The organism is Novosphingobium aquae, assembly GCF_037572715.1.
Lineage (GTDB): Bacteria > Pseudomonadota > Alphaproteobacteria > Sphingomonadales > Sphingomonadaceae > Novosphingobium > Novosphingobium aquae.
Genome location: NZ_JBBHJY010000010.1, coordinates 56500 through 111445, shown reverse-complemented (window position 1 = coordinate 111445; position 54946 = coordinate 56500). Strand labels below are relative to the sequence as shown.

Sequence of the window (54946 nt, the reverse complement as noted above, 5' to 3'; positions counted from 1 at the left end):
CCTGCAACGTCCAGCCACACCGCACCGCGCCATACATCGCTTGAGCTCGGCCCGCTCACCCGCGCCGCTGTCGGTCTTGTCGGGGCGGGCCTCACCGCCGCATGCGCCTTGGCAATCATCCGCTATGCCGCCGGCCTCTCACCCGATCATCCCGGCGCGCATCTGGTAGCCGTGGCGATCCACGTGGCCGCCGTGTTGCCCGCCGTGCCGCTGGGTGCGTGGCTGATGCTGTCACGCAAGGGCACGCCGCGCCACAAGTTTCTGGGCAAGATCTGGGTGCTGCTGATGGTCGTTACCGCGCTGTCCGCCCTGTTCATCCGGCAGGCCAACGACGGCCAGTTCAGCCCGATCCACCTGTTCGTGCCCCTGACGCTTCACGGTGCATGGCAGGCCGTTGCCACGATCCGCCGGGGTGACATTGCCGGCCACCGCAAAGCGCTCATGGGCCTTTATCTGGGCGCGCTGGCCCTGCCCGGCCTGTTTTCCTTCCTGCCCGATCGCCTGATGGGAACGTGGCTGCTCGGCTGAGAACCATCCTTGCTCCGGCCCGGATCGCCGCAAAGGGGTGGCATCCTGCAACCGATCACGGCTCTGCGGGGGCGTTCCCAAGCCACGGGTGGCAAGCCCGGGCCCGTCGAGTCGCTCCTGCCCTGGGTGCAAACCGCGGGCGGGTTACCGTTTGACCGGTAGGATGCGACGGCGCGAGACTAATCGCTTTCCTCAACTATAGAAACCATGTTTGATCGCTGACATCGATCAATGACATGCGCCATCATTGCTCCATACCGAATCACATTTCGCAGGAGCAGGATCATGAACGCAAATACCGGCAAGATGAGCGGCGGCAGTTGCCCCTTCCACAACGATGGCGGCGTGCGCGCGCTGCTGGGCCGCACAAACCGCGACTGGTGGCCCGATGCCCTCGCCGTGGACCTCCTCGCCCCCTATGGTCCGGCGGACCCGATGGGCGCCGACTTCGACTATGCCGAGGCGTTCAACGCGCTCGATTATCATGCGCTCAAGGCAGACCTGACCGCACTGATGACCGACAGCCAGCCGTGGTGGCCGGCGGACTATGGCCACTACGGCCCGTTCTTCATCCGCATGGCCTGGCACGCGGCCGGCACGTACCGCACGGCAGACGGCCGCGGCGGGGCCAACAGCGGACAGCAGCGCTTCGCCCCGCTCAATTCGTGGCCCGACAACGGCAACCTCGACAAGGCGCGCCGGCTGCTGTGGCCGATCAAGCAGAAGTACGGCAAGCACATCTCGTGGGCTGACCTGTTCGTCCTGGCGGGCAATGTCGCGATTGAATCGATGGGCGGGCCGGTGTTCGGCTTCGGCGGCGGCCGCAAGGACGTTTTCGAGCCGGAGAAGGACATTTACTGGGGCCAGGAAGAAAAGTGGGTGGGCGAGGAAGGCAACCTCACCCGCATCCGTCCTGACGATCAGGCAGACCTCGAAAACCCGCTCGCGGCGATCCAGATGGGCCTGATCTACGTCAATCCGGAAGGTCCGGGCGGCGTTCCCGATCCGCTGCAATCGGCGCGCGACATCAAGATCACCTTCGAACGCATGGCGATGAACCATGAGGAAACCGTCGCGCTCACCGCCGGCGGGCACACCTTTGGCAAGGCGCATGGCGCAGGCGATGCCTCGCTGGTCGGCGTCTCGCCGGAAGGCGGCGACATCACCGCGATGGGCCTTGGCTGGCTCAGCACCTACGAAAGCGGCGTGGGCCGCCACACCATCACCAGCGGCATCGAAGGCAGCTGGGTGAACACACCCACGGAATGGTCGGCCAACTATTTCCGCCTGCTGCTCGATTACGACTACGAACTGGTCAAGAGCCCAGCCGGCGCGCACCAGTGGCAGCCGGTGAACCAGAAGCCCGAAGACATGGCCCCGGCGGCATGGGACGCCTCGGTCAAGGTGCCGACGATGATGACCACGGCCGACATGGCGCTGAAGATGGACCCCGAACTGCGCGTGATCTCGGAGAAGTTTCGCACCGATCACGAAGCCTTCAAGGATGCCTTCGCCCGCGCCTGGTTCAAGCTGACGCACCGCGACATGGGACCCAAGGCGCGCTACCTCGGCCCCGAAGTGCCGGCCGAAGACCTGATCTGGCAGGACCCGGTCCCCGCCGGCACCCTGCCGACAGAGGGCGAAGTCGCCGCGCTGAAGGAAAAGATAGCGCGTTCGGGTCTGTCGGTCAGCCAGCTGGTCAAGACCGCCTGGGCCTCGGCCAGCACCTATCGCCGCTCGGACCACCGCGGCGGGGCCAACGGCGCGCGCATTCGCCTTGCCCCGCAGAAGGACTGGGAAGTCAACGAGCCGGCTGAACTGGCCAAGGTCCTCGTCCAGCTCGATTACCTGCGCGCCGGCACATCGCTGTCGCTCGCCGATACCATCGTGCTGGGCGGCGTGGTCGGCGTGGAAACGGCGGCCAAGGCGGCGGGTCACGCGATCACCGTGCCCTTCGTCGGCGGACGCGGCGATGCCAGCGAAGCGCTGACCGATGCGGAAAGCTTCGCCGTGCTTGAACCGCAGGCCGATGCCTTCCGCAATTACCTGCCCAAGAAGCTGCGGATCCGGACCGAGGAACTGATGCTCGACAAGGCATCGCTGCTCGGGCTTTCGGCACCGGAAATGACCGTGCTGATCGGCGGCCTGCGCGTGCTGGGTGCCAACCACGGCGGGCGCGGCCACGGATCGTTCACGCACCGCCCCGGCGAGCTGACCAATGACTTCTTCGTCAACTTGCTGAGCATGACCAACGTCTGGAAAGCGGCCGAGGGCAGCGACGAGGAGGAGTTCATCGCCACCGACCGCACCAGCGGCGGCGAGACCTGGCGCGCCACCCGCGCCGACCTGGTCTTGGGTTCCAACTCACAACTGCGCGCGATTGCCGAAGTCTATGCCGAGAACGGCAACGAAGCGAAGTTCGTAACCGACTTCGTCAAGGCCTGGACCAAGGTGATGAACGCCGACCGCTTCGACCTGATCTGAGCGTCACGCAATAGCCCGGCGGCTGCCTCCTTGCCGCCCGGGTCGCCCCCGCCCCCGGTTCACAAGCCCGGGGGCGGGGTTTTATGTGGCGAGCGCATTCGCGCCCAAATCCTCTCCATTTTCACAAAGTGTAAATCGGCAGGTGGCACCGCGTAGCGGTGACGGAGGGGTTCTTTGCCAGCGCTCCGATGCCCCTCCCGTCTCGTCCTTTGGACGAGCCACCTCCCCAGATGTGCTGTGCAAATCTGGGGAGGATCAAGCAGCCTCAAGCCGCCTCGTCGCTCGCGTCCAGCTCATAGGCCGAATGCAGCACGCGGACGGCGAGTTCGGTCTCGTCCGCGTCGATCAGCACTGATACCTTGATCTCGCTGGTGGAGATCGCCTGAATGTTGATCCCGCGGTCCGCGAGGCTGCGGAACATGGTGGCGGCGACGCCGGCGTGGCTCTTCATGCCGACACCGACGACTGAGATCTTGGCGACCTTGCCGTCGCTGATCATGCGGTAATAGCCGATCGCTTCCTTCTGCGATTCCAGCAGCGCCTGCGTGCGGGCAAGGTCGGCGCCGGGGACGGTGAAGGTCACATCGGTCTCGCCCTTGTCCTTGGCGATGTTCTGGATGATCATGTCGACGTTGATATTGGCAGCCGCCAGCGGACCGAAGATCTGCGCCACCGCGCCCGGCCGGTCGGCAATGCGGGTCAGGGTGATCTTGGCTTCGTTCTTGTCGGCGGCGATGCCGGTGATGAGCTGGCGTTCCATATCGATGCCCTCTAGTTCTTCGTCAGAGACGATCATGGTTCCGGGGATGGTGTCGGCGGCGGGGGCATCGTCGTCAATGAATGACGAGAGCACCTGAACCCGCACCTTTTCCTTCATGGCAAGGCTGACCGAGCGGGTCTGGAGGACCTTCGAGCCGACCGAAGCCAGTTCGAGCATTTCCTCATAGGTCACGTACTTCAGCTTGCGCGCTTTGGCGACGATGCGCGGGTCGGTGGTATAGACCCCGTCAACGTCGGTGTAGATGTCGCAGCGGTCGGCGCCGATGGCTGCTGCCACGGCAACCGCAGACGTGTCAGATCCGCCGCGCCCCAGCGTGGTGATGCGGCCTCCGGCGGTGACGCCTTGAAAGCCCGGGATCACGGCAATCTCGCCCGCCGCCATCGATGCAAGCAGTGCGTCGGAATCGATCCCCTCGATCCGTGCCTTGGCATGGGCATCGTCAGTCCGCACCGGCAATTGCCAGCCGAGCCACGAGCGCGCCTTGGCGCCGATCGCCTGCAGGTGCATGGCCAGCAGGCCAGAAGTGACCTGTTCGCCTGCAGCCACGACGACGTCATATTCGGCAGGATCGTAAAGCGGGTCCGCCTCGCGGCAGAAGTTCACCAGCCGGTCGGTCTCGCCCGACATGGCCGAGACGACCACCGCCACTTCATGGCCAGCCGCCTGCTGGCGCTGGACGATCCGCGCGACGCGGCGAATGCGCTCGGTGCCGGCCATCGAGGTGCCGCCGAATTTCATCACGATGCGGGCCAATTTGAGGCTCCTTAGGGTTCGACAATCGTAAGATTCTTGCGCGCAAGCCCTTCCCCGCGCGGCGGGGGCGCTTTAGGAAGGGCGCATGGCGAATGCAACAACGATCAGGGAAAGCGAAGCTGCGCATTTCGGCAGTCTGGCGGCGGACTGGTGGGACCCGAAGGGCTCATCCGCCATGCTCCACAAGCTGAACCCGGTGCGGCTGGCCTTCCTGCGCGAGGCGGTGGACCACCACTGGCGCGGCGATTCCCGCGCGATCCGGCCCCTTTCGGGCAAGCGTGCGCTCGATGTCGGCTGCGGTGCGGGGTTGCTGTGCGAACCGCTCGCCCGGCTGGGCGCAGCGGTAACCGGGGTTGATGCGGCAGAAGAAAACATTGCCGCGGCGAAGTCCCACGCCGCGGGCGGCGGCCTTTCCATCGACTATCGCTGCGGCGAGATCGGCGCGCTGGGCCTGTCCGGATTCGATCTGGTCACCGCGCTGGAAGTGATCGAGCACGTGGCCGACAAGCCCGCTTTCATCGCGGCGCTGGCCGGCGCTCTGGCTCCCGGCGGTCTCATGGTCCTCTCCTGCCCCAACCGCACGCCGCAATCGAAGCTGTTGCTGGTCGAAGGGGCAGAGCGGCTCGGCATGGTGCCGCGCGGTACGCACAATTGGAGCGACTTTGCCACGCCCGATGAACTGCGCGATCTGCTGGCCAATGCCGGAATGGTGATGCGCGAACCCAGGGGCATTTCGTGGTCGCCGACGCGCGGCCTGCACCTTTCGGCCGACCTCGCGCTGAACTACATCGTCACGGCCGTGGCGGCAGAGTAAACTTCATCGCAACCACGCTGCGCGCCAGCGAGGCGCGTGAGAAGATCGCGCCTTTCGGCAGTCGCTTTTCGAGCGCCACTGTCCTCATTTCGAGCATCGCCTTGCCGGGATTGTCCTCCGGCGCGAAAGTGCTTGAAACGATGACGCCGGCCTTGGTCACATCATAAGTGCGGATCAGCCCGGCACCCCACAGCCGCACCCGGTCAACCTCGCCCCAGGGAGACGGATGTTTGCCGAGCCAGGCGATCTGCCGGATCGCATCGTCATAAGCGATGCCGCAGGCGGTGTTGGCAATCGCCGCGCCGGACTTGGTGGTGCCATCGGTCAGCGAATAATGCGCGGCGGTCTTGCGCTGGCAATTGGCCACCACCCGGTCGCGCGGGGTCTCGACGCGGTGGAGCTTGCCGGAATTGAACTCGGCCGACCATTCCTCGACCGGTTCCGCGCCTTTCAACCGGATCACCGTCCAGGTATAGACCGCATAGGTCGTGCCGGTGGTTTTGGTACGGGTGATGACCGCCTTGGCGCGGGCGGTGTCACCCGGTGCATCGGACGGGGCAGCAATCGCCGGCCCGGACAGAACGAGCGCTGCCGCCAGCGCCCAACCACGCAAGGTCATTTCGGCGACATGGCGAAGATCGCCCAGGCCAGCAGGGTGGAGGCAATGAACAGCGTCCACGACCAGTAGAAGCCGACGCCCTGGATCATTTCATGCGACACGTTGAGGTATCCGGCCTTCGACCGCGCCGAGCCGAAAATCGCGCTGACGACCAAGGTCAGGATCGTGCCGGGGATGAGTGCCTTGAAGAAATCCATGGTGCTGCGCCGCCCTTTTGATTTGGCCGAATGCAAAACGCGTTTTGGCCGAAAGGTCAAGCCTTGGCGCGGAATTCTGCCAGTGCCTGCCGCACTCCCGCCTCGCGTTCTGCCCAGTCTCCGGCTATTTCCAGTGCGGTGATCCCGGCATCGACCAGCACGGCGCGGGCGATGGTATCGAACCGGGCGCGCTCGCCTGCCGTGCCGAAAAAGCGGGTACCATCATCGATCCACGGCACGTCGGCGGCGAAGTGGAGGTAATGGTCCGCCTTGGGATAGGCCATCAGCACCGGCGGCACATCGCCAAACAGCATCTGCGCCCAGGCGGCAGTCATCAACTGATCGGTGTCGAGGATCAACAGCGCGGGCCGCTTCGCCGCAGCCGATTCAACCGCGCGCGCCTGTCCTTCGGCGATGGCGAGCAGGTCCGCCATGGTCAGGTCGGTGCCATGCGCTTCGCAATATTCGCGGCCATATTCGGGCACCCACGCGCACCCAAGGTCAGCCGAGAGCTTTGCCGCCAGCAATGACTTGCCGGTGCTTTCAACCCCATGGAAGCAGACGGCAATCACGCGAAGCGCTCGGCCTCGGGGGTCTTGCGCGCCGCTTCGGTCCATTCCTTCAGGCCGAACAGGCTCATCACAAGGAAGCCGCCATAGAGCCCGGCGGTCGGTTCAAGGTCGCGCATGATGTAGAGCCAGATCGACACGATATCGATCACCACCCACAGCACCCAGTTCTCGATCCGGCGGAAGGCGAGCAGGATCTGCGCGCCGACGCTGAACACCGCGATCGGCGTATCGATCCACGGGGCCGAGGCGGTGGTGTACTTCTCCATCAGCCACGATAGGTTGACGCTGATAGCCGCCATCGCGACCAGCCAGACCCAGCGGCTGCGCCAATCGAGCCAGCGCACCTCGACCTTGTGGTCATCGCCGCCAACGCGCAGCCAAAGCCACCAGCCCCAGCCCTGTGCGGCGAAGAAGAACACCTGCAGCACAGCCTCGGCGAACAGTGCCTGTTCCCAGAAGACGAAGAAATAGAGCGCCACCATGACCAGCCCGAACAGGTAGTTCCAGTGGCTGCGGAAGATGAGCAGCGCGATGTTCATCACACCAAAGCCCGCGGCCGCCCATTCGAGCCAGAACAGCGTTTCGGGGCTGACGATCATGCGAAGGCCGCCGTCCATTCATCGGACTTGAAGCCGACCAGAAGGCCAGCGGGATGCTCGACGATGGGGCGCTTGATGCAGCTCGGGTTGGCGACCATCAGCGCCACGGCCTTGGCAGCGTCCAAGCCTTCACGGTCCGCCTCGGGCAGTTTGCGAAAGGTGGTGCCGGCGCGGTTGAGCACCTTTTCCCAGCCCGCCACGTCGCACCAGCGCGCGACTTGTGCAGCGTCGGCGCCCTGCTTCTTGTAGTCGCGGAAGGTGTAGGCGATGCCCTGCCCGTCCAGCCAGGTGCGGGCCTTCTTTACCGTGTCGCAGTTGGGAATTCCGAACATCGTAACCGTCACTGCAAAACCCTTTCCACTCTGCCCCGCACCGCTCCGGTGCCAGTCAGTGCGTAGCAATTATTCTGAGGCAGCATTGTCGCCGATTATGCTTGGCACGCGCACATAGCCGAAATCTTCCCCGCCTGACCACGCTCGCCCATCGGGATACCGCAGTTCCACCCCGACAAGATCGCCTGGTTCCGCCAGCAGCATGTTCGCTCCCAGTTGCACATTGCCATATTGCGAAATGGCGCTTTCCGTGAGGGTGAAATGCGTCGTTGAACCGCACTCCGGGCAAAAGTGGATGCTGGCCGAGGGATCGTCCTTGTCAGCCCGGCGGTATTGTCTCGTTCTCCCCTCAATCCGGACTTCAGAGGGATGAAAATAGGACCAGTGTGCGCCTGTCTTGGCGCACAATGTGCAATTGCACGCGTGAACATAGTCAGGGCGCTGGTTGATCGCAATTTTGACTTGTCCGCACAGGCAGGAGAGGTTGACGCGATCCGCTTCGCTCATCCCTCATGCCCTCCAAAGCTGCTGACGCGCGGGTCGTTCATCGAAATGCTGGCGTAGCTTTCGTAATAGTCACTGCGCCCGCGCGACTGGACCACCGCGTGTTCGGGATGGCGGCCCCAGGCCTTCGCGTGGGCCTCGCTGTCCCATTCGGATATCGTCACGACCTCGCCGTCATCGGCGTGGAAGGTCTTGATCGAACGGAAGCCGGCCATCGCGGAGGCAAGGTCGATCATGTGCGCGGCGTCAGCTTCATAGGCGGCGGCGTCGAACCCGGCGCGCTTGCGGTTGCGGAACACGGTGATGAACATGGCGGCGCTTGCGCTCCCTCTTCCCGCACCGGCTCTAACCGGCAAAGTGGACAAATCAATCATTCTCGGCAAAAGGCTGCCCCATGAGCGTCAACACTTTCGGCCGTCTGCTGCGTTTCACCACCTGGGGCGAGAGCCACGGGCCGGCGCTGGGCGCTGTCGTCGATGGCTGTCCTCCGGGGCTGGCGCTGGACGAAGCGGCGATTCAGCCGTTCCTAGATGCGCGGCGGCCCGGACAGTCAAAGTTCACCACGCAGCGACAGGAACCCGACGCGGTGAAGATCCTCTCGGGGGTGTTCGAAGGCAAGACCACCGGCACCCCGATCAGCCTGATGATCGAGAACGTCGACCAGCGATCGAAGGACTATTCCGAAGTCGCCAAGGCCTATCGCCCGGGCCATGCCGATTATGCCTATGACGCCAAGTACGGCTTCCGCGACTATCGCGGCGGCGGGCGGTCTTCCGCGCGCGAAACGGCGGCGCGGGTTGCGGCGGGCGCTGTGGCGCGGCTGGTCATTCCCGAAGTGACCGTGCGCGCCTGGGTCTCCGAAATCGGCGGCGATGCCATAGTCATGGACAATTTCGACTTCGCCGAGATCGGCAACAACCCGTTCTTCTGCCCCGATGCCGAAGCTGCCAAGCGCTGGGAAGTGCTGGTTGACGAAGCGCGGCTGGCCGGATCGTCAGTCGGTGCCGTCGTCGAATGCGAAGCGACCGGCGTTCCCGCCGGCTGGGGCGCGCCGCTTTACGGCAAGCTCGACGCTGACCTTGCCGCCGCCATGATGGGTATCAACGCGGTGAAGGGCGTGGAAATCGGCGACGGTTTCGCCGCCGCGCGGCTGACCGGTGAAGGCAATGCCGATCCCATGCGGCCGTCATCGACTCCAGGTGAAGATGGCCCAGATTTCCTCGCCAACCATGCCGGCGGCATCGCAGGCGGTATCTCCACCGGCCAGCCCGTGCGGGTGCGCGTGGCGTTCAAGCCGACCAGTTCGATCCTCACCCCGCAGCAGACCATCAACCGCGATGGCGAAGCGACCGAGATGTTCACCAAGGGCCGCCACGACCCCTGCGTCGGCATCCGCGGCGTGCCGGTGGTCGAGGCGATGATGGCTCTGGTGCTGGCCGATCACAAGCTGCTGCACCGGGGCCAGTGCGGGTAGGCCCAGTCAGTGGGCGCCTGCTTCAGCGATAGCGCAGTTTAGCCAGCATATCCCGCCAGGTCAGGCCGGAATCGACCACGTCATAGATCCGCATCGGCCGTCCCGCCGGATTCGCAACGTAGCTGCCGTCCAGCATGAGGTTCGGTGTCGGTCGCAGGCTATGGCGGCTTGACGAGGTATCGGGCTGAAACGCCGATTGCAGCGCCGTCAGCGTCACCAGCGCGCAATCGCCAAGGGCGTAGGTTTCTCCCTGGCTGTAGATGACGCTGGGCAGGTTCTTGGCCAGCCTGGCCTCGGTCTGGATCACCTGCTGGCGAAGATAACGCCCCAACGGCCCGAGCCGCGCCAGTTCTTCCAGCTCGCTCACCCCAACGAGCATCTGCCGGAAGGCATTGCGCGGCACTTGCCAGATTTCGATATCGGATTCGTTGAACACGATCTGGGCGGCAAGACGATCAAGGCTGAAGTTGTATTCGGCTTCGCCCGGTCCGGCGGGAGCGATCGCAAGGCCGGCATGTTCAGCGCCGCCGATCCACAGCAGCTTGAGCCTCTTGCCAATCTTCGGCTCTGCCAGCCAGGCCAGAGCGATCTCGGTGAGACTACCGCCTGCTGCGTAATAGAGCGGCGCCTTGACATCATCGCGCATCGCCTCGCGGATGATCGCGGCGCTCGCCGGGCTGGTGCCGGGCTGGGACCGCGACGGGATAGGTTGGCCGTTGCCCGCGATCACCGGCGGGCGCTGCATCGCCGGGAAAAACCTCAGCAGTTCTTCTGCCTTCCTGGCCGAGGCCCTGCCCTTTTCCGGGACAAGGTCCGCCTCGCCGAAATCCCTGTAATGCGTGCCGATGACGAGCGGGATCGACACCGACGGGCACATGACGAAATGGGCCAACTGGAACAGGCCATCGGGATCGCCCGCAACATCGTTGTCGATAATCACCCGCATGCGGGCGGCCTGCTTCGTCGCCGGCTCTTTCGCGAAAGCCGCATTGCCCATCAAGGCCCCGGCCGCAAGTCCACTGCAGCCTTCCAGCAGGCTTCGTCTAGATATTGCGTGGGTCATGTCCAGCTCCCTGTCGATCCGATCATCGGGCCGGGGCGCGCAGCTAGTCAAATGTGCATTTTCGATAGGTGCCTATCGGGGAGACCCTATAGCCAGTGGATACGCCGGAACCGGATCCACAGCCCGCCGCAGATCGCACCGATCACACCCAACACCAAAGGATACCCGTACTGCCAGCGCAGTTCGGGCATGAAATCGAAGTTCATGCCATAGATCCCGGCAATCGCCGTGGGCACGGCAAGGATCGCCGCCCATGCGGCCAGTTTGCGAGTCATTTCGCCTTGCCGGTGCGCTTCGAGCAGGCTGGCGGTTTCAACGATGCTCGCCAGCGTTTCCTTGAGGCCGCGCATCCGGGCGTGGGTGCGGCGCATATGGTCGAGCACGTCGCGGAACCAGACGTGGGCGCTTTCGTCGATATAGGGCAGGTCGGTGGCGGACAGCCGCTCGCAAACTTCCTCCATTGGGCCGACGATCCGTTCGAAACGGCGCAGCTGGCGGCGCAGGCGGAAGATGCGGCGGATGGTCGACTGTTCGGGGAACGAGTGGATCGCCCGGTCCTCCATGGTCTGCACCGATTCCTCCAGCCGGTCGATCAGCGGCTGATAGCCATCGACGATGAAATCAAGGATGGCATGGGCGACGAAGTCGGTGCCCTCGGTCAGCCGTTCGGAATCGATTTCCAGCCGCTGGCGCAGTTCGTGGTGGGCGCGGTTTGAACCGAAGCGCACAGTGATGATGAAGTCCTTGCCGAGGAACAGCGCCGTCTGGCCATAGGAAATCGCCTCGCCCGCATCCATCGATGCCGTGCGGGCGACGATGAACAGGTGGTTCTTGTAGACCTCCACCTTGGGCAATTGCTGCGGGTTGAGCGCATCTTCCACCGCCAGCGGGTGCAGGCCGAACTGCGCGGCGAGCAATTGCATCTCCTCCGCTTGCGGTTCGGCAAGGCCAATCCAGTCAAACTGGCCCTCAGACAGGGCCTGACGCGGCACGCCATCGATGGTCAGCGCGTGGATCGAGGCAATTCCATGGGTATAGCGGCGCGAGGCAATCACTGGCATGACTGGCCTTGTTGCAAGAGAAACGCAGGCTGGCAATCGCCGCAGAACCTGCTTACACTGCTGTCAACAACGGAGAAGGACTGCATGGCCGCCAGCGAAGTGTTCGACATGATCATCGTCGGCGCCGGGATTTCCGGCATCGGCATGGCTGCCAAACTGGCCAAGGGCTGCCCGAACAAGACCTATGTCATGCTTGACCGGCGCGAGCAGTTGGGCGGCACATGGGACCTGTTCCGCTATCCGGGCATCCGTTCGGATTCGGACATGCACACCTTTGCCTATGACTTCGCACCGTGGCGCAAGGAAAACGCCTTTGCCACGGCGGAAGAGATCAGGGACTATCTGGGGCAGGTCGTCGCCGACAACGGCATTGCGGCCAAGATGCGCTTTGGCCAGCACGTGGAAAGCGCCGCGTGGAACAGCGAGACCGGCCTGTGGACCGTGCGCGCCCGGCAGTCCGATGGCAGCGACAGGGAATGGGCGGCGCGCTTCCTTTTCATGGGCACCGGCTATTACGATTACGACCAGCCGCACGAGGCCGACATTCCCGGCATTGCGGATTTCAAAGGCAAGGTCATCCACCCGCAGTTCTGGCCGCAGGATTACGACTACTCCGGCAAGCAGGTGGTGATCATAGGCTCGGGCGCGACGGCGGTTACAATCGTGCCGTCGATGGCCGGCAAGGCGGCGCATGTCACCATGCTGCAACGCACGCCGACATGGTACGGCGTGCGCCCGTGGCAGGACAAGTGGGCCAACCGGCTGAAGCGCTGGCTGCCGGAAAAGCTGGCGTGGAAGATCAACCGCGAAAAAGCGCAGTACCTCCACGAATACCTGTTCCACAAATGCAAGAGCGCGCCCGAAGGCGTGGCCAATTTCCTGCAGGGAATCCTGAAGAAGGAACTTGGCCCGGCGTGGAACGCGCCTGACTTCACCCCGCCCTACAAGCCGTGGGAGCAGCGCATGTGCCTCGTTCCCGGCGGCGACATGTTCAAGGCCATTCGTGAAGGCGACGCCTCGGTGGTGACGGCAAAGATCAAGCAGGTCGTGGCCGATGGCATCGAACTGGAAGACGGGCGCAAGTTGCAAGCCGACGTCATCGTCACCGCCACCGGCCTCAGGCTCTCGACCTTGGGTAAGGTGCAGGTCAGCGTCGATGGCGCGCCAGTGACCGTCGCCGATCACTTCTGGTACCGCGATTCGATGTTGTCGAACGTGCCGAACCTGTTCGTGCTGTTCGGCTATCTCAATGCCGGATGGACGCTGCGGGTTGATATCGTCACCGACTGGGTGGTGAAACTGCTGCGCCATATGGACAAGTGGGGCGTCGATACGGCAACCCCGACGCTGCCCGCCGATCACGGACTGGAAGAGACCCAGCCGTTTGACCTGTTCTCCTCCGGCTATCTCCAGCGCGGCAAGCACATGATCCCCAAAAGCGCGACCACCGCGCCTTGGCGCATCCACATGTTCTACCGCGAGGACAAGAAGGAGTTGGAGACAGCCGAAATCAACGATGGCCTGATGAAGTTTTCCAAGGCCAAGGCGAAGGAGGCGGCTTAGTCCCCCTCCCGCCTGCGGGAGGGGAGAGAGGACTTCACCCGCGCACAAGTTTCCCCTAACCACACCAGATGGCCGAATCCCGCATCTACACCGCCGCCCTCATCGTCATTGGTGACGAGATCCTGTCCGGCCGCACGCATGACAAGAACATCGCGCAGGTCGCCTCTTGGCTGCAGATCCAGGGCATCCGCCTCAAGGAGGTGCGCGTCGTCGCCGATGACATGGCGGCGATTGCCGAGGCGGTGAACGCGCTGCGTGCCCGTAATGACTACCTGTTCACCACCGGCGGCATCGGCCCGACGCATGACGACATCACCGTCGATGCCATTGCCGCGGCGCTGGGCGTTGACGTGATCGTCCACCCCGAAGCCCGCGCCATCCTCGAAGACTATTACGAAACGCGCGGTGGCCTCACCGATGCGCGTCTGCGCATGGCGCGCGTACCCGAGGGCGCGAGTCTGATCCCCAACCGCTACACCGGTGCTCCGGGCATCCGGGCGGAGAACGTGTTCATCATGGCGGGCGTACCGCAGATCACCAGCGGCATGCTCGATGCGCTATCGGGCACGCTAGAGGGCGGCGCAGTGCTGCTGTGCGAGACGGTCGGATGCTGGGTGCAGGAAAGCGAAGTCGCCGACATGCTGCGCGCCACCGAAAAGGCGCATGAGACTTGCCAGATCGGCTCCTACCCCTTCTGGCGCGATGGCCGCACGGGAGCGAATTTCGTCGTCCGCTCGGTCGATGCGGAAGACCTCGCCGCCTGCTGCCGCGCCCTTGCCGAAGGACTGGACGCGATGGACCGGCCGGCGATTCCCGGTGGCATTTAGCGCCGCCCTGGCCCTTCTGGCGAGCGCCCCCGCCACGCTCGACCAATTCGAGGCCAAACTGGCCGAACATGACAGCGCCACCGTTGCCCTCGGCGAATGGTGCGCAGTGCGGCAGATCGCCAGCCCGGCGCAGATCACCGCCAGTGACCGGCGGCAGGTGTCTTCGAACGATCCGCCGGCAAAGATGCGCCGCCTGCTCGGCATCGGCAGCCGCGACCACTTCACCATGCGCCACGTCCACCTCGATTGCGGCGACAAGACGCTGTCGATCGCGTGGAACTGGTACGTGCCGAGCCGCCTGACGCCCGAGATGAACGCCGCGCTGGCCACCACCAACACGCCCTTCGGCAAGGTCGCTGCCCCGCTGCGCTTTCGCCGGGAAGCTATCGACACGGTCAAAGGCCCGGCGGACAATTGCCCCGCCGAAACGATCAGCACCCACCTCGCCCGGCTGATCCTACCCGATGGCAAGCCGCTGGCCTATTTGGTCGAGTGTTATACGGCGGCGAACCTCGCGCCGTAGACCGCGCTGGACAAGCGCCGCCATGGCGCGCAGCTTGCAGCTTCCCGATCGTTCAGGAGAAAGCACCATGCCGCAATTCGTGATCGAAAGAGATATGCCAGGCGTCGGCGGACTTGGCACTGCAGAGCTCAAAGGCGCATCGCAGCAGAGCTGTTCAGTGCTGCGTGACCTCGGTCCCGAAATCCAGTGGGTGCACAGCTATGTAACGGACGACAAGATCTACTGCATCTACCGCGCGCCGAGCGAAGACCTGATCCGCCAGCACGCCGAAACTGCCGGCTTCCCCGCCAACCGCATCAGCGAAGTGCGCTCGACGATCGACCCGACGACCGCCGATTAACGCCCGCCGGGTGCGGCAACCGGCTGGCGAGGCGGTGCGCCCTTGTCGACCACCAGAGTTATGACCACGCGGGCGGTATCCTTGCCCGCATTGAACCCGTTGTGCGCCGCGCCGCGCGGCATGGTGAAGCTCTCGCCCGGGCCATAGCGGCGCACGCCGCCGGCCGTGATCATCTCCATCTCGCCGCTGATCACCACGGCTGTTTCAGTGCCGGGATGGACGTGCCAGCCAGCCTCTGCCCCGGACGGAAACTCGCGGCTCTGGACGATGACGACTTGCGCCCCGTGCTCCTGCGGCACGTCAAGCGCGGCATGGGTGACCGGCGCGGGGGTGGGCGCGGCGGTTGCGGCGGCGAGGGCGATCAGGCGCATCATGCGCGGCAGGCTAGTTGATCGTCTCCGTCCCGGCAATCGTCGTGCGGTGCATCATGCGGCCCGAGCGTTCGTCATAGGGGATCACGCGGTGCATGGCACCGGTGTTGTCCCAGACCGCAAAGTCGCCTTCTTCCCATTCGTGGCGATAGGAATAGTCCGGCTGGGCTGCCCATTCCTGCAAGCGGATCAGCAGCGCGCGGCCTTGCGGGATGGGCATGTTGGCAACATGGTCAGCCGTGGTGCCGATGATCATCGACTTGCGGCCGCTGTCATGGGTCCAGACGATCGGGTGCTCCTTGATCAGGCCGATGCCGATCACCGCGTCGCGCACCTTTTCGGGGATGGCGTCTTCGATATGGCGGAGGCTGGCCTTGACCGAGTGGACCGCCTTCAGTCCCTCAAGCGCCGCCTTCTCCGCCTCGGGCAGGCCTTCATAGGCGGCATAGGTGCTGGCAAATTCGGTCTGCCCGCCTTGCGGCGCCTTGCGCCGGCACGACAGCAGCGTGGCGAAGGGCGGCGGGGTATCGATGGTGATGCCGTCCATGTGCCAGAAAAAGGTGCCGAGGACATATTCGGGCTGCGGGTTGATCTTCGCGTCGAGCGTCACCTGGTAAACGTCGTCGTTCTCGATTTCCTGCACATTATTGCGCCCGGTAATGCGGATGCGCCCGCCCATCAGGTCGGTGATGCGCAATTGCTCTTCGTCGGTCAGGTCGACCTTGGGGAAGACCACCACAGTGCGTTCCTCCACCTTGGCGCGAATGGCGGCGGCGGCTTCCTCAGTGAACAGGTCAGCGCGGTCATCCCACAGGATGCGGCTGCCGATCTTCGGCTTGATGTCTTCGAAACGGATGGCCACGGCTCTTCTCCCGACAGATCTTGGCGCGCTGAACGCACTTGTTTGAACACATGTTCAGCATAATGTGGAGATTCGGTCAAGCACCAACAAAAAGGCCGGAAGGTTTCCCCTCCCGGCCTTTTGTGTTTCCTCTCGGAAGGTCAGGCGATCAGGCGCCCTGGATTTCCGTCAGGTCGATCTTCAGGCCCGGGCCCATCGACGAGCTGACGCCCACCTTCTGGACATACTTGCCCTTGGAACCAGCCGGCTTGGCCTTGACGATGGCATCGACGAAAGCGTCGAAGTTCGCCTTGAGCTGTTCGTTGGTGAACGAGAGCTTGCCCAGACCGCCGTGGATGATGCCGGCCTTTTCAACGCGGAATTCGATCTGGCCGCCCTTGGCTGCCTTGACCGCTTCTGCGACGTTCGGGGTGACGGTGCCCAGCTTCGGGTTCGGCATCAGGCCCTTGGGACCCAGCACCTTGCCGAGGCGGCCGACGACGCCCATCATGTCCGGCGTGGCGATCACGCGGCCATAATCGAGGTTGCCGTTCTGCATGTCTTCGAGCAGGTCTTCGGCACCCACCTTGTCAGCGCCAGCGGCGAGAGCGGCTTCGGCCTTGTCACCGCGTGCGAACACGGCGACCTTGACGGTCTTGCCCGTGCCCGAAGGCAGCGTCACCATGCCACGGACCATCTGGTCGGCGTGGCGCGGATCGACGCCCAGGTTCAGCGAAATTTCGAGAGTTTCGTCGAACTTGGTGGTCTTGAGATCCTTGAGCAGCTGGATGGCCGCTTCAACGCCATGGAGCTTCTGGTTGTCGCCGAGCTTTTCGGCCAGCGACTTCTGCTTCTTGGTCAGCTTTGCCATGATATCAGCCCTCCACAACCTGCAGGCCCATCGAGCGGGCGCTGCCTTCAATGATCTTCGTCGCCTGTTCGATGTCGTTGGCGTTGAGATCCTTGAACTTGGTCTGGGCGATTTCGGCGAGAGCCGAACGGGCGATGGTTCCGGCCGAGATCTTGCCCGGCTCCTTCGAACCCGACTTCAGGTTTGCAGCCTTCTTGATCAGGAACGATGCCGGCGGCGTCTTCGTCACGAAAGTGAACGAACGGTCGGCATAGACGGTGATGATCGTCGGGATCGGCATGGAAGCTTCAAGGTCCTGCGTGGCGGCGTTGAAAGCCTTGCAGAATTCCATGATGTTCACGCCGCGCTGACCCAGCGCAGGGCCGATCGGCGGGGACGGAGTTGCCTTGCCCGCGGGCACCTGCAACTTGATATAACCTTCAATTTTCTTGGCCACGAGGGGCCTCCTTTCGTCCTGTTGGCGCGCGGCTTTTCAGCCGGAAACCTCAGATTGAGCGGTCAAGCAGCGGTCCTTGAGATCGCCTCCCGCACGGAATCACCCACGGCAAGCCGCAAGCGAAGGGGCGCCCCTAACCGAAGCGGGGAAAAAAGGAAAGCGCGGAATTCAGGCGGCCGCGCGGCGCAGGGCGGTACGTTCCTGCCGTTTGTCCCAGCCTGAACGAATGGCCCGGCGCGCGGGAGCTTCCAGATAGCGGAACGAGGCCTCGCTAGCGAGCAGGATCGCCAGGAGCAGCGCGACGTGCGCCGCGATGACCTGGCCTGCTGTAAGGGCAGCCACGTCGACTACGGCGGCGACACCGCTGATCAGCGGCAAGTTGATCAGGTAGATCGCGTAGCTGCGATCGCCTAGCCAGACCATCACCGGTGACCCCAGCCAGCGCAGCCGCAGTCCCAGCAACAAGGCCGGAGCCCAGGCCAGCAGGGTCAGCGGGACGAGCGGGCTGTAATCACCGACCTGCAGCCAGAAACCAGCAAAGACCAAGACCACCAACAGCCACGAAGGCACCCGCCTCAGCCGCTCCCGGCCTAGCCACAGGCATTGACCAAGGAAAAAGCCGAACAGGCCCCGGGCCAGACTGTCCCCCGCCCATGGCCCCCCGGGAGGTCCGAAAATCCACAGGTACTGGCCAGCGGTGAATGCTAAGATGACGCAGAACCAGACCAGCCCTCGCCGTGGCCACAGCGCGGCAAGGGCAAAGATCAGGTAGCAGACCATCTCGATTGATATGGACCACGCCGGCTTGACGAAAGTGCCGGCTATCGGATTCACGAAGGCCTGCGCCATGACCAGGTGCGCCGCGAACGCGGTCAAGGTGTTCGCGGGATTGCTGGCGAATATAGCCACCAGCAGCAGCATGGTGAGGTGCAGCGGATAAAGCCGCGCAATGCGGGCAACCCAGAACTCGGCAAAGCCCGCCCGGCTCTTCAGCGGGTCTCCCGGCACATAGACGTGGGCGAAGACAAAACCGGAAAGCAGGAAGAACAGGTCCACCAGCGTCCAGCCGGATACCTTGAACCAGTCGGCCACCTGCGCAAACGGCGAGGCGGTGAGCGGCCAAGCCGCAAAATGGTAGAAGATATGATGCACGGCAACGCCAGCGGCGGCCAGTCCACGCAATCCGTCAAGTCCAGCAAGCCGCCCATTTTTCATGGGCAGGGACTAGCCGGACATGCCTAACAAGCCATGAAGACGCGCGACCGGCCTGCGCAAGGCGGCCGAGTTTACTTGACCAGTTCGACCTGTTCGAAGTCGAGTTCGACCGGCGTTGCGCGGCCGAAGATCGAAACCGAGACCTTGACGCGGTTCTTGTCGAAGTCGAGCTCTTCGACGACGCCGTTGAACGAGGCGAACGGACCGTCGAGCACCTTCACCGAATCGCCAATTTCGTAATCGACGCTCACTTCGCGGCGCGGTTCGGCAGCAGCGGCTTCGCGCGCACCGAAGTAGCGGGCGGCTTCACGATCCGAGATCGGCTGCGGCTTGCCCGAATGGCCGAGGAAGCCGGTGACCTTCGCGGTGTTCTTGATCAGGTGGTAGACATCATCGGTCATCGCCAGCTTGGCGAGGACGTAGCCCGGCATGACCTTGCGTTCGGTCTGGACCTTCTTGCCGCGCTTGACCTCGGTGATGGTCTCGACCGGAACCTCGACGGCTTCGACGAGGGCTTCGAGGCCCATGCGTTCGGCTTCAGCAAGGATCGAATCGCGCACCTTGCCTTCGAAACCGGAATAGGCGTGGATGATGTACCAGCGGGCCATTGCTATTTACTCTCTCAGACCAGCGTCAGCAGCCAGGCGACGATCTTGCCGAAGATCGTATCGACCCCCAGGAAGAACAGGGCCAGCATGGTCATCATGATCGCGACGAAGATCGCCGTGGTCACGGTTTCCTGCCGGCTCGGCCAAACGACCTTGCGGGCTTCGGTCTGGACCTGGCGGACGAATTCACCGGGGCTAGTCTTGGCCATTGCTCGGATGCCTTTGCTGCAAACGTTTAAAACTCGCGCCTTCCGCCAAGGGGACATCGCCGCCCCGGCGCAGGTGCCGGGAGGGGCTTATTGTCTTCCGATGTCGGAAAGTGAAGGCCAGTTAGCGACTGGGCGTAACTTTTGCAAGACGGGCGATGCGCCAACCTGTGCCGCTGGCCACACCTTGCGCGCCCGGGGGCAGCGCGGAAGGCGGTGTGGTCCCGACGTACCATAGGTAATCGGCTCCCCTGGCGGGCGCAAAGGCGGACAGGTCAGGCGATTTGCCCGTCGCAATCAGCACCCGCTGCGAGGGATCGACCGGGCCGCCATCGATGCGCGTCAGGGCATGAACCCCCGGCACCGCAAAGTCCGAATTGGTGACCGCATCGCGCCGCACCGTGGCGAGCGCGAAGACATGGCTCGATCCGCCCTGCGACCAGGCGAAGGGATCCTCCGCCCGCGCGCCGGCAATCACCGACCCGCGCGGCAATTGGTCGACTGCGGCCATCATCTGCGCGGTCTGCGCCGATCCGGCGAACCACGCGGTCGTCGTCAGCGCCAGCCGCAGCACGAAGGGCACTGCCGCCGCCGCCAGCACCCAGCGCGGCACGTTCCACCGCGCGGCGAGCACGGCGCAGGCCAGCGCTACCGGCACGAGACGGTAATCGGCAAAATCTCCACCGCCCAGATGTCGCGGCATGACGAGGCTGAGCGCCGCGAAGATCAGCGCTGCGCGGCCAATCCGGCCATCGACACGCCCCTGCCGCCATGCAATCGCCGCAACGCCGACCAGCAGAACCACCGTCAGCAGGTCAAGCTGGGCCGACTGATCGCGCAGGGCCATGATCCAGTTCGACACCTTGTCGACCAGCACGCCATCGCCCCACGACGTGCCGCCCTTACCCGAACCGGCAAGCAGCGTCAGCAAGGCCGGCGGCCACAGCGGCCATGTGCGCGCAATTGCGGCGAGGAAACCACGCCGTTGCCACTCATGCCCGAAGACCAGCACGCCCAGCACGCCCCATGCTGACAAGTGGCACAGCCAGACCAGCGGCGCGATCACCAGAAAGGCGTGCGGACGCCAGCGCCTCCCCTCGAAGGCGACCCAGCCGGCGAAGGCGAAAAAGGCCAGCGCCAGTCCCAGCCCCCAGTTGACGAAACCCATCAGCACCGAAGGCGACCACACCGTCACCAGCGCGAGCAGTCCGCCAATGCCCACGCGCTTGTGCAGCACGCGGTCGACCGTCAGCAGCGATGCCGCGAGCAGCACCGGCACCAGCACGGCGATAACCCGCCCTGCCGCTTCCAGTCCGAACAGTTTCGCCAGCGGCCAGACCATCAGGTCGGCGCCAAGGTTGGGAATCCATTGCCACGTGAAGCCGTAATGCCGCTGCAGGTGCGCGCTGGCATCGAGATTCAGCATTACGTGCCAGCGCGCAAGGTGCGCCGGATAGTCCGCCATTTGCGGATAAGTGGCCACCAATGCCGGCAGAGCGGCGAGCAGCGAAAGCACGGCGATCGCCAATGACGCCCGCCGCTCCGCGATCATTTCGGTGCCTTGACCGCTGGCACCAGCAAGGTTTCAGGCTCGGACAGCACCGGCTCGGGGTGGTGCATCCGGGCGAGGAAGGTGTTCTGCGTGCGGAAGATGATTGTTGCCCCCTCTGGCATGCCGATCGGCGGCCTGGCGCCATAGTACCAGAGGAAGTCGGCCTTGTAAGCCGGGGCGAAGTTGCGCAGGTCGACCCGCTGGTGCCCCCGCAGCAGATAACGCTGCGATGGGTCGGCATAGGACCAGCCCGGCGCCTTCACCTGCAGCATGTGCACGCCCGGAATCGCGAAATTGCAATTGGTCAGGGCATCGCGCCGCACCGTGGCATAGGAGCCGATGTGGCCATTGGGCGGGATCGGCCAGAGTCCCGAAATTTCCTCGAAAGCATAGGCGACACGCGCACCGCGGGGCACGAGATCAAGCGCCCTGACCATCTCTGCCGTGGCCAGCGAATGGCTTTTCCACGCCAGCGTGGTCACCGCGATACGGATGAGGAACGGCCCGGCGGCCAGCGCCATCGAGAATGCGGGCGGGCGAAAGTCGATGGAGAGCAGGCCCAGCATGATCGCCACGGCCACGAGCCGGTAATCGGCATAGTCACCGCCGCCCAAATGCCTTGGGACTACCAGCGCCAGCAGCGCCAGCAGCAGCGCCGACCATGCCAGCCGCCCGTCGAGCTTCTTCGTAAACAGCGCCAGTACCGGCAGCGCCACGAACAGGCAGACCGTGGCAACATCAAGATAGCCCTGCTGGTCGCGCAGCGCCGTCTTCCAGAAAATCCATTTCGCGGTCAGCGCGCGGCGGCCATAGCTGAACGATCCCGGCGCCTGCTGCCCGGCCAGAATGGTCGGCACGATCGGCAGCCACAGCGGCACCGTGGCCAGCACCGCGCGCCAGATCGATTCGAAACGGCTATGACCGGCCACGTGCAGCCGGTGGCATTCATAGGCGAAGACCATCACCCCCAGCACGCCCCAGCCCGACTGGTGGCACAGCCAGATGATCAACCCGATCGGCACGAACACCGCACCGCGCCACTTCTTCCCTTCGCTCCGCACCCAGAAGGCAAAGGCGAACAGTACCAGCGCGAGGCTGAGCGTGAAGTTCATGAAGCCCATCAGCAGCGCAGGCGACCAGATCGTGCCCATCGCCAGCAAGGTGCCGATTCCCACCCGCCCACGCAGCGCGCGCTCGACCGAGATCAGGCCGAGCCCGGTCAGCAGCGGGATCATGACAAGGATGATCTTGCCGCCGGTTTCCAGCCCGAACAGCGCTGCCAGCGGGAAGATCAGCAGGTCCGCGCCCAGATTGCCCGACCAGGCCCAGCGGAAGCCGTAATAGCTATCGAGCACCGGGTTGGTGCCGCGTTCAAGCATGACATGCCAGCGCGCCAGGTGCGCCGGATAGTCGGTCATCATCGGATAAAGCGTCAGCAGCGGCGGCAGCGTCGCCACAAAAGCCAGCAGAACCGCCGCCCAGTACCACGCATCACGCGGGGAGCGTTGGGGTGTTCCATATTTGGGGAAGGCAGACGCCATCGATCCTCGCGGGTAGTCACTGGCGGCGCACCGCCGCACGGGCGGCGGGTTTCCGGTTCCATCGCGAACGACGGAAAATGGCAGGAGTGGGGGGACTCGAACCCACGGCCCTCGGTTTTGGAGACCGATGCTCTACCAACTGAGCTACACTCCTGCAGGCGAAGCGGCACTTAGATGGCGAGCGCGGGATTGGCAAGGCGTTTGGGTGGATGCGTGGGAAAGGTTTCTCGATGCCGCCCACCAACCGCCACCTGTCGCCCGCCCGTCCGCCATGCTAATCTCACCCCATGCACGCCCCCGCCGGCCTGATCGAGCCTGAGCTCCTGATGCTCGCCTATCGCAGCGGGATCTTTCCCATGGCGGACAGCCGTGAGGATACCGAGGTGTTCTGGGTCGAGCCGCGGCGGCGGGCGATCCTGCCGCTGGATGGCTTTCACCTGTCGCGCAGTCTGGCCAAGGTGCTGCGGCGCGGCACGTTTGAGGTGACTTGCAACCGCGCTTTTGCCGAAGTGCTGCAGGCCTGCGCCGGGCTGCGCCGCGATGGCGGGGGCACGTGGATCTCTGCGCAAATCGAGGCGAGCTACAAGCGCCTCCACGAACTGGGCTGCGCCCATTCGGTCGAATGCTGGCAGGACGGCAAACTGGTCGGCGGGCTTTATGGCGTGGGGTTCGATCGGGTGTTCTGCGGCGAATCGATGTTCAGCCGGGTGCCCGATGCCTCGAAAGTCGCGCTGGCATGGCTGGTGGTGGCGCTGCGGCGCTCGGGCGTGACGCTGCTCGATTGCCAGTTCATGACGCCGCACCTTGCCACGATGGGCGCGGTCGAGATCACACAGGCGCGTTATCTGAAGCTGCTCAAGGCCGCCCAAAGCTACTCAGGTGACGGCGAGGCCTTGGGCGACGGCTTGGGCGCGGGTGCCGGCGCAGGTGATGGGGCGGCACTGGCGCTATCCGAAGGCTTCGGCGCGCTGCTGGCGGAGGCTGAGGCCTCTTCCTCTTCACCCGGGAACTTCATCGCGCAGTCCTTGACCCAGACATCATAGACCGGGTGTTCGACCACGTTGAGCGAGGGCGAATTCTTGAACAGCCAGCCGGAGAAGACCTTGCGCCAGGCCAGCGGCTTGCCGGCGGTTTCGCGCTCTTCGACATAGACCTGCACGAATGCGCCGGTTTCCTTCGGGCGCTCCCACGGCGCGGTGCGCTCGCAAGTGCCGAGCTTGACGAAAACATTGCCGAAGCGCTTCGATTCGCCGCTTTTCAGGACGATGTCCTGCTGCAGGTTGTTGCGCTTGTTGAGCAGGCCGATCGTCGCGACGCGGTCCTTCACCGGGGTGCCGAATTCGCTTTCTGCCATGCCCGAGGCAATGGTGACAGGGCCGGCCAGATCCTTGGGAACTTCAGTGGCGCGCGCTTCTGTGTCCTCCGTCGGCTCGCTGCTGCAGCCGGCCAAAGCGAGCAATGCGCCGCATAGCAGGCCGAAGCGCAGACTCACGCGTCGGGCGACCAGGCTTCGTAATCACCCGTGGCAGGCGCGCGCTTGCCGCCCTTGTCGAGCGCGCCCGCCGGCTTGTAGGCAGCGGCAGTGCCGGTGGCGTTGGGGGTGTAGTCCGCCTCCCAGATGCGCGGCGGCGGCAGGTGGCTTTCGGGCACGTCATCGTATGAATTGTGCAGCCAGCCGTGCCATTCAGAGGGCACGCGGCTGGCGTCATTCGCGCCGTTGTACAGCACCCAGCGGCGCTCCATCCCGGCAAAGGGATGGCCGGCCGGGTTGCGCTTTTTCGCGCGGAAATAGCGATTGCCCTGCCCATCCGTGCCGACGTGAACGCCGGTCATTGAGGAATTGAACAAGGTGCCGATGGTCGCGCCATCCCACCAAGTGAAGATCTTGCCGAGGATTCCCATGGGAAGGCGCGTTAGCGCCAAGCCGGGATTGCGGCAAGGGGTTGGGGAAAGGAGTTTACCACTCGACCTTATCGCCGGGCGCGATGCCAAGCTGCGCGGCGCGGCCACCGTTAAGTTCGAGCACGGCAATCACTCGCCCGTTCGAGATCAGCGGCGTCTCGTCATAAGGCACGGCCTGCGCCGCGATGTTGAGGATCTTGCGCTCCTGCCCGACGAAGATCAGGTCGAGCGGGATGACCGTATTGCGCATCCAGAACGAGGCCATGCGCGGCGGGTTCATCGGGAATATCATGCCCTCGTCCGCGCCCATTGCCGTGCGGAACATCAGGCCCCTCGCCTGCTCCTCGGCGGTGCCGGCGACTTCGACCTTGAAGGCGTGCTTGCCCTTCGCCGAAGTGACGGTGAGCGGCACCACGGCGAGACCCGAGGTGGGATGGCGGGTGCCGGCAGCAGGAGCGCTGGCCGCTGCATTGCCCTGCGCACTTTGCGCGCCTTCGCTCTTGCCCGACGAACAGGCGGCAAGCGTGACGGCCAGAACGGTGGCGAGTGCGGAAAAGCGCATCAATAATCCTCTTCCTCGCCGGCCCAGCGCTCGGCGGCATCGATGGAGGCGGCATTGACCAATTCGCGCGCCATGTCGAGGGGGTGGCCGGCGCGCAGCATGGCCGAGAGCTGCTTTTCGCGGACGGCCCGGTCCTGCGCCCTGTCTCCAAACGGACCGAACTTGCGGCGTTTGAGCAAGGCGAGAGCAGCGCGGCGCTGCTCGGTCTTGCCGGCGCGAACCTCCTCGCGCAGATCAGCAGCGATTCCGGCGGCATTCAGCGCCTGATCGACCCGCCGTGTGCCATAGCCGCGCCGCATCAGGCTGCCGCTCTTGGCACGGGCATAGACGGTATCGTCGACATAGCCGAACTCGACCATGCGGTTAACCACGGTTTCGATCGGCGGGGTCCCTTCCCCCTCCCAGCCGCGTTCGCGCAATTTGCGTTGTAGATAGGCCTCCAACTTGGCCGCAGACGTGGCAAAACGGGCGACATAGGACAGCGCCAATTCATCGAGTCGCGCGCCGTCCAGCGGGCGTGGCGGGTGTTTCTGGCGGGGGCTTTGCCTCATTTCGCCATATTCGTGCCACAAAGCTTACCGATTGGGGAAGCCCGCATACAGCTTAGGGGGACATGGCAATGCGCGGTTCATGCGGCACGCCTATAGGCGGTCCGGACTATTGCCTTGGTACGCAACAGAAAACGGGTACGCACGAATGACGGACACCTTGCTGGTGCCGACGCCGAACAACGACGATCAGCCGCAGCGCTTGGCCGATTTTCGTACCTTCGGCGAGGCCATCGACTATGCCGCAATGGGCAAGAAGGGGATGAATTTCCACGATGCTCGTGGAAATCTTGCCCGGGTCTATCCTTTTTCGGAACTGCGCGAAGATGCGCTGGTCGCCGCGCGCCGCTTGATCGCCAAGGGCATTGCCCCCGGTGACCGGATCGCCCTGATTGCCGAAACCGGCCCCGAATTCGCCGCGCTGTTCTGCGGCGCGGTCTATGCCGGTGCCTGGCCGGTGCCGCTGCCGCTGCCGACCAGCTTTGGCGGCAAGGAAAACTACATCGAACAGCTCGTCGTCCAGCTGCAAAGCTCGGACCCCAAGGTGCTGTTCTATCCCGCCGAGATTGGCGAGCTGACCGGGGCCGCCGCTGCCCGACAAGGTTGCGAAGGGCAGTCGTGGGAAGACTTCGCGCGGAGCGAAGCGCCCGATTGCATTCTGCCCGAAAGCAAGCCTGACGACATCTGCTACCTCCAGTATTCCAGCGGATCGACCCGCTTCCCGCACGGCGTTGCCGTGACTCACGAAGCCCTGCTCAACAATCTTGGCGGCCATAGCCACGGCATGAAGCTGGGGCCGGATGACCGCTGCATTTCGTGGCTGCCATGGTATCACGACATGGGCCTGGTCGGCTGCTTCCTGTCGATGATCGCCAACCAGATTTCGGTCGATTACCTCAAGACCGAGGACTTTGCCCGCCGCCCGCTGGCATGGCTGGACATGATCAGCCGCAACCCGGGCAATTCTTGCTCTTATTCGCCGACCTTTGGCTATGACATTTGCGCCCGCCGCATTTCCAGCCAGACCAATGTCGCTGAACGCTTTGACCTGTCGCGCTGGCGCATCGCCGGCAACGGGGCGGACATGATCCGGCCTGACGTGATGCAGAGCTTCGTCAACGCCTTTGCCGATGCCGGGTTCAAGGCCAGCGCCTTCCTCCCGAGCTATGGCCTTGCCGAAGCGACGCTCGCCGTCACCCTCATGCCGCCGGGCGAAGGCATCCGCGTCGAACTGGTCGAGGAAGAGCGCCTGTCTGGCTGCAAGCGCGACCTGTCGCGCCCGGCCCGCTACCGCGCCATCGTCAATTGCGGCAAGGCCGTGAAGGATATGGACCTCGAAATCCGGGGCGAGAAAGGCCAGGCGCTGGCCGATCACCACATCGGCAAGGTGTGGTGCCGCGGACCCTCGGTGATGCACTCCTATTTCCGCGATCCCGAGGCGACCGCCGAATGCCTCGTCGATGGCTGGCTCGATACCGGTGACATGGGCTACATGGTCGATGGCTATCTGTTTATCGTCGGCCGGGCGAAGGACATGATCATCATCAACGGCAAGAACCACTGGCCGCAGGACATTGAATGGGCGGTGGAACAGCTGCCCGGGTTCAACCACGGCGACATCGCGGCCTTCTCGGTCGAGAGCGAGAACGGCGAGGAAGTGCCTGCCGTGCTCGTCCATTGCCGCGTGTCCGACCCCGAAGAGCGCGTGCGTTTGCACACTACGATCCGCGACAAGGTGCGTTCGATCACCGGCATGAACTGCGTGGTCGAACTGGTCCCGCCGCGCACGCTGCCACGCACCAGTTCGGGCAAGCTCAGCCGGGCCAAGGCGAAGAAGCTTTACCTGTCGGGTGAGATCGAGCCGTTCAGGCTGTTGCAGGCGGCCTGATCAGCGCCAGCGCCTTAACATTCAGGCGAATTGTGCGGCCAGCTCGTCTTCCTGCGCCTTCCAGCGCGGCGCGCTTGGCAGGACGATGAGCATCAGTCCCCCAATGACGCAGCCGATCACGCCAAGCATCAGAAAGCTGTCGTAGCTTCCTGATGTGTCATAAAGCCGCCCGGCGAGCAGCGGCCCGAGCGCGGAGGCGAAGGTGATGATCGCCGAGATCGTCCCGTAGATCTTGCCGAAGTTGCGCATCCCGCCATATTCAGCGGCGAAGAACAGCGTGATGTTGGTCTTGGTGCCGATGGCATAGCCGTTCACGACCAGTGCGAAGATCACCAGCGGCATCGAACGCGCCCCTTCCATCAACGGCGCAAAAGCGAGCGCGCAGGCGGCCAGCGTCAGCCCGCCAACCCAGTTCGGGCGGAACCGGTCGAGCATCCAGCCGGTCGCCAGCTTGCCGATTACCGCCGCCACGGCTGAAACGACCAACAGTTGTGCAGCCTGCGCACGCGCAATGCCGCTCTCGGTCAGGATCGGGAACAGGTGGACGGAAAACCCTTGAGTCACCGCCATGACAATGAACGACGAAATCAGGATCATCCACAGAGCCGGACTGCGGACCGCCTGCTTCACGGTGAGGCCGGGCACTGCCGCCTTGATCTCGGCGGTTTCGCGCATCTGGTCGGCCGTCTGCGATCCGGGCTTGGCGTAGCCGTCCTTGAACAGGAAATAACAGATGACAAAGGTCATCGATCCCCAGCCGAAGGCCAGCCAGATATAGGCCTGACGCCAGCCGTAATTCTCGATCAGCCAGTTGCCCAGCATCGGCACAGTGCCTTGCGACACAGCGGTGCCGGCAATCACCAGCCCCAGCGCCAGCCCGCGCGAATGGGTGAAGCGGTGGGCGACTGCGGCGGACCAGACCGTGCTTTTCACCGTGACCAGGATCATGCCAAACACGACCCACAGACCGATCCACATCTCAGTCGATCCGGTCATCAGCCCGAAGCTCGCCATGCCCAGCGTGGTCAGCACGATGCCTGGCAGGGCCAAACGGCGCGATCCGTATTTGTCGATCAGGATGCCGAAGAACGGCGACAATATTGCGGTGACGAAGGTTGCCACGGCGAGGCCGGCGGACAGCGTGGTTCGGCTCCAGCCGAATTCCTGACCCAGTGGCTGCATGAAGATGCCCGCCGCTGACAGCATGACCGAGAACAGTGAAAAGCCGACCGACGCGGCGAAGACCACGCTCCAGCCCGACGCCCATTCCTCGCGCGCACTGGGTGCACCGGTTGCCATGCTTCATCGTCTCCCTTTGTGACCCGACGCTAGGGCAGGAACGGCGGATTTCAAAGCCCCGCGGTTACCTGTGCCTGGCACCATCTTGGCGGCGATGCCCAGGGGGTGCTCCTTTTGTCCGGAAAGAGACAAATTGGCCGGAAACAGATCGCCACCAGCCATGTCGCCGCTGGTTGAGGAAGCAGGGTCAGGCTCCCTGATCGGCTACCACCCACTTGCCGTCACGAAACCGGTAGACGTGCGGCGAGATGCAGCGCTCCGCGGCGTTGCAGTCTTCCTGCACCGCCTTGACCAGCTTGTCGAAGTCCGGCCCCGGCGGCGATAGCCCGACGATCACCAGTTGGTCCGTCGCTGCAGTGACGAACAGGTTCGGACCGGCCTTTTCGGCCAGCCACGCCCAATCCTCGGTCAGGCCGAGCATCGATCCCATGTACTGCGGCCCCTGAAAGCCGGTCCACTGCTTGGCGACAGCGGCAGCGTCGGGCACCTTGGGCAGCAGACTGCGGGTCTGCGGTTCGGCGATCAGCCAGGCGTCGTCCTCGCTCAGCCCCAGCTCCTTGAGCGCGGCGCTGCCGATCATTGAAACCGAATCCTTCGAATCCGCGACCAGCACCTTGAACAGATCGCCGCCAATCGGCCGGGCATAGGCGAGCTTTTCGCCCCTTTTCTTGCGGCCCATCTCCGCGATTGCCGAAACATAATCCTTGCCGCGCAAGACATAGCGCAGCGAACGCGCGGTCGGCTTGTCGCGCGGGGCGAGGGTCTTGGCGATGAAATCGGCGCGGGCGGCGGTGCAGTCTTCCTCGCTGGCCTGCTGGCAATAGCGCCAGATGCGGTCGAAATAGATCGTGAATTCGCTCTCCTTGCCCTTTTTCAGCACCACGAGCTTGAGAGGATCAACCGTATCGCGCCGCACTTCGCGGCCCGGCAGGGCTTGCTCAAGCCGGGCCGAAGCGTCCGCCGAGAACGCGTCGAGCGTGGGCGGCGCGGCCTGCAACGGGGTGGCAAGAAGCGATATCGGGAGAATGTAATACCAGCGCATTGCCCCAATGCTAACCTACTTCGCGGGCACGGCAAGCGGGCGGCGTTTCGGGTGAACTGCTTGCGCTGCGTGTCTTGTTTGCATAATACAGCTTGAACTGCGCCGATGATCGACCCATGTTGACTATCGCAACTGCCAAGGGATTCCGACTGACATGGCCACCAAGCCGACTGCCACTGCTGAACCGGTCCTCGAGCTTACCCCGCCCGATCCCGTCCCCGTGGTCGCGCCCGAAAAGGCCGCTGGCCTCGTCCCCGTCAGTGCTGAAAAAAAGTCCGCGCTTGAGGTCAAGGCCGAGACCTTCGTCGCCGACCTGATCGCGCAGGATGCCAACAGTCCCGAATTTGGCAAGCGGATCGACCAGCTGACCAGCATGGGCCGCAAGGAAATCGCCGCCGCCGCCGGTATGGCGAACCGCTTCCTCGACCGTCCGGTCCGCGCGATGGACAAGGATTCGGGCGTTGGCGCGAACCTCGCCGAATTGCGCAAGACCGTGGAAGAGCTCGACCCTGGCAAGAACGGCAAGCTTTCCACCGGCCGCAAGATCCTCGGCATCATTCCCTTCGGCAATTCGATGAAGCGCTACTTCAATTCGTACCAGTCGGCGCAGACGCACATCCAGTCGGTGCTGGGCCACCTTGCCTCGGGCAAGGACGAGCTGCTGATGGACAATGCCGCGATCGACGTGGAGCGGCACAAGCTGTGGGAGGCGATGGGCAACCTTGAACAGATGATCCTCATCGCGCGCACGCTCGACAGCAAGCTGGAAGAGGCGGCAAATGATCTCGACCATACCGACCCGGCAAAAGCGAAGGCAGTGCGCGAATCCGCGCTGTTCTACACCCGCCAGCGCACGCAGGACCTGCTGACCCAGATGGCGGTGACCGTGCAGGGCTATCTCGCGCTCGATCTGGTCAAGAAGAACAACGTCGAACTGGTCAAGGGCGTCGACCGCGCCAGCACCACCACTGTCGGCGCGCTGCGCACCGCAGTGACCGTGGCGCAGGCGATGACCAACCAGCGGCTCGTACTGCAGCAGATCACCGCGCTCAACGAGACCACCGCCAACATCATCGATTCGACCGGCACCCTGCTGAAAGAGCAGACCGCGAAGATCCACGAACAGGCCGCCAGCTCGACCATCCCGATGGAAACGCTGCAGCGTGCCTTCCAGAACATCTATGACACGATGGACAACATCGACACCTTCAAGGTGAAGGCGCTGGAATCGATGAAGCAGACTGTCACCACGCTGACCGCCGAGGTCGAGAAGTCGAAGGGCTACATCGCCCGCGCCGAAGGCGCTGCGCAGGCATCGAAGTCCGTCGAAGGCCCCAGCGTGCTGAGCCTGGAGGGCTGAGAACTTGTCCAGCCCTTCGCAGGAATCGGACCGCATCCTTGCCGGCGCGCGCCAGTCGCTGGATCACCAGCGCGCGGGTGGACGCCGAGTGGGGTCAATCGGCCGGCAATCGGCCGCGTTGAAGCGCCAGCACCTGCTGCGCAAACTGGGACGCATGGGCATGGCCGTGCTCGCCGTGTGGTTCGCGGCCATTGTCGCCGGGCTCGTGATCGACGGCATCGGCTGGACCGGCATCATCCTGACAATCATCGCCAGTTTCGTCGCGTTTGGCGTTTTTGCGCGCTATCCGAAGATGAAGGTCCCCTCGCTGGGCGATCTCAACAAGGGAGACGTCAAGGCGCTCGTCGGGCGCACCGAACTCTGGCTCGAAGCGCAGCGCCCCGCCCTGCCCGCGCCTGCCGTGCAGTTGGTCGATACCATCGGGCTACAACTCGACGCGCTGGGCAAGCAATTGCAGGAAATCGACCAGACCCACCCTGCCGCCGTGCAGGTGCGCAAGCTGGTGGGCGAACACTTGCCCGGCGTGGTGCAGGATTACCGCAAGATTCCGGCTAACCTTCGGCAGGAAGACCGCGCTGGCTCCAGCCCTGACAAGCAGCTGGCCGAAAGCCTCGGCCTGATCAGCGGCGAGATTGACTCTGTCACCCGCCAGCTGGCCAGCGGCGCGATCGACGACCTGGCGATCAAGACCCGCTACCTCGATTACAAGTATGGCTCGGGGGTCGAGGGCGAGGACACGCCCGCTCTCCCGAGGCCCTGATGCGCGTCGCCATCCCCCATGGCCTCGGCCGCGAAGAGGTACGGCGCAGGATGCAGAGCCGCGTGGGCGAACTCGCCGGTTTCATCCCCGGCGGCATGGCGCAGGTCGAACCGTCATGGCCGAGCGAGGATCACATGGACCTCGTCATCACGGCGATGGGCCAGCAGGTCGGCGCGAAGATCGATATCGAGGAGGCGCAGGTGGTCTGCACCATCGACCTGCCCCCGGCGCTGTCGTTCATCGAACCCCTGGTACAGGGCGCCGTCGAAAAGACCGGGCGCAAGCTGCTGACCTGAACAGCGCGCGCCCGCAGTTCGATCAGAAGTCGAATTCGACAAATTTTCCGTCGAAATTGCCCTTCAGCTGGGTGATCGCCGCCGCCAGCTTGTGCGGGTCGGCACCCGCCAGATAGCCATCGATGATCCGCTGGTAATTGCTGATCAGGCCTTCCTTGTCATAGCTCAGCCGCATGAAATCGAAGCCGGTGGCGTGCATGCCCTGCTGCTGGATCGGGATGTTCGAATAGTCCTGCCGCGGGATCGGCGGGAATTCCTGACTGTCATAAGGCAGCATGGTCATTTCCGTCGGCACCGGCGGTTCCTCGCCCGGTGCGAAGGGCGCCAGCGCCCACAGTTCGAAAAGGCAGGACTCCGGCCCCAGCGGGCGGATGCGATAGGATGACATGGCCGAGAACATCGGCAGCAGGAAGTAGTGCGGGAACAGGAATTCCACTGCGTTCACCGGATCGTTAACCGCAGCGGCGTTGAGATCGGGCACCGGCACGCCCTTGGCGCTCAGTTGCTTGTGGACCTGATCGTTGATCATGCCGAAGAACATCATCACCGCCTGGGCTGGGTCCTCAGGGAACGGCGCATCGACCAGCGGACGAGCAATCTCGATCTCGCGCTTGTCGACCATGCCGGCCATACCCTCGCTGAGCAGCTCGAGGTGCTCCATCTGGCTGACGATGTTGTCGCGCACGCTCATGTCCGGATTGATCGGAATTCCGATACCGCCGGTGTCAAACCCGTACATCGAATTGTAGAGCGCGGGGGCGGTTCGCTGCAGCTGCGGGTGCGTGCGCATCACGTGGTAGCCTTCCATGAAGGCCTCCATCGCGACTTTCCAGTTAGCCGGCAGAACCGTGCCATACCACCATTCGGAGCGCAGGTTCTGCATCCCGTGAGCGTCGAGCGCCTTCATCACCGGGCCGAGGCTTTCGGACAGCGAGGGCGCATTGTCATCATGGTTGATGAAGGCGCAGCCGCCGGCCACCTCAACCCGGCAGGGCCTCAGCGCAAGGTCGGCCTGATCAAGCTGGCGTTCCTCGAACAGGTGGCGGCCATAGACGAAGGTGTTTTCACCTTCCATATTCCAGCGCCAGCCGTGGAACGGGCAGATGAAGCCCTTCCCCTTGCAGTTGCCGTGCATCTGGCCATCGTTGAGCGGCACGCCGCGGTGGCGACAGGCGTTGTGATAGGCTTTCACCCCGTCTTTCGTGCGCACGACGATGACCGACTTGCCGAGGTTCGAATATTCGATCCAGTCGCCCACTTCGGGGATCAGTTCGAGCCGGCAGGCCATCTGCCAGACGTGTGGCCACAGGTGCTCGACCTCGGCCTTGTAGAAATCCTCGTCGTAATACCGCTTGGACGGAATGCGGTCCGGTTCGGTGATCTTGAACGGAACCTGCCTTGCTTCGGCCATCGAAAATTCTCCCGGGGGGTGCAGCTTATGCCCTGCTGACCGGTTGTATAGCGCGGATTTGGCTGCGCAACCGGCAAGGGCGCGTGCCCAGCAGAACCCGCGGGAAAATCGGCTGGGCGGTGTTAGGCTCCGGATTTACCCCGCAAGGTCGGCATCCGGCCCTGCAGCAAAGGCCGCGAGTTGCTCCTCGAAGCGGCGGCGGATCGGCTCGTCGCGGTCGAACGAGGTCAGGATATAGAACTGCCCCCGCTCTATCCCGCGCACGGCCATTTCGCCCGCCACCCCTGCATCAAGCCCGCCGGGCATCTTGCCGCCGGGGCGCAGATTACCGCCGATCTTCGCAGTGTTCTCCGGCAGGTTGGTCATCACCAGCCCCGGGCACATGAGCGACACGCCCACCCCGTGCGGTGCCATTTCCACCCGCAGCGTCTCGCTCAGCGACACTACGGCGTATTTGCTGGCGGAGTAGGCCCCGGTCGTCGCGCGCTCGCTCGACAGGCCGGCCATTGAGGCGACGTTGAGGATGTGGCCCCGCCCCAACGCACGGATACCTGCGCCGAAGGTGACGATTCCGTTGTAAACACCGTAGAAGTTGATGCCGAATATTCGCTCGAAGCTTTCCGGCTGCGAATCCGCCAGTTCGAGGCCATCAGGCGCAATCCCGGCGTTGTTGACCAGCAGATCGACCGGACCGAACACTTCCTCGGCCTTGCCCTTGGCCGCCTGCCATTGTTCCCGGTCGCGCACGTCGAGCAACACGCCGCGCAGGGCATTGCCGCGCGTTGCCAGCACTTCGGCGAGCGCGTCGGCGTTGATGTCGGCAATGGTCACCCGCACGCCGCGCTTCAGCAGCGCATCGGCAATGCCGAGCCCGATGCCACTCGCTCCGCCAGTGATGAAGGCGTGATTGGTGGAACTGAGTTGCATCGAAAGTCCTCCGTTCATTTTCAACCTCCGCTCAGGACGAGCGGGACCGGAGGTCAGACATCCTTGACCGGGATGGCGAAGCGGTCCGTGTAGTCCTTGAAGTGATCGCGCACCCACTTGGCCGAGAGCCCGAATTCCTCAAGCGTGTAGCTGTGCTTGCCGTGCTTGTTCTGCGGGTTGTAGTCCATCATCGCCTGCATTCCGGCCTGCGCATCAGCGGTGAACTCCGTGCCGAACCGGTCATAGAGCGCGCGCATCGTGCCCAGCGGGTCCTTGATCTGTGCGGCGTACTGGATATCGAAGATGGCGTCCTCGCCGCGCTTGTCGCGGAAGGCGTTCTGCCGCGCGATCATGTGGTCGAAGGTCTGCAGCAGGCATTCGGCGATCTCGCCCAGCTTCATGTCCTCGGTATAGATCGGTCGCACCGCTTTCAGCAGCGAGCAGGCAGAACCGACAACCTCGACCGGATCGCGGTGCGTCATCACCAGTTCGGCATCGGGATAGACCGTGGTCAGCGCATCAAGGAACAGCGGGTGCCAAGGGTTCTTGAGCGTCCACTTGCCGCCAACGTTCTGCTGCAACAGTTGCAGGATCTGCTTCTGGAAGCGGAAGGCTGGCACATAATCCGCACCGAAGAACCACTCGCGGTAGCTCGGGATGTTGACCTGCGAATCGTAGATCTGCGAACAGAACGACTGCGCCATCGCATACTGGTCCTCGCTGGGTGAATCGGCATCCTCCCAGTGAATTGCGGCGATCTGCGGCATGTATTTCATCGCCATCTCGCCCTTGGCCAGTTCGGCGAGATAGCGCGGATCTGACTTGTAGTCGGGCGCGGCCGGCGGCATCGAATCCAGCGCCTCGAACCGGCGATAGCAGCGGCGCGCCGGATCGGCGGAGAGCAGGTTGATCGTCATCGTCGTGCCGGTGCGCGGCAGGCCGAAAACGAAGGTCGGCTTGTCGATCGGCACTTCGAGCAGTTCGGGATGCTGCTTGGCGTAATCGACCGTCTTAATGCGGTTGATCAGGTAGCTGGTGATCGATTGCTCCCACATCGCCGCACCGCGTTCGGAAAGCCGCGCCTCCTCGTTCGAGGCCTTGACCAGCACTGGCAGCCCTTCAAGCTGTGCAGGATCGCCAAGGTCCTCAAGCCCGGTGGCGGCGCGGGCATTGGCGATGATCGTTTCGACTTGCATGGGCATTTCCTAGATCGTGAATGAGTAGCCGCCGTTGACCGGATAGGTCTGGCCGGTGATCCAGCTGGCGGCATCGGAACAGAGGAACAGCACCATGGCCGCGACATCGTCGGGGGTGCCGTAACGGCGGATGACGTATTGCGAGAGCTGCGCTTTTGACATCGGCGTCTCGAGAAATTCGGCGAGCTGTTCATCGCTCATCGGCGGGGTCAGCGTGGAGAGCGAAACCGCATTGCTGGTGATGCCATAGCGGCCAGCTTCCTTGGCGATGGAGCGCACGAAGCCCGCAGCTCCGGCCTTGGCAGCGGCATAGGCAGCCAGGCGCTGCTCGCCGAGCCGCCCGGAATCGGACACGATGGTGACGATACGGCCGCCTTTGCCGGCCTCGACCATCGCTGGCAGCGCAACATGGCAGCAGTTCATCACGCCGTAGAGATTGGTGCCGAAAAAGCGCGGCCATTCGGCAGGATCGGCCTGCCAGAATTCGGGTGAGCGGCCCATCTTGTTGCTCGGACCCGCCATGCCGGCGTTGTTGACCAGCAGGTTGATCGTGCCGAGTTGGCAGCTGGCTTTGTCGAAAGCCGCCTTGACCGAGGCATAGTCCGATACGTCGGCCTGAACGGCGATGGCACTGCCCCCGGCGGAGCGGATTTCCTCTGCCACGGCCTCGGCGCGGTCGAGCACGAAGTCATTCACCGCCACGGCTGCGCCATGATCGGCGAGCGCCAGCGCAATGCCGCGGCCAGCTCCCTGCCCGCCGCCGGTGACGAGGGCGGCGCGACCGCTGAGGTCGAGGATGTCGCGTGCGGCCATTGGTCCCTCCCGCCGTTCTAAGGCCTGCGCGTTATTTCCCCGCCGCCGCGCCGTTGCAAGGCGCGGCGCACACGCCGGGGCGATGCCATGCGACAGGCCTGTCGTAATTCCTGTTTTGCCGGTTGCCATCTGGCAGAGCGTCATGATCCAATAAGGGCAACTGAAAGGGAGAGCCATGCCTGATAGGCTGCCACTGCTGCATCGCCCGGGCTCGTCCTTCGGCGCTGGAAACGGACTGCTGCGCGCCGAGCACTTCCAGATGGCATGGGCCACAAACGACCTCGATCAGGCGCGGGCGCTGATGTCGGAGCGGCTGGGAATCCGCAACTGGACGCCGATCGGCGGGCCCAACCCGCAAGGCGGCGAAACGCAGGTCCTGCTCGCCTGGCTCGGCACCATGATGTACGAACTGATCACCGCGAGCGGTCCGGGTGCAGGGATCATCATGGACCGGCTGCCGGCGGGTGACGGCTTCGTGATGAAGCATCACCACCTCGGCTACCTGATCGCCGACGAGGCCGAATGGCAGGCCCTGGAGTCCGAAACCGCGCGCGCCGGCTTTGCCATGCCGCACAAGAGCGTGAACGCGGGCTTCATCACCAGTTGCTTCGTCGAAGTGCCCGAACTGGGCCATTACCTCGAATACATCATGCCCGAACCGGCGGGGATCGACTTCTTCCAGAACGTGGCGAGGAACTAAGGCTATGGGCGCGACATTCGATTTTGCCGGCAAGATCGTGCTGGTCACGGGCGGAGGCTCGGGCATTGGTCTGGCGACAGCAACCGAATTTGCCCGAGCGGGGGCGAAGGTAGCTATCGCGGGGCGCAAGGCGGACCGGCTTGAAACAGCGGCTGCCAAAATTCGCGAGGCAACCGGCGGCGAGGTGTTCTGCGTCGCCGCCGACGTGCGCAACATGGAGCAATGCCAAGCGCTGATCGCGGCGGTGGTTGCCCACTACGGACGGCTCGACGTGCTGGTAAACAACGCGGGCGGGGCGCGTCATGCGGCGCTGCGCAATGCCAGCCTTGAAACGTGGCGGCAGGACCTGTCGCTCAATCTCGACAGCGCATTCTTCTGCGCACAGGCCGCCTATCCGCACCTCAAGGCAGCGGCGGCTGAGACCGGACAGACCGCCGTGGTCAACATCTCCTCGCTCGCCGGAAACAACGGCACGATGGGCTGCGGGGCCTATTCTGCGGCCAAGGCGGGGCTGCAGATGCTCACCCGCGTCGCCGCTGCCGAGTGGGGTCCCAAGGGCATCAGGGTGAATGCAGTCGCCGCCGGGATGATCGCCACCCCGCTCGCCAAGGCCAACTGGGCCAAGACCGGCTTCGACGCCGCGCGTGCCTGCACCGCCTTCCCCCTGCGCCGCCCCGGTGAGCCTGAGGAAGTCGCGCAGGCTGTGCTGTTCATGGCCTCCTCCAGCGCCAGCTATATCACCGGCGAGACGCTGATCGTTGGCGGCGGGCCGCAGATCAAGGGCATGATCGACACCGATGACTGATCCGCTCGCCCCTCCCACGCGCTTCGCTGGCAGCGAGGCGCAATTGCACGATGCCGCAGCCGCGCTAATCGAAGGCTGGGCCGATTTCGGCGCGGACGATTATCGGCGCGGGCTGGAAGTGCTGCTCCATTCGATGGACTACGACCCGCGCTGGAGCGAAGACGGGCGGCGACGCGGCTGGATGGGGCTCGCCTCTGTCCTCGCCGCGCGCGGCCATGCGGTGCGCGCGATGGCGCAGACTCCCGGTTGGAACGCCCATGCCATCACCGCGCCGATCATCATCACCGGCCTGCCGCGCACAGGGACGACCGCGCTGCATAAGCTGCTCGCGGTGGATCCGCAGTTCCAGGGCCTGCAGACCTGGATCACCAGCGCGCCGCAACCCCGCCCACCGCGCGATACTTGGGAGGCCAATCCGCGCTTCCAGCGCTCGGTCGCCGAACTGGAAGCCCGCCACCGTGAAAAACCGGCGGCACTTGCCGCCCACGCCATGGCGGCGGAGGAAGTCGACGAGTGCTGCCTGATCCTGCGGCAGGGTTTCGTCTCCAACCTGTTCACCTGCGGCTGGTCGGCGCAGAGCTATGACCTGTGGCGGCGTGAGCAAAGCGAGGCGCATTGCTACGCCCATTTCGAGCGTGTGCTGCGGCTGGTCGGCAGCAACGAACCGGACAAGCGCTGGCTACTCAAGAACCCCGGCCATATCGAAAGCCTCGATGCGCTGTTCGCGCAGTTTCCCGATGCAAGAGTGATCCAGACGCACCGCGATCCGGCCAAGGCAATCCCCTCGCTCTGTGCGCTGCTGATCGGCAACCACGCGCTGTTTGAGGAGGGCCGGATTGAAGAACGCGCCTGGCAGATGGGCCTTGCCGAGACCGAAAAATGGGCGCGCGCTATCGGCCGTGCAGAGCCTGTGCGGGAGGCCCATGCGAGCCAGGTGCTCGACGTAATCCACACCGATTTTCACCGCGATCCGATGGGCACGGTCGAGCAGGTCTATGCCTTTGCCGGGCTTGAGCTGAGCGACAAAGTCCGCGCCGATATGGCTGTGCGGATCGAGGAAAAGCCCGAACTGGCGCATGGCCCGCACCGCTATTCGCTCGAGGATTTCGGCCTGTCCGCCGGGCTCGTTCGCGAGATTTTCGGCGATTACGTCGAACGCTTCGACCTGCTGGAGAAGCGCGCATGAAGGCAGCGATCTATGCCGGCAAGGGCGGGTCGATCACCATCGAGGACCTGCCCGATCCCGTCCCCGGCGCGGGCGAGGTGGTCATCCGTGTCCACCGCTGCGGCCTGTGCGGCACTGACCTTTCCATGACCAAGGGCGAGCTGTTCGATTTCGGCCCGGGACAGTTCGGCCACGAATATGCCGGCGAAATCGTTGCGCTGGGCAAAGGGGTCGAAGGCCTGCGGTTGGGGCAGAAGCTCGCGGTCAATCCCTCGGGCGCCTGCGGGCATTGCGCGGGCTGCGCGGGCCACAACCACGTCATGTGCCATGAAGCGCCAAGCGCCGCGCAGGGTTTTGCCGAATATGTTCGCTTCGCCGCGAACCTTGCCGTGCCGCTGCCGGAAGCCTTGTCGATGGCAGACGGCGCGCTGATCGAACCTCTTGCGGTGAGCCTTTACGGCCTGCGCCAGTCCGGCATCCGCGCAGGTGACCGGGTAGTGGTACTCGGCGGCGGGACAGTGGCGCTTTACGCGATTTACTGGGCGCGGCGCATGGGCGCATCGCGGATCATCGCCCTCTCTCGCTCGCAGCGCCGCCGCGACATGTGCTTGGCCATGGGCGCCGATGCTTTCGTCCCATTCGGTCAGAACGAGGTGGCTGAGACCATCGACGCACTGGGCGGCCCGGCAGACATCGTCTTCGAATGCGTCGGCGCGGAAGGGATGCTGGCCAAGTCGATCCAGCATGCCAAGACCTACGGCAAGGTCGTCAGCCTCGGTTTCTGCACGAAACCAGATCCCTTCATGCCCGCGTTGGCGGCCTACAAATGTGTCACGATGCAGTTCCTCGTCGGCTACGGCATGGACGAATTCCTCTATATCGCCCGCGAGATGGATGGGGGCCACATCGACCCCAAAACCATCATCACCAGTCAAGTGCCGCTGGCCGCCCTGCCGCAAACGATGGACCTACTGCGCGGCGCCAACAATGAAACGAAGGTGCACGTGCTGTGCTGAAGGGATGCAAGCCATGAGCGATGCCGAAGCAAAGGGCCTCGCCCTGTTCACCGAGATCTACGGCGAGGAAATGGCCGAAGGCACCCGCCGACTATATGAGGACGGCACGACTTTCGGCAGCGAACAATCCCGCTGGACGATGGAATGGACCTTCGGTTCGGTCTGGGCGCGAGAGGGGCTGGCGCGCAAGATGCGGTCCTGCACTGTGCTCGGCATGCTGATCGCCCAAGGCGCGGCGGACGAGATCCGTTATCACACGCGTATGGGCATGCGGAACGGCCTGACCCGCACCGAGATCGAAGAAATCTTCTACACCGCCTTCCCCTATTGCGGCTTCCCCAAGGCAGCCACCGCCAAGCGGGCCATGCTGCTGGGGTTCGAGGATTACGACAAGCAGGAGAACGGCAAGTGAGCATGCAACACGGCGGCACCCAACTTGATGGCTTGGGCTATCGCGGCAAGACCTGCGTGGTCACCGGCGGCGCATCGGGCATGGGCGAGCAGGTCGCGCGCATCCTCGGCGAACTTGGCGCGAAGGTGCACATCGTCGACATTGCCGAACCGAAGGTCGCCTGTGAGAGCTACACGCCGCTCGATCTGTCGGACTTCAACGCGGTTCGTGCCGCTACTGAAAATCTGAAAGCCCTCGCCCCGATCCACTTCCTGTTCCCCTGTGCCGGCCTGCCGCCGATGGTGAAGGGGCCGCTCTATTGCATGCGGGTCAACTATGTCGGCACGCGGCTCTTCGTCGAAAGCCTGCTGCCCGCTCTGGAGGATGGCGCAGGGATCGCGCTGATTTCCTCCGACGCGGCGATGGGCTGGATGAAGAACCTTGCCCAGTCGATGCAGATGCTCGCCCTTTCCGACCCCGATGAGGCGCTCGCATGGGTTGAGGCTGATCCCGACAACCGCCTGCGCGACGGGTATACAACATCCAAGGAGATGTTGGTCGTGTGGACCGCCCATGCGGCGGTGAAGCTCGGTCTGGAACGCCGCATCCGGCTGAACTGCATTGGCCCCTGCCCCACTCGCACCGCCTTCATGGACGTGCAGGAGACCGCGCTACCTGACGGCTTCCTTGACAAGTGGCCCTACCCCTCGCTCGGCCGAATGGCGACGGCGGAAGATCAGGCCTGGCCGCTGGTGCTTCTGAACAGCGCACTCAACGCCGCGATTACCGGCACTTTCCTTTACACCGACCAAGGCTTTGCTACCGGCGTGTTCACCGGTGCGATCGACCCCGCCTTCATGGGCGGATCGAAGCTCTAGACCGACAGGATATCTGATGACCGAAACCAAGGCCGCCCCGCCCCCGCCCAAACGACCGCGCCCGCGCCTCGATGCGATCAACCGCCCGTTCTGGACCGGCGGCGCTGAGGGCAAGCTCTACATCACGCATTGCGGTGATTGCGGGGAATGGACGCATCCGCCCCGCGAGTTCTGTCGTCACTGCCAGAGCGAGAACGTCGCCCCCGAAGCCGTTCCCGGCACTGGCGTGATCGATACGCTGACGGTCAACCACCAGCCGTGGATGCCGGGTCTGCCGGTGCCCTTCGTCATCGCCCGCGTGAAGCTGGATGGCGCGCCGGGCGTGATCCTGACGACGAATGTCGTCGGCTCGCCGGTCGACGAGGTTGACTTTGACGACCGGGTCCGGGTCACATTCGAGGAACAGGACGGCATCTGGTTCCCCCTTTTCGAGAAGGAGGCCTGAGCCATGGCGCTGAAGCACGAAGCCTACATCACCGGCATTGGCCAGAGCGAAGTCGGCGTGCGGCTGGCCCGTTCGCCGATGGGCATCACGATGGACGCAATCAAGGCAGCCATGGCCGATGCCGGGCTGACCTTTGATCAGATCGACGGGGTTGCGACCTATCCGGGGCGCATGGCCGGCTTCCTCGGCTTTTCGCCAATCGGCGTCGATGAAGTGATCGAAACCTGCGGCATCAAGGCGCGCTGGCACATGGGCGGCGGCGAAATTCCCGCCCAGCTTTCCGCCATTGCCGAAGCCGCCGATGCCATCCGCAATGGCCACGCGCGCCACGTGATCTGCTTCCGCACGGTCTACGAAGCCGCCGCCATGTCCCGGCCCGAGGAGTTCCCGCCGGTGCGCCGTGAATTCGTCGAGGGCTCATCGCAATGGACCGCGCCTTACTTCGCGATTTCGGCCGCGTGCTGGGTGGCGCACTATGCCATGCGCCAGATGAAGCGCAACGGGATGACCCGCGAACAGCTCGCCCAGATCGCGCTCAACGCCAACCGCAATGCACTGGACAATCCGAATGCGCGGGCGATCACCAAGAAGCCGCTGACGCTCGACGAATATATGGAGGCACGGCTGATCACGACGCCGTTTTGCCTCTATGATTGCGACCGGTTCAGCGATGCCTCGACCGTGCTGATCCTCTCGGCCGGCGATGCGCTCGACGAGGTCAAGACCACGCCGATCCGCGTCGCCGCCAGCGCCGGATCGGTGCACCGCTATTCGTGGGACCAGCCGGATTACATGGCGAGCTATGCCACCGGCCCCGACCTCTGGGCGCAGACCGATTACAAGCCCAAGGACGTTGGCACCGTCCAGTTCTACGATGGCTTCGCCTTCTTCCCGATCTCGTGGCTGGAAGCGCTGGGCTTCTGCGACATCGGCGCGGGGCACGAGTTCATCGACGGCGGCAAGCGGATTGCGCGCGACGGCGACCTGCCGCTCAATACGGCCGGTGGCCAGCTGGGCGCGGGGCGGCTCCACGGCTTCGGCTTTGCCTATGAAGCGGCGCTGCAATTGCGCGGAGACGCGGGCGAGCGGCAGATCCCTGGCGATCCCAAGGTGGCCGTGGCAACATCAGGCGGCGGTCCGCTCGCCGCCGCGCTGCTGCTGGCGCGCGACTGATGGGCGTTCTGGAGGGCAAACGGGCGGTCGTCACCGGCGCGGCGCAGGGCATTGGCGCTGCCATAGCGCGGCGCTTTGCCGCTGAGGGTGCGAAGGTGATCCTTGCCGACATCGACGGGCCGGGGGTTGAAGCCCTTGGGGCCGAGATCGGACAGATCACCGTGACCTGCGACGTGTCGCGCGTGGCCGAACTCGATCGTCTATTCGACCGCGCCAAAGACAAATGGGGCGCGCTCGACATTCTGGTCAACAATGCCGGCGTCACCCACGCGGCCGAGCTCGATGACCTGACCGAGGAAGCTTATGACCGGGTCATGGGCATCAACCTGAAGTCGATGGTCTTCGCAACGCAGCGCGCGGCGCGGCTGATGCAGCGCGGGGGATCGGTGATCAACATGAGCTCGGTCAACGCCGTGCTCGCGATCCCGACGCAGATTCCCTATGTGATTTCCAAGGGCGGGATCAGCCAGCTGACCACGGTCACCTCACTCAACCTCGCTCCGCGCGGCATCCGGGTCAATGCGATCGGGCCGGGCACGATCCTCACCGAGATGGGCAAAGCCTTCCTCAGTGACGAAGCCGCAGTCAAACGGGTGATGAGCCGCACGCCCATGGGCCGCGCCGGCGAGCCGGAGGAAGTCGCCGATGTCGCGGTGTTCCTCGCCAGCGAGCAATCGAGCTATATCACCGGTCAGACAATCTACTGCGATGGCGGCAGGCTGGGCCTCAATTACACGGTCTGAGGCCGGTGCATGGTGGGCGCTGACGGGCTCGAACCGCCGACCCTCTCGGTGTAAACGAGATGCTCTACCAACTGAGCTAAGCGCCCATGCACCGGTAAGCCGCGCTATTGAGAGGTTTTTGGCGGCGCGTCAACCGGGTTAAAAGAGACTAGGCTGGCCTCGAAATGACCGGTGTGAAGGGTAGAGTCCCGGAATAGTCCCGGAGCCACGACTGCTCTCAGAGCCAAGATTTCGGGCCAATCGTCTGTTTGAGGGGTCTCGGTCCCGGCTTCCGCCGGGATGACGGTTGTGCAGATTTTGTGCAGGCAGCTCTAAGCATTCGCAGCACCATTCGCCATGATGTGCGCGCCAGACACCCAGCTCGCCTGAGGCGATGCGAGGAATGCGACCACCGCTGCTACTTCCTCTGCCCGGCCGATGCGTTGGAACGGGGAGGCTTGCTCGTAGAAGGAACGGTATGGCTCGGGCGTGCGTTCGGCCATGCCGGGGCTGGTCGCTCCGGGGATTACCGTGTTCACCGTCACCCCCTGCTTGCCCAGTTCCTTGGCCCAGCTCTCGGTGAAGGACTTGAGCGCTGCCTTTGTCGCCGAATAGATCCCGGAACCACCCATGGGAAACTCCGCCAGCGTCGAGCCGATATTGATCAGGCGGCCGCCTTCCCCCAGGCGCTTTGCCGCTTCACTCGCGACATAGAGCGGACCCTTGAGGTTGATGCCCAGCATCCATTCGAGCTGCTCGTCTTCAAGAGTGACAAGGCTGCCACCACCGCTGACGCCGGACGAATTGACGACGATGTCCAGACCGCCGGGTTCGCGGTCAATCGCCTCGAACAGGCCCACAACATCGCTTCGCCGCGAAATGTCGGCTTGCAAGGCTTTGGCTTGCCCGCCAGCAGCCTCGATCAACTGCACGGTTTCCACTGCGCCGGCATTGCTGCTCGCGTAATGAACGATGACGTAGGCGCCGTCCGCCGCCAGCCTTTGGGCAATGACTCTGCCCATGCCGCGACCCGCGCCGGTTACGAGCGCGCGCTTGCCGGCTAACGGTTGCACTTCCATCTTGCTTCCTCTTCCTTGGATTCACTCCGGGTCTTTGACGACCCATGTTCCGGTCTTTTTGAGATCACCAAGCACGTCGTGGACAACCTTTTCGCAGATCACCGATGCGTGGGTGATGACCACCGCGCTGTTTCGCGCGATCGACACCTGCCGCCTGAAGCTGGCATTGCCGATCCGGGCGATGGAAACTCGCCCGGCGGCAACGTCTATGGCAACGGCGGACAGCGGCAGGATCGAATAGCCGTGCCCGGCGGCGATCAGGCCGCTGGCATGAGCAAGGGCATCCATGTCGCGATAGGTCTGCAGGCCGATCCGGTGCTTTGCCGCTTCCTGATCAATCAGCTGGCGCAGGCTGTGGGGGAAGCCCGGCAGGATCAGCGGCAGTTCGGGCAGTCGCGCTACGTCGACTACCACCGTGCCGTCCAGCCCGCCGAACTCGCCAGGCGGGCCGACAAGAAACAGCTCTTCGCTGGCCAGATGGCTGAAGGCGAGCTTGCGCCTTGGCCCAAGGTAGTTGAGGATGCCAAGGTCAACCTTCGCTTCTTCAAGCCAGCCCCAGATCTGCGCGGTCATCGCTTCGACAAGGCGGAAGCGCACGTTGGGCGCCCGCTCGGCCATGGCTTCGAACAGCGCGGTGCCGGCAATGCGGCTGATCGAATAGGGCGCGGCAAGGATGACTTCGCCCACTGCGTCTTCCCCCGATTGCCGGGCATCTTCCAGCGCCGAATTCACGCCCTCGATGATCGAGCGCGCATGGGCCAGGAACCGGCGGCCGGACTCGGTCAGGGTGACACCGCGCGCGGTCCGGGCAAACAGCGCGACACCGGCCTCGTCCTCAAGCCGCAGCAATTGCTGGCTGAGCGAGGGCTGCGATATGCCGAGCGAATCCGCAGCGCGTGTGATCGATCCGGTTTCGGCGATCTTCAGGAAGCTGCGGAGGTAGCGTGTTTCCATCTTGGCGGGCCTGACGATCAGCGTGAAGGCAAGGCGGGACTATGCGTCACAAGCCGGCGATCTCCAACAGCAGGCCGGTGACCAGATCAGCGTCCGTGATCATCACATCGTGACCCGCTTCGACTTGCCGCACATGATCGCCATCCCGCCAGCGGGCGCGGATGGCTTCCGGTCTGCGCTCCAGCGTTGCCGCGCAATTGATGATGGCGCGCGGGATGCGCGCGAAAGCTTCAGGGTTGGATAGCGCGAGCCGGGTTTCAAACGTGTTCCAGGGATGCGGTGTCAGCCGCGCCAGCGCCCAGCTGGCCAGCTTCTCATCGGCAATGCCGTAAAGCTGCCGCACCAGCGCCGGGCCGGGCCAGAGCCCCAGCCGGACACCGTCCACGACTTGCACATCGTTGAACGACTGCAACCCCGGTGAGATGTCGAACAAGCATTCACCGTCGGCCGGAATCGCGGCGTCAAGAAAGACTAGTCGCCGGATCCGGTTCGCCGCGCGGTCCGCCGCCCCCGATATGACCATCCCGCCATAGCTGTGGCCGACAAGGATCACGTCCTCAAGGTGTTCGTCCCATAGCAGGGTGAGCAGGTCCTCGACGTGCGAATCCAGCGAGATGTCCGCCCTTGCCTCGTGCCGGCTTTCGCCCAGCCCGGTCAACGTCGGCGCGTGGACGCAGTGGCCCTGTGCGCGCAGGTTGCTGGCGACGAAGTCCCAGCACCAGCCGCCATGGCCGCCGCCGTGGACAAGAACGAACGTCGCCATTCGGGCGTTACCCGTGCGCCGGGGAATGGGCCGGCTGCATATCGACCACCCAGCGCACGCTCCGCCGCATGGGCTCGATCCCGTCATGCGGCGATCCGGGCGGCATGTGGTGCGAGTTGGCATAGACGGTCATCGGATCGCCGCCCGCAAGCGAAACCAGCCGCTGGACCCCGGCAAGGGCGAAGGCATCGCGCAGGTCCGCACGGCGCGATTCGGGATAGAGGCCGACCGTCTGGGTCGTATCGTCGCACCACTTGATGACGTCGGTCAGGCTGTCGACCGGCACGAAATTGACCACCCGGTTGCTGAGCTTGTCGAAGAATTCGATGCGGTCGTTGAACTTTGAGACGATGAAGCCGCCGTTCAGCGTGTCACCTTCAACGTGATAGAAATCGTCCTCATCGCGGATCGCGTCCATCTCGGCCTCAAGCTCGCGGTTGGCCGTGACGAAGGGCACGGAAAGCAGCGCTGGCAACTGGGCATAGGCCGCGACCATCTTGCGGCCGAGTTCGACGACCTGCTCGATGCTATCCTCGTCCGTATCGCTCTCGACATAGACAATGCGCGTGTTGGCGCAGGCGGTCTGGTTGTAGAATCCGGCCAGCGTGGCGAGTCCGATGGCCGCTTCCTGCATGGCTTCATCGGATTCAAGGCCCTCGCGGCCAACCATCGACATCGAGTATTTCGGGTTGAGCGCCGTCAGGTCGATCCCTGGCGTCAGGAACTTCTGGATATGCCGGACCGAGCTCATTCCGCCCCAGGCCGTGATCTTGTCGATGCGGCTGGTCCGCACGATCTGCGAGTCCATGAATTCGTCGCCGCCCTTCCAATAGGCGACCGCGATGTGGCGGGTGACCGGATGGTCCGGGGCAATGAGGATCAGCGTCCGGGCAATCGCGTTTGCCGTAAGGGGATCGTTGGACGGCGATTTGATCAGGATGTCGGACTTGGTCAGCCCGGCGCGGGCAATCGTCATCGCGGCGACTACCGGCACGTTTCCGGCCGTGATGTGCAACTGCCGCGTGCCGACAGCGCGGATGCTCACCGTCTCGAAGCCGTTGCCGCCGGGGACCCAGCCGTCGATGTAGCGCAGGCCGATGGTCTTATCGACCAGCGCCAGCATCAGATCAGCGTCGAACATCCGGGGGAGTGCATCGTAAACCCCGCGCAGGATCGGTTCGGCAAGGCCGCCCGCCTGCAAGGCCAGTTCAAAGCTCTCCTGCAGCAGGGGATTGTCATCGAGGCTCAACTGCTTGCCGAGCTCCGCCAGCACCTCGACGATCCCTGCCATCGGCGTATCGTGCAGGTCGCGAAGGCGGGACGTATCACCCAGCACCAGGTCATGGACATGCTTGTGCGGATCCGCCTGCCGGAATGCCGAGCCACCGCGCCCCTTGAATTCGACGGCGTCGTCGCCCGGCATGATCAAACGCCCGCGGGCGATAATCGGAATGTCGACCATCGCCATCAGGCTTCTCCCTGAACGAAGGCCATGAATTCGTTGTAAGCCGCCTGTGAGCCGGCGCAGGTGATCTTGTCATCGCCCCCTTCGCTTTCGGCAAAGCGGCGGATGGTCTTGGCGATGCGGGGGCTTTTCCAGCCGCAGGGGCAATCGTCCTCCCAATGGATGGTAACTTCATCGCCCGAAGTGAAGCCGCCCCAATAGGACTGGGGGATCGGATCAACGAGGACGAGGCGGCCCTTCCGCACGCCTTCGCGCGGCATCGACTTGCCCTCGGCATCCATCAGCAGCGGTATAGAATAAGGCGGCAGGTGGAAGAAGCCATGGTCGCACAGGGGCGCATTGCCGATGCATTCGGAGAAACCATACTGGTTGCCCAGCCTTTCGACACCGAAGAAGTGCTTCACCTGGTCTTCCCAGTCGTCGGGCGCATCCTTGTAACCCTTCATCCCGCCGCCGCCGGTAACGATCGACCCGGGAGCGAATTCGCACCGCACACCCTTGTCGAGCCCTGCCCTGGCGACCCGGTAAAGATCGGCGAACGTGCCGCCGATCTTCACGCGCTGGCCCTTGAACTGGCCGATCAGCTTGCCAAACCAGACTTCCATATCGGCATCGCGCCGTCGGCCCTGTTCCAGCATGGCCTGCCGCTGTTCCAGCAGGGCCGGATCCAGCCCAAGGCTCATGACTTCGCCCCTGTCCTCGGCAGCCTGCAACCGCCCTGACAGGGCCATGAGGTCAGCCGGAATATGGGTGTCATACAGCGTGTGATAATGCTCGTCACCGCCAGCCATTTCGGCGCTGAACAGCGTCATCATCTTGAGCATCGTCTGATAACCGCCGCGATAAGTCGGTGAGAGCGTGGGCAGCTTTTCCCTCCACGGATCGATACCATTGCTGGCATGATTGACGTTGTAGAAGTGGAACTTCCACGGCCCCAGCTCATCATAGGAACGCGGGACAAAGGACAGCTTGCCGGTGGTTCCGCTCGAATAGGTCACGAGCATGCCATAAGCCTCCAGCCGAGCAAGCCACTCCTCGATGGTTGTCAGCCCGGTCAGGTCAACGCGCGTCAGGTCGTGTGCAGTCAGCTTGTCGAGCCAGGTGGTGAGCTTCGCGAAGTCACGGTTCTCGATGATCTGGATCGGGTAGTTCTTGAGAACGCGGTGATCGAAGCAAACCGGCAAAACGTCCTCGATCCGGTCGATCGTTTCCACGCCTTGCCGATCCGCCAGCTTCTTGAGCGCCGGAATGCGGTTGCGCAGGCGCGCGAAATTGATCCGCACAGCCTCAAGCTGAAGCTTCTCCCGCTCCTCACGCGGGATCGACATCAAGTCCTCCCAACTGCGGTAGGTCCAGGCTCCGGGGTTGTCGGGAAGAAGGCTGATCGTCATGAATATCTCCGGCTTGCGGATTTGAAATAGCGCGGTCAGCCAGTTCCCTGAACCCGCGATTGAACTTGCAGTGACAGGTTTTGGCTATGGGACTCGTTCATGTCAGGCTGACGGTTGGATCGCCTTGTTTGCCAAGCAGCAGAAACAGGAGTGCGCCGATCAGGCAGCCGGCGGCGCTGAGCAGCAGGTAAGCGGTGAAGCTGCCGGTCAGCGCAAGTGTAGCACTCAGCATGATCGAACCCAGCGATGCCGACAGAGCCAGCGAAGTCACCACCAGGCCGAGCACCGTTCCATATACGCGCAATTCAAAGTGACGCATGACAAGGTAAGCGGCAAGGTCGCTTTCCGCCCCAAGTGACAGGCCCATCACGACCACGGCAACAGCCAGCCCAAATGGACCGGCAAGGCCAGTCGACATGGCAAGCAGGCCCAGCCCCGGGAGCCCCAGCGCAACGGCGGCCACATAGTGCGAGGGAAACCGGTCAAGCGCGATGCCGCAAAGGAAACGCCCTGCCAGCACTCCCCCGGCAAACAGCGAAACCATCCATGCGCCCCTGGCGCTGTCGATTCCCTGCTCGGCCAGCATAAGCATCAATTGCGACGATTGCAGGGGATAGATCAGGTTGCACAGAAGGAAGCCGAAAAACAGCGTCCAGAACGTGCGGGAGCGTAACAGCACGGGGTAATCGCCGGTCCGTTCAACGCGCTTGCGGGTCGCAGAACTGCGGGGCTTATCACGCGGCATGAACGCAAGGGCGAATGCCCCGACCAATGCGACATAGAGCGCGACGGCAAGGTAGCCGGTTCGCCATCCTTCTCTGGTGATCAAAGCCTGAAGCAGCGGGCTGCCAACGATCCCGACCACGGCGGGTGCCGTCGCGCCAATGGCGAGAGCCAGGCCGCGCGCCGCAGCGAACCGTTCTGCCACAAGCCGGCTGTAGACGATCGACGTGGTGGTCGCGCCGCACAACAGATACTGCGCAAGCGAGATCAGGACGAAGGTTTCAAAGCTGCCGCCCATCTGGCTCATTGCGACGAAGGTCAGAGGGAATGCCGCGATCCCGACCGTCGCTACCGGGCGGATGCCAATCCTGTCGGTCAGTCGGCCAATCAGCGGGATTGTCGCGAGGTTGATCATGCCGAAGGCGCCAACCAGGGCGAACTGCGACCGTGTCCAGCCAAAGGCTTCGATCAGCTGCGGGCCAAAGATGTTCGCGACATAGTGATTGAGCAGGAAGCCCGAGGCCAGCCCGGCGCTCGCGGCCACAAGCGCACGCCGATGTTCTCGCACCTCCAGCCAGTAGCCGGATGCGGACGATTGCGGTCGGTCGGGCATGGTCATGGTTGCGGTGCCTGCTCGCGGTGGTGAATTTCAGACTTTGAACGGGCAGCCTGTCCGGGACGTGGAGGCCAAATTTGATCCCCTGACGGATCAGGGCGGCGCGATCGGGAGGGTGACCGGCCGCCCTGAAGCTCATCGGACACTTGCGTCAGAATTTCTTGCTCACTCCCAGCCGCACGAGCCGGCCCAGGGTGAACCCGTTGTCCACGCCGAACAGCGATCCCCTCGCTCCGCGATAGAGCGGCGGATCCGTATCGAACAGGTTATCGACGTTCAGCGAGAAAGACATGTCCCTGAATACGCCGCTGTCCGACGGGACCTTGTATTGGGCGAAGAGGTTGAACAGGTTGTAGGACGCGACCCGTGTCTGGTTGAGGTTCGCGGCATTGCCTATGGTCGCGAAACCTTGCGAATGGTTCCAGGTGAACTGCGTCTTGAACTGGCCTACCTCTGCGCCGATGCTGGCGGTCATGCGCAGCTTCGAGAAGTCCGTCGGCCGCTGATCGACTAATCCCGCGTTGGGGTTCGCCTGCCGCAGGAACTTCGTAATGTAGGTGCCCGCGATGTCCGTGTAGATAGCGCCAAAGCTGGTCTCATGCCGATAGCGCAAGTAGAGGTCGAGGCCGCTGGTCTTGATCCGGGCAAGGTTGGTCGACCGGCTGTCCATCACGGCATAGACACTATCAAAGCCCGATGGCAGGCCCGCCAAGGTTGCAGCGCTGTTGCCTGCGGTTGTTGCAAGCGAATTGAAATAGCTCTGCAGCGCCGCGTTGCCGGCATCGTAAGTCACAAAGTTATTGGGGAACTCCGCATAGAACGTCGCGGGTGTGAAGATCGGCGGAATCCCGATCGCTCCCTTGAAGTCGATGTTGTAATAGGTCGCACCCAGCGCGAGGCCCGGAACCGGCTTCAAATCGATCCCGAGCGACCACGTTTCCGCCTTCTGCGGATCGAGCGGGGCCTTCACGCCGCCGAGAACCACGAGGATGTTACGGTTGGTCGATCCGGGGGCCAGGCCCGGCTTGGTGAACGGACGCACTGCGGTGGGCAGCAGGTTCCAGTTCGGATTCGTGGCGAGCGCCAGATCGGAGAGACCCGGAGCCTGGAAAGCCTTGCTCCAGTTGCCGCGGATGGTCAGCCATTCGGCCGGCTTGAAATTGGCACCGACCTTCGGATTGAACGTGCTTCCGAAATCGCTGTAGTCATCATAGCGGCCCGATGCATTGATGGTCAGCATGTCGAGGATTGGCGCGTTGAGTTCGCCGAACACTGACTTCACCGTGCGGCGCTTCTTGAAATCTGTGAGCGCAGCCATGCCGGCGGCGGTGATGCCGCGCGAGTTGTTGCCGATGTATTGTTCCTGCAGCAGCTCGACGCCTGCTGCGACGCCGAGCGCCCCGCCAGGCAGATCGAACAGCTTTCCATCAAACACCGCCCGGAAATTCGCCTGTTTGTTCATGGCCCGCCCATACTGGAACCAGTCACGCGCCGTCGCGAGGGTCGCTGCATTCCCGGCTGCGGAGAGATTGGCGGGGTTAAAGGTCCCGGCGGCAGCGGCAGTCGTAACCGGCGTCAGATTGACGAGATTGCCAAGGAAGGTGGCCCTGCCGGTTCCATAGCTTGCCAGCGCATTCAGATGCCAGTTCGAGCCGAGATCGAGATCGATCGACGGAGTGACGCCAAACGATTCAAGTTCGGTCGTCTGCGCCGAGCTGTTGCCCCACAATGGAGAAAAATTGTAGACGAACACTTCCGCGCTCGTGACGCCCGCAATCGGGACATAAAACGGGCTGCTGGCCGGCACCGAAGTTCCGGCTGTTGCGGAAAGCGGCCCCCCGTCAGAGAACGACTTGCGGTTGAGGTAGAACGACTTGAGCGAAAAGCTCAGCGGACCACCTGAATCGAGATGCAGGCTCGCGAACACGGAATGCTTGGTTTCACGGGGATAGATTGTCTGCAGTTCGCTCAGATCGCAGCGATTACCCAGGCCGGCGGTAAGGCCCGGTAGGGCATAGGTGTTACCGCCTGCCGTGATGTTGCCCGGCGAACAGTCCTTGTTGGCGCCGACATTGTTGACCCAGTCCCGGCTTTGCGACCAGTCGCGGTCAGCGCCGTAAATCTCATCATGCCAGGAATAGTCGTAGGACACATAAGCCGATCCGCCCTCCCACTTGGTGCCGGCGGTTATTGCAGCGTTTATGGCCTGATAATTGTCAGCAAAGCCATAGCTGCCACGGGCTTCGATGCCGTCGAATTCCTTGCGGGTGATGAAATTCATCACACCGCCCACGGCATCCGACCCATAGATCGAGGAGCCGCCGTCCGTGACGATTTCGACCCGCTCGATGGCGCCTGGTGCGATCGCATCAAGATCAGGCGTGGTCTGCAGGATGCCCATGCCGGGCATGCGGTGGCCATCGAGGAGCATGAGCGTCGAATTGGTGCTTCCCGACGTGTTGCCAAGATAGCGCAGGCTGGGCCGGTTGACCGCGACCGAAAAGTTGTTGCTGCCCCGGATGCCGACGAAGCCCATGAACAGCCCGGCCTGCGGGATGTTGGCGATGAGGTCCGCCGTGTTGGGAGCACCGATCGCCTCGAGCTTGCTCTGATCGATGCCGATAGTCTGTGAACCTACTGCCTGCGATCCGCGGATCAGGGTTCCAGTAACGACAATCGGTTGATCAGCAGGCGCTTCCTCGCCGGGGGCCTCTGCACTGTTCGCAAGGGCCAGCCCCGGCCAGAGTGCAACCAGCGCCACGCCAAGCTTCAGCGCACCAAATCGAGTGGATTTCTTCACCTTCATAGTTCCCTCCCATTTTCGACCGCGGCCATCGTGGACTGCGTTCTTTCCCGGGGCGGAGGTTAGCTTCGGCAAATTGGCCAGCCACGGCTATCTCGGCTGACAGCGACAGCTTTTGGCTATCACTGGAATGTGTGGCGTATTTGGCGCGGCGCAGTCTTCAGCGAGGTGTTCGGCCCGGAAGGTCGGATAGTCGGCGGCGCAGATGCATAAGCCGACGCTCCGACCTTTCAGGACTCGTTAGCCCGGAGACAGTTTTTCGGCAAAGAGGCGCAGTGACATCAGCAAGCCTCCTAATGCCTTAGCGCAGGGAACCAAGGCGTTCAGGATGGTCATATGCCGAACATCTGCTCCTACGACCTCAGTTGCGACTGTTGGGCCTTTGACGAACCTGCTGAACCATGAGGTGCCAATCGTTAAGGGTATAATCATTAATTGGCATCGGCGTTTTGGCACCATCCAGGTCACCGAATGGTGCCAAAGCTAAGACTTCCTCCTTTTCGAGGCTCTCAATACCCACCGGCCAAGTCATGATCTGGAGGATAGATCTTCCAGCCCGTCTCAGGCGTCCAACCAGCAACACCTATCGTGCCCATGTCCATCTCCTCGCGCAGGCGCGTGTGCCCTCCTGTCAGCGTCCACCGCGAGAACTCCCGGATGGTGATGGGGGTGGCACTTGGTGCCCCATCCTCCCCTCAATATGCGAGGTAGAGTTCCAGGGCGTGGTTGACTTCGTGCGAGACATGAAGGTCTTCTTCGCTAACTTCTCGTCCCAATGAAGCGTGTTCTGGGTTATGTGGTTGACCCACTGTCCCCGGTCATATCGTCACCACAAACCATTCAGCTTTTCGTAGCTCTTTCAAATTTGGACGCGATTCAACCTCAAGGCATTTGTCACGACGCTAACCGACGACAGCGCCATGGCCGCAGCAGCGATCATGGGCGAAAGCAGGATGCCGAACAGCGGGTAAAGTAGCCCCGCTGCAACTGGCACACCGGCGGCATTGTAGACGAACGCGAAAAGCAGGTTCTGGCGGATGTTGGACATTGTCGCCTGGCTGAGCTTTCTGGCACGGACGATGCCGTTAAGGTCACCCTTGAGTAGCGTCACACCGGCGCTCTCGATAGCGACATCGGTGCCAGAACCCATCGCGATGCCGACATCGGCTGCGGCAAGC

58 protein-coding genes, 2 tRNA genes and 1 pseudogene (2 of these 61 running past the window's edge) are annotated in these 54946 nt (G+C 63.7%); 22 read left to right on the top strand and 39 right to left on the bottom strand.

Translation table 11 applies throughout. The annotated features are described in order from the left end of the window. Both WG900_RS17555 and katG read left to right on the top strand, forming a co-directional pair. Positions 1-528 carry the 3' portion of a DUF2306 domain-containing protein gene (locus tag WG900_RS17555; protein WP_339969228.1) on the top strand. 15 nt of this gene lie to the left of the window's left edge, so only the last 528 of its 543 coding nucleotides appear in the window; the start codon falls outside the window, past its left edge; the stop codon is at positions 526-528. A gap of 285 nt (positions 529-813) precedes the next feature. Beyond that, a complete protein-coding gene (katG, locus tag WG900_RS17550) occupies positions 814-3012 on the top strand; it encodes a catalase/peroxidase HPI (RefSeq protein WP_339969225.1) in 2199 nt (732 codons plus the stop codon). A 265-nt stretch (positions 3013-3277) separates the two neighbouring features. On the opposite strand, the gene WG900_RS17545 is transcribed toward katG, so the two are convergent. Beyond that, a complete protein-coding gene (locus WG900_RS17545; protein WP_417598382.1) occupies positions 3278-4546 on the bottom strand; it encodes an aspartate kinase in 1269 nt (422 codons plus the stop codon). A gap of 85 nt (positions 4547-4631) precedes the next feature. Between WG900_RS17545 and ubiG the strand changes: the two genes are divergently transcribed. After that, positions 4632-5360 carry a bifunctional 2-polyprenyl-6-hydroxyphenol methylase/3-demethylubiquinol 3-O-methyltransferase UbiG gene (gene ubiG, locus WG900_RS17540; protein WP_339969223.1) on the top strand — a complete coding sequence of 243 codons (729 nt, stop codon included), beginning with the start codon at positions 4632-4634 and terminating at the stop codon, positions 5358-5360. Here the strand turns inward: ubiG and WG900_RS17535 are convergent. The 7 genes from WG900_RS17535 to WG900_RS17505 all read right to left on the bottom strand — a co-directional run bounded on the left by WG900_RS17535 (position 5338) and on the right by WG900_RS17505 (position 8494). Further along, complete coding sequence (locus tag WG900_RS17535; protein ID WP_339969221.1) at positions 5338-5979, bottom strand: hypothetical protein; 642 nt, start codon at positions 5977-5979, stop codon at positions 5338-5340. The two genes, ubiG and WG900_RS17535, sit on opposite strands and share 23 nt — an antisense overlap. Continuing rightward, complete coding sequence (locus tag WG900_RS17530) at positions 5976-6176, bottom strand: hypothetical protein (protein ID WP_339969219.1); 201 nt, start codon at positions 6174-6176, stop codon at positions 5976-5978. The genes WG900_RS17535 and WG900_RS17530 overlap by 4 nt, the downstream gene beginning before the upstream one ends. Before the next feature lie 56 nt (positions 6177-6232). After that, positions 6233-6748, bottom strand: coding sequence for an ATP-binding protein (locus WG900_RS17525; protein ID WP_339969218.1), 516 nt, complete (start codon positions 6746-6748; stop codon positions 6233-6235). After that, entirely contained in the window at positions 6745-7365 is a 621-nt protein-coding gene (gene pnuC, locus WG900_RS17520; RefSeq protein WP_339969216.1) for a nicotinamide riboside transporter PnuC, read from the bottom strand. The genes WG900_RS17525 and pnuC overlap by 4 nt, the downstream gene beginning before the upstream one ends. Beyond that, positions 7344-7679 (bottom strand): arsenate reductase, encoded by a 336-nt coding sequence (locus WG900_RS17515; protein WP_417598377.1) that lies wholly within the window; start codon positions 7677-7679, stop codon positions 7344-7346. The genes pnuC and WG900_RS17515 overlap by 22 nt, the downstream gene beginning before the upstream one ends. 69 nt (positions 7680-7748) lie before the next feature. Next, complete coding sequence (locus tag WG900_RS17510; protein WP_339969213.1) at positions 7749-8186, bottom strand: GFA family protein; 438 nt, start codon at positions 8184-8186, stop codon at positions 7749-7751. Next, positions 8183-8494 (bottom strand): antibiotic biosynthesis monooxygenase family protein, encoded by a 312-nt coding sequence (locus WG900_RS17505; RefSeq protein ID WP_339969212.1) that lies wholly within the window; start codon positions 8492-8494, stop codon positions 8183-8185. Before WG900_RS17505 ends, WG900_RS17510 begins: the two co-directional genes overlap by 4 nt. Before the next feature lie 83 nt (positions 8495-8577). Between WG900_RS17505 and aroC the strand changes: the two genes are divergently transcribed. After that, a complete protein-coding gene (gene aroC, locus WG900_RS17500) occupies positions 8578-9657 on the top strand; it encodes a chorismate synthase (RefSeq protein ID WP_339969210.1) in 1080 nt (359 codons plus the stop codon). A gap of 22 nt (positions 9658-9679) precedes the next feature. Here aroC and WG900_RS17495 read toward each other — a convergent pair whose 3' ends face one another. Then, complete coding sequence (locus WG900_RS17495; protein ID WP_339969208.1) at positions 9680-10720, bottom strand: nucleoside hydrolase; 1041 nt, start codon at positions 10718-10720, stop codon at positions 9680-9682. Positions 10721-10806: 86 nt separating this feature from the next. Then, complete coding sequence (locus WG900_RS17490; protein WP_339969206.1) at positions 10807-11781, bottom strand: magnesium and cobalt transport protein CorA; 975 nt, start codon at positions 11779-11781, stop codon at positions 10807-10809. Between the two features lie 84 nt (positions 11782-11865). Here WG900_RS17490 and WG900_RS17485 point away from each other — a divergent pair, with 84 nt between their 5' ends. The 4 genes from WG900_RS17485 to WG900_RS17470 all read left to right on the top strand — a co-directional run bounded on the left by WG900_RS17485 (position 11866) and on the right by WG900_RS17470 (position 15034). Further along, positions 11866-13344 (top strand): flavin-containing monooxygenase, encoded by a 1479-nt coding sequence (locus WG900_RS17485; protein WP_339969204.1) that lies wholly within the window; start codon positions 11866-11868, stop codon positions 13342-13344. A gap of 68 nt (positions 13345-13412) precedes the next feature. Further along, positions 13413-14171: a competence/damage-inducible protein A gene (locus tag WG900_RS17480; protein WP_339969203.1), complete on the top strand. Its 759-nt coding sequence runs from the start codon at positions 13413-13415 to the stop codon at positions 14169-14171. After that, positions 14161-14694 (top strand): hypothetical protein, encoded by a 534-nt coding sequence (locus WG900_RS17475; protein ID WP_339969201.1) that lies wholly within the window; start codon positions 14161-14163, stop codon positions 14692-14694. The genes WG900_RS17480 and WG900_RS17475 overlap by 11 nt, the downstream gene beginning before the upstream one ends. A 67-nt stretch (positions 14695-14761) precedes the next feature. Further along, complete coding sequence (locus WG900_RS17470; RefSeq protein WP_339969199.1) at positions 14762-15034, top strand: DUF4242 domain-containing protein; 273 nt, start codon at positions 14762-14764, stop codon at positions 15032-15034. On the opposite strand, the gene WG900_RS17465 is transcribed toward WG900_RS17470, so the two are convergent. The 10 genes from WG900_RS17465 to WG900_RS17420 form a co-directional block, all read right to left on the bottom strand. After that, positions 15031-15408: a cupin domain-containing protein gene (locus WG900_RS17465; RefSeq protein WP_339969198.1), complete on the bottom strand. Its 378-nt coding sequence runs from the start codon at positions 15406-15408 to the stop codon at positions 15031-15033. The two genes, WG900_RS17470 and WG900_RS17465, sit on opposite strands and share 4 nt — an antisense overlap. A gap of 10 nt (positions 15409-15418) precedes the next feature. Further along, entirely contained in the window at positions 15419-16267 is an 849-nt protein-coding gene (locus WG900_RS17460; RefSeq protein ID WP_339969196.1) for a TauD/TfdA dioxygenase family protein, read from the bottom strand. A gap of 148 nt (positions 16268-16415) precedes the next feature. Beyond that, positions 16416-17117 (bottom strand): 50S ribosomal protein L1, encoded by a 702-nt coding sequence (gene rplA, locus WG900_RS17455; protein WP_339969194.1) that lies wholly within the window; start codon positions 17115-17117, stop codon positions 16416-16418. Positions 17118-17121: 4 nt separating this feature from the next. Continuing rightward, positions 17122-17553, bottom strand: coding sequence for a 50S ribosomal protein L11 (gene rplK / locus WG900_RS17450; RefSeq protein WP_339969192.1), 432 nt, complete (start codon positions 17551-17553; stop codon positions 17122-17124). A gap of 168 nt (positions 17554-17721) precedes the next feature. After that, complete coding sequence (locus WG900_RS17445) at positions 17722-18768, bottom strand: acyltransferase family protein (RefSeq protein ID WP_339969190.1); 1047 nt, start codon at positions 18766-18768, stop codon at positions 17722-17724. A 71-nt stretch (positions 18769-18839) separates the two neighbouring features. Then, positions 18840-19376 carry a transcription termination/antitermination protein NusG gene (gene nusG, locus WG900_RS17440; protein WP_339969189.1) on the bottom strand — a complete coding sequence of 179 codons (537 nt, stop codon included), beginning with the start codon at positions 19374-19376 and terminating at the stop codon, positions 18840-18842. A 14-nt stretch (positions 19377-19390) separates the two neighbouring features. Then, positions 19391-19585 (bottom strand): preprotein translocase subunit SecE, encoded by a 195-nt coding sequence (secE, locus tag WG900_RS17435; protein ID WP_339969187.1) that lies wholly within the window; start codon positions 19583-19585, stop codon positions 19391-19393. 121 nt (positions 19586-19706) lie between these two features. Further along, positions 19707-21134 carry a hypothetical protein gene (locus WG900_RS17430; RefSeq protein WP_339969185.1) on the bottom strand — a complete coding sequence of 476 codons (1428 nt, stop codon included), beginning with the start codon at positions 21132-21134 and terminating at the stop codon, positions 19707-19709. Continuing rightward, positions 21131-22675 (bottom strand): hypothetical protein, encoded by a 1545-nt coding sequence (locus tag WG900_RS17425; protein WP_339969184.1) that lies wholly within the window; start codon positions 22673-22675, stop codon positions 21131-21133. Before WG900_RS17425 ends, WG900_RS17430 begins: the two co-directional genes overlap by 4 nt. Before the next feature lie 78 nt (positions 22676-22753). Beyond that, positions 22754-22829 (bottom strand) — tRNA-Trp (locus WG900_RS17420). 133 nt (positions 22830-22962) lie between these two features. Between WG900_RS17420 and aat the strand changes: the two genes are divergently transcribed. Continuing rightward, positions 22963-23718, top strand: a complete 756-nt coding sequence (gene aat / locus WG900_RS17415; RefSeq protein WP_339969182.1) for a leucyl/phenylalanyl-tRNA--protein transferase — start codon at positions 22963-22965, stop codon at positions 23716-23718. Between the two features lie 35 nt (positions 23719-23753). On the opposite strand, the pseudogene WG900_RS17410 reads toward aat, so the two are convergent. From WG900_RS17410 to WG900_RS17395, 4 genes and pseudogenes are all read right to left on the bottom strand, one after another. After that, positions 23754-24029: pseudogene (locus WG900_RS17410) on the bottom strand (DUF2155 domain-containing protein); the annotation flags it as partial. Between the two features lie 134 nt (positions 24030-24163). After that, complete coding sequence (locus WG900_RS17405; RefSeq protein ID WP_339969180.1) at positions 24164-24577, bottom strand: NADH:ubiquinone oxidoreductase subunit NDUFA12; 414 nt, start codon at positions 24575-24577, stop codon at positions 24164-24166. A gap of 55 nt (positions 24578-24632) precedes the next feature. Then, on the bottom strand, positions 24633-25139 hold the full coding sequence (locus WG900_RS17400) for a DUF192 domain-containing protein (RefSeq protein ID WP_339969178.1): 507 nt from the start codon (positions 25137-25139) through the stop codon (positions 24633-24635). After that, positions 25139-25690, bottom strand: a complete 552-nt coding sequence (locus tag WG900_RS17395) for a regulatory protein RecX (protein WP_339969176.1) — start codon at positions 25688-25690, stop codon at positions 25139-25141. The genes WG900_RS17400 and WG900_RS17395 overlap by 1 nt, the downstream gene beginning before the upstream one ends. A gap of 145 nt (positions 25691-25835) precedes the next feature. On the opposite strand from WG900_RS17395, the gene WG900_RS17390 reads away from it, so the two are divergent. Next, complete coding sequence (locus WG900_RS17390) at positions 25836-27575, top strand: fatty acyl-AMP ligase (RefSeq protein WP_339969174.1); 1740 nt, start codon at positions 25836-25838, stop codon at positions 27573-27575. Positions 27576-27596: 21 nt separating this feature from the next. Here WG900_RS17390 and WG900_RS17385 read toward each other — a convergent pair whose 3' ends face one another. Together WG900_RS17385 and WG900_RS17380 are read right to left on the bottom strand one after the other, a co-directional pair. Further along, on the bottom strand, positions 27597-28874 hold the full coding sequence (locus WG900_RS17385; RefSeq protein ID WP_339969172.1) for an MFS transporter: 1278 nt from the start codon (positions 28872-28874) through the stop codon (positions 27597-27599). Positions 28875-29061: 187 nt separating this feature from the next. Beyond that, positions 29062-29916 carry a hypothetical protein gene (locus tag WG900_RS17380; RefSeq protein ID WP_339969170.1) on the bottom strand — a complete coding sequence of 285 codons (855 nt, stop codon included), beginning with the start codon at positions 29914-29916 and terminating at the stop codon, positions 29062-29064. A 154-nt stretch (positions 29917-30070) separates the two neighbouring features. Between WG900_RS17380 and WG900_RS17375 the strand changes: the two genes are divergently transcribed. The 3 genes from WG900_RS17375 to WG900_RS17365 are packed head-to-tail and all read left to right on the top strand — an operon-like array spanning position 30071 to position 32332. After that, positions 30071-31276, top strand: coding sequence for a toxic anion resistance protein (locus tag WG900_RS17375; RefSeq protein ID WP_339969168.1), 1206 nt, complete (start codon positions 30071-30073; stop codon positions 31274-31276). 4 nt (positions 31277-31280) lie between these two features. Continuing rightward, entirely contained in the window at positions 31281-32036 is a 756-nt protein-coding gene (locus WG900_RS17370) for a hypothetical protein (protein ID WP_339969166.1), read from the top strand. After that, complete coding sequence (locus tag WG900_RS17365) at positions 32036-32332, top strand: hypothetical protein (RefSeq protein WP_339969164.1); 297 nt, start codon at positions 32036-32038, stop codon at positions 32330-32332. The genes WG900_RS17370 and WG900_RS17365 overlap by 1 nt, the downstream gene beginning before the upstream one ends. A gap of 22 nt (positions 32333-32354) precedes the next feature. Here the strand turns inward: WG900_RS17365 and WG900_RS17360 are convergent, their stop codons facing one another. The 4 genes from WG900_RS17360 to WG900_RS17345 all read right to left on the bottom strand — a co-directional run bounded on the left by WG900_RS17360 (position 32355) and on the right by WG900_RS17345 (position 36679). Further along, positions 32355-33743 (bottom strand): aromatic ring-hydroxylating oxygenase subunit alpha, encoded by a 1389-nt coding sequence (locus WG900_RS17360; protein WP_339969162.1) that lies wholly within the window; start codon positions 33741-33743, stop codon positions 32355-32357. Positions 33744-33878: 135 nt separating this feature from the next. Further along, positions 33879-34670 (bottom strand): SDR family oxidoreductase, encoded by a 792-nt coding sequence (locus WG900_RS17355; RefSeq protein ID WP_339969161.1) that lies wholly within the window; start codon positions 34668-34670, stop codon positions 33879-33881. A gap of 53 nt (positions 34671-34723) precedes the next feature. Next, entirely contained in the window at positions 34724-35866 is a 1143-nt protein-coding gene (locus tag WG900_RS17350) for a sulfotransferase family protein (RefSeq protein WP_339969159.1), read from the bottom strand. A gap of 9 nt (positions 35867-35875) precedes the next feature. Next, positions 35876-36679: an SDR family NAD(P)-dependent oxidoreductase gene (locus WG900_RS17345; RefSeq protein WP_339969157.1), complete on the bottom strand. Its 804-nt coding sequence runs from the start codon at positions 36677-36679 to the stop codon at positions 35876-35878. A 175-nt stretch (positions 36680-36854) separates the two neighbouring features. Here WG900_RS17345 and WG900_RS17340 point away from each other — a divergent pair, with 175 nt between their 5' ends. Genes WG900_RS17340 through WG900_RS17300 form a run of 9 tightly spaced genes read left to right on the top strand, consistent with a single transcriptional unit; the run spans position 36855 to position 43995 of the window. Beyond that, complete coding sequence (locus WG900_RS17340; protein ID WP_339969155.1) at positions 36855-37379, top strand: hypothetical protein; 525 nt, start codon at positions 36855-36857, stop codon at positions 37377-37379. A gap of 4 nt (positions 37380-37383) precedes the next feature. Next, positions 37384-38184 carry an SDR family NAD(P)-dependent oxidoreductase gene (locus WG900_RS17335; RefSeq protein WP_339969154.1) on the top strand — a complete coding sequence of 267 codons (801 nt, stop codon included), beginning with the start codon at positions 37384-37386 and terminating at the stop codon, positions 38182-38184. Further along, on the top strand, positions 38177-39370 hold the full coding sequence (locus tag WG900_RS17330; protein ID WP_339969152.1) for a sulfotransferase family protein: 1194 nt from the start codon (positions 38177-38179) through the stop codon (positions 39368-39370). Before WG900_RS17335 ends, WG900_RS17330 begins: the two co-directional genes overlap by 8 nt. After that, positions 39367-40365 carry an alcohol dehydrogenase catalytic domain-containing protein gene (locus tag WG900_RS17325; RefSeq protein ID WP_339969150.1) on the top strand — a complete coding sequence of 333 codons (999 nt, stop codon included), beginning with the start codon at positions 39367-39369 and terminating at the stop codon, positions 40363-40365. Before WG900_RS17330 ends, WG900_RS17325 begins: the two co-directional genes overlap by 4 nt. A 13-nt stretch (positions 40366-40378) precedes the next feature. Continuing rightward, positions 40379-40777, top strand: coding sequence for a carboxymuconolactone decarboxylase family protein (locus WG900_RS17320; protein ID WP_339969148.1), 399 nt, complete (start codon positions 40379-40381; stop codon positions 40775-40777). 2 nt (positions 40778-40779) lie between these two features. Then, positions 40780-41634, top strand: coding sequence for an SDR family oxidoreductase (locus WG900_RS17315; RefSeq protein WP_339969393.1), 855 nt, complete (start codon positions 40780-40782; stop codon positions 41632-41634). Between the two features lie 16 nt (positions 41635-41650). Continuing rightward, positions 41651-42079: a Zn-ribbon domain-containing OB-fold protein gene (locus tag WG900_RS17310; protein WP_339969146.1), complete on the top strand. Its 429-nt coding sequence runs from the start codon at positions 41651-41653 to the stop codon at positions 42077-42079. Between the two features lie 3 nt (positions 42080-42082). Continuing rightward, positions 42083-43252 carry a thiolase family protein gene (locus tag WG900_RS17305; RefSeq protein WP_339969144.1) on the top strand — a complete coding sequence of 390 codons (1170 nt, stop codon included), beginning with the start codon at positions 42083-42085 and terminating at the stop codon, positions 43250-43252. Continuing rightward, positions 43252-43995 (top strand): SDR family NAD(P)-dependent oxidoreductase, encoded by a 744-nt coding sequence (locus WG900_RS17300; protein ID WP_339969142.1) that lies wholly within the window; start codon positions 43252-43254, stop codon positions 43993-43995. The genes WG900_RS17305 and WG900_RS17300 overlap by 1 nt, the downstream gene beginning before the upstream one ends. A 10-nt stretch (positions 43996-44005) precedes the next feature. Here the strand turns inward: WG900_RS17300 and WG900_RS17295 are convergent. From WG900_RS17295 to WG900_RS17255, 9 genes are all read right to left on the bottom strand, one after another. Then, positions 44006-44081, bottom strand: a tRNA-Val gene (locus tag WG900_RS17295). 225 nt (positions 44082-44306) lie between these two features. Further along, entirely contained in the window at positions 44307-45053 is a 747-nt protein-coding gene (locus tag WG900_RS17290) for an SDR family oxidoreductase (RefSeq protein ID WP_339969140.1), read from the bottom strand. A gap of 21 nt (positions 45054-45074) precedes the next feature. Continuing rightward, positions 45075-46007, bottom strand: a complete 933-nt coding sequence (locus WG900_RS17285) for a LysR family transcriptional regulator (protein WP_339969138.1) — start codon at positions 46005-46007, stop codon at positions 45075-45077. A gap of 46 nt (positions 46008-46053) precedes the next feature. Beyond that, entirely contained in the window at positions 46054-46770 is a 717-nt protein-coding gene (locus WG900_RS17280) for an alpha/beta fold hydrolase (protein ID WP_339969136.1), read from the bottom strand. 7 nt (positions 46771-46777) lie between these two features. Continuing rightward, positions 46778-48238, bottom strand: coding sequence for an acyl-CoA reductase (locus WG900_RS17275; protein ID WP_339969134.1), 1461 nt, complete (start codon positions 48236-48238; stop codon positions 46778-46780). Beyond that, a complete protein-coding gene (locus WG900_RS17270) occupies positions 48238-49626 on the bottom strand; it encodes a hypothetical protein (RefSeq protein ID WP_339969132.1) in 1389 nt (462 codons plus the stop codon). Before WG900_RS17270 ends, WG900_RS17275 begins: the two co-directional genes overlap by 1 nt. A 97-nt stretch (positions 49627-49723) precedes the next feature. Beyond that, positions 49724-50968, bottom strand: coding sequence for an MFS transporter (locus tag WG900_RS17265; RefSeq protein WP_339969130.1), 1245 nt, complete (start codon positions 50966-50968; stop codon positions 49724-49726). A gap of 148 nt (positions 50969-51116) precedes the next feature. Then, a complete protein-coding gene (locus WG900_RS17260; RefSeq protein WP_339969128.1) occupies positions 51117-53771 on the bottom strand; it encodes a TonB-dependent receptor domain-containing protein in 2655 nt (884 codons plus the stop codon). An 856-nt stretch (positions 53772-54627) separates the two neighbouring features. Beyond that, positions 54628-54946 carry the 3' end of a heavy metal translocating P-type ATPase gene (locus WG900_RS17255; protein WP_339969126.1) on the bottom strand. Its footprint extends 1964 nt past the window's final position, so only the last 319 of its 2283 coding nucleotides appear in the window; its start codon lies off the right edge, out of view — the gene reads right to left on this strand; its stop codon occupies positions 54628-54630.

Coding starts and splice junctions, on each gene's coding strand:
- WG900_RS17495 (WP_339969208.1), bottom strand. CDS start 10,720: ATGACCCACGCAATATCTAGACGAAGCCTGCTGGAAGGCTGCAGTGGA.
- WG900_RS17305 (WP_339969144.1), top strand. CDS start 42,083: ATGGCGCTGAAGCACGAAGCCTACATCACCGGCATTGGCCAGAGCGAA.
- WG900_RS17330 (WP_339969152.1), top strand. CDS start 38,177: ATGACTGATCCGCTCGCCCCTCCCACGCGCTTCGCTGGCAGCGAGGCG.
- rplA (WP_339969194.1), bottom strand. CDS start 17,117: ATGGCAAAGCTGACCAAGAAGCAGAAGTCGCTGGCCGAAAAGCTCGGC.
- WG900_RS17465 (WP_339969198.1), bottom strand. CDS start 15,408: ATGATGCGCCTGATCGCCCTCGCCGCCGCAACCGCCGCGCCCACCCCC.
- ubiG (WP_339969223.1), top strand. CDS start 4,632: ATGGCGAATGCAACAACGATCAGGGAAAGCGAAGCTGCGCATTTCGGC.
- WG900_RS17320 (WP_339969148.1), top strand. CDS start 40,379: ATGAGCGATGCCGAAGCAAAGGGCCTCGCCCTGTTCACCGAGATCTAC.
- WG900_RS17470 (WP_339969199.1), top strand. CDS start 14,762: ATGCCGCAATTCGTGATCGAAAGAGATATGCCAGGCGTCGGCGGACTT.
- WG900_RS17300 (WP_339969142.1), top strand. CDS start 43,252: ATGGGCGTTCTGGAGGGCAAACGGGCGGTCGTCACCGGCGCGGCGCAG.
- WG900_RS17260 (WP_339969128.1), bottom strand. CDS start 53,771: ATGAAGGTGAAGAAATCCACTCGATTTGGTGCGCTGAAGCTTGGCGTG.
- WG900_RS17380 (WP_339969170.1), bottom strand. CDS start 29,916: ATGCGCTGGTATTACATTCTCCCGATATCGCTTCTTGCCACCCCGTTG.
- katG (WP_339969225.1), top strand. CDS start 814: ATGAACGCAAATACCGGCAAGATGAGCGGCGGCAGTTGCCCCTTCCAC.
- WG900_RS17365 (WP_339969164.1), top strand. CDS start 32,036: ATGCGCGTCGCCATCCCCCATGGCCTCGGCCGCGAAGAGGTACGGCGC.
- WG900_RS17510 (WP_339969213.1), bottom strand. CDS start 8,186: ATGAGCGAAGCGGATCGCGTCAACCTCTCCTGCCTGTGCGGACAAGTC.
- WG900_RS17345 (WP_339969157.1), bottom strand. CDS start 36,679: ATGGCCGCACGCGACATCCTCGACCTCAGCGGTCGCGCCGCCCTCGTC.
- aat (WP_339969182.1), top strand. CDS start 22,963: ATGCACGCCCCCGCCGGCCTGATCGAGCCTGAGCTCCTGATGCTCGCC.
- WG900_RS17490 (WP_339969206.1), bottom strand. CDS start 11,781: ATGCCAGTGATTGCCTCGCGCCGCTATACCCATGGAATTGCCTCGATC.
- secE (WP_339969187.1), bottom strand. CDS start 19,585: ATGGCCAAGACTAGCCCCGGTGAATTCGTCCGCCAGGTCCAGACCGAA.
- WG900_RS17310 (WP_339969146.1), top strand. CDS start 41,651: ATGACCGAAACCAAGGCCGCCCCGCCCCCGCCCAAACGACCGCGCCCG.
- WG900_RS17265 (WP_339969130.1), bottom strand. CDS start 50,968: ATGACCATGCCCGACCGACCGCAATCGTCCGCATCCGGCTACTGGCTG.
- WG900_RS17395 (WP_339969176.1), bottom strand. CDS start 25,690: ATGAGGCAAAGCCCCCGCCAGAAACACCCGCCACGCCCGCTGGACGGC.
- WG900_RS17530 (WP_339969219.1), bottom strand. CDS start 6,176: ATGGATTTCTTCAAGGCACTCATCCCCGGCACGATCCTGACCTTGGTC.
- WG900_RS17515 (WP_417598377.1), bottom strand. CDS start 7,679: ATGTTCGGAATTCCCAACTGCGACACGGTAAAGAAGGCCCGCACCTGG.
- WG900_RS17480 (WP_339969203.1), top strand. CDS start 13,413: ATGGCCGAATCCCGCATCTACACCGCCGCCCTCATCGTCATTGGTGAC.
- WG900_RS17325 (WP_339969150.1), top strand. CDS start 39,367: ATGAAGGCAGCGATCTATGCCGGCAAGGGCGGGTCGATCACCATCGAG.
- WG900_RS17505 (WP_339969212.1), bottom strand. CDS start 8,494: ATGTTCATCACCGTGTTCCGCAACCGCAAGCGCGCCGGGTTCGACGCC.
- WG900_RS17360 (WP_339969162.1), bottom strand. CDS start 33,743: ATGGCCGAAGCAAGGCAGGTTCCGTTCAAGATCACCGAACCGGACCGC.
- aroC (WP_339969210.1), top strand. CDS start 8,578: ATGAGCGTCAACACTTTCGGCCGTCTGCTGCGTTTCACCACCTGGGGC.
- WG900_RS17355 (WP_339969161.1), bottom strand. CDS start 34,670: ATGCAACTCAGTTCCACCAATCACGCCTTCATCACTGGCGGAGCGAGT.
- WG900_RS17400 (WP_339969178.1), bottom strand. CDS start 25,139: ATGCGCTTTTCCGCACTCGCCACCGTTCTGGCCGTCACGCTTGCCGCC.
- WG900_RS17285 (WP_339969138.1), bottom strand. CDS start 46,007: ATGGAAACACGCTACCTCCGCAGCTTCCTGAAGATCGCCGAAACCGGA.
- WG900_RS17270 (WP_339969132.1), bottom strand. CDS start 49,626: ATGACGATCAGCCTTCTTCCCGACAACCCCGGAGCCTGGACCTACCGC.
- WG900_RS17350 (WP_339969159.1), bottom strand. CDS start 35,866: ATGCAAGTCGAAACGATCATCGCCAATGCCCGCGCCGCCACCGGGCTT.
- WG900_RS17390 (WP_339969174.1), top strand. CDS start 25,836: ATGACGGACACCTTGCTGGTGCCGACGCCGAACAACGACGATCAGCCG.
- WG900_RS17290 (WP_339969140.1), bottom strand. CDS start 45,053: ATGGAAGTGCAACCGTTAGCCGGCAAGCGCGCGCTCGTAACCGGCGCG.
- WG900_RS17535 (WP_339969221.1), bottom strand. CDS start 5,979: ATGACCTTGCGTGGTTGGGCGCTGGCGGCAGCGCTCGTTCTGTCCGGG.
- WG900_RS17405 (WP_339969180.1), bottom strand. CDS start 24,577: ATGGGAATCCTCGGCAAGATCTTCACTTGGTGGGATGGCGCGACCATC.
- WG900_RS17375 (WP_339969168.1), top strand. CDS start 30,071: ATGGCCACCAAGCCGACTGCCACTGCTGAACCGGTCCTCGAGCTTACC.
- WG900_RS17315 (WP_339969393.1), top strand. CDS start 40,780: ATGCAACACGGCGGCACCCAACTTGATGGCTTGGGCTATCGCGGCAAG.
- WG900_RS17340 (WP_339969155.1), top strand. CDS start 36,855: ATGCCTGATAGGCTGCCACTGCTGCATCGCCCGGGCTCGTCCTTCGGC.
- WG900_RS17485 (WP_339969204.1), top strand. CDS start 11,866: ATGGCCGCCAGCGAAGTGTTCGACATGATCATCGTCGGCGCCGGGATT.
- WG900_RS17385 (WP_339969172.1), bottom strand. CDS start 28,874: ATGGCAACCGGTGCACCCAGTGCGCGCGAGGAATGGGCGTCGGGCTGG.
- nusG (WP_339969189.1), bottom strand. CDS start 19,376: ATGGCCCGCTGGTACATCATCCACGCCTATTCCGGTTTCGAAGGCAAG.
- WG900_RS17275 (WP_339969134.1), bottom strand. CDS start 48,238: ATGGCGATGGTCGACATTCCGATTATCGCCCGCGGGCGTTTGATCATG.
- WG900_RS17280 (WP_339969136.1), bottom strand. CDS start 46,770: ATGGCGACGTTCGTTCTTGTCCACGGCGGCGGCCATGGCGGCTGGTGC.
- WG900_RS17335 (WP_339969154.1), top strand. CDS start 37,384: ATGGGCGCGACATTCGATTTTGCCGGCAAGATCGTGCTGGTCACGGGC.
- pnuC (WP_339969216.1), bottom strand. CDS start 7,365: ATGGACGGCGGCCTTCGCATGATCGTCAGCCCCGAAACGCTGTTCTGG.
- WG900_RS17425 (WP_339969184.1), bottom strand. CDS start 22,675: ATGGCGTCTGCCTTCCCCAAATATGGAACACCCCAACGCTCCCCGCGT.
- WG900_RS17445 (WP_339969190.1), bottom strand. CDS start 18,768: ATGAAAAATGGGCGGCTTGCTGGACTTGACGGATTGCGTGGACTGGCC.
- WG900_RS17430 (WP_339969185.1), bottom strand. CDS start 21,134: ATGATCGCGGAGCGGCGGGCGTCATTGGCGATCGCCGTGCTTTCGCTG.